The organism is Rhizobium sp. FG96 (genome assembly GCF_057808655.1).
The window spans coordinates 1-56771 of record NZ_JBMDIL010000020.1 but is presented as its reverse complement, the minus strand read 5'-3'; the positions used below and the strand labels follow the sequence as shown (position 1 = coordinate 56771).

Genomic DNA, 56771 nt, shown 5'->3' with positions numbered 1-56771 from the left:
TAAGGTATCATATGAAGTCGAATCCGGAGGCTCTTCAGGACATAGCTCGGCAGCTCAAGACGTCGCGCAAGACTTTGGGCCTCACCCAGGAGCAGGTTGCGGATATGGCGGGCCTGTCGCGTCCGCGGTACCGCGAGATTGAGGCTGGAGCCAGCGCGGCCCGTACGACCACCCTGATCAACATTGGTCGTGCGCTTGGTCTGGAACTGATGCTCATCCCGCAGGCCATGGTCCCGGCGGTTGACGCTTTACTGCAACCAGGTGGCGCCGAAGATGACCTTCCTGCTTTCGTCGCCAGCCCTGATGGTGATGGCAATGTCTGATGCGCCACTTGATCCAAGATCTATAACCTCACTGGACGTGCTGCTGAATGACCTGAAGGTCGGCATGATCGTGAGGACGCCGGGAGACTTCAACGCGTTCAGCTTTGATGAGAGCTATCGACAGACCGGTGGTTTCCCAGTGCTCAGTTTGTCATTCCGCGCGGCACATGGGGGTTTGCGGAAGGACCCGAAGCCCGTCGCAAGGGCTTTGCCACCTTTCTTTGCGAATCTTCTTCCAGAGGATAAATTGCGCGAGGCGATGGAGAAGCACCATTCAGGTAGCGTGCGGGCAGGGAATGATTTCGATTTGCTTGCAGCACTCGGATCGGATCTGCCGGGGGCTGTCCGTATCGTGCCAAGCGAAGGAACCGTTGTTCGTAATGAGGGTTTGACAACCCCCAGCCCCAAGGCCCGGTTTTCGCTCGCCGGTGTGCAGATGAAGCTCTCCGTCATCAAAAACACAGGCAAGGGCGGCGGGCTGACGATCCCCTTAGGCGACGAGCAGGGTTCCTATATCGCCAAGTTTCCGTCGACGTCATTTCCCGGGGTTTCGGAAAACGAATTTGCAAATCTCGCATTGGCCGAAGCGATTGGTATGGACGTGCCGGAACGCGAGCTCGTCGAACAATCGCAGTTCGAGGGTATCCCGGAGGAGTTTGAGACATTGTCCGACGGCAAAGTCCTCCTCGTCAAACGTTTCGATCGGGTTGCCGGTGGTGAGCGCGTCCATATCGAAGATTTTGCTCAGGTATTCGGCGTCTATCCGTCTCGAAAATATGAGGGGGCCGCGTATCATGATATCGCTGCGGCTCTTGGGGTCGCCGTTTCTTCAGCGGCAGCCCTCGAGTTCGTCCGACGACTGGCTTTGGCTGCGCTCACAGGCAATGGCGACATGCACCTCAAGAATTGGTCGCTGATTTATCATGGGAAGGGCGACGTGCCTGCACTCGCCCCAGTCTATGATGTGCTATCGACCGTCCCCTACATCCCGTCAGACTCCATGGCACTGTCGCTCGCCGGTGAACGGCCGTTCAAGGCAATGAACGCCCAGCGATGGAAAGTCTTCGCTCATCGTGCGCGAATGCCGGAAGCTGCTGTGCTGAAGGCTGTTACGGAGACGGTTGAGCGCGTCAACCATTCTTGGTGGTCTCTGCCTGAACGAGCCGTTCTACCCGATAGAGTGTTGGAACGAGTTGATGCTCACATTAAGCTGATGTTGCCGATCCTCCGCACATGCGCGGATTAGCAATTGGCGTTTCCGCGTAACGCGGTAGCAGTTTATTGGCCAACCAAGGCGATCGGGTCGCTGGTTCGTATGCCCTCAAGAGCGAGACGCGAATCGCTGAGGCAGCTTTGCGCCTTCATCTCAGTCGTTGCCGTGACAATGGAAACTGCCCAGAAGCGGACATGGGCTTCGCTGGGAAGAACGGCCCTTCGCGCCCCCAACTCGATCATTTAGCATCTGCGATGCCGGTTCCCTCCCGGCTCCATATACTCTTTTCTTTTGCGCATTATTCCGACGGCCAATGACGGCCGAAGGAGAACTCAAATGGGTACTGCACAATATGATCCTGCTGCACTGGGTCGACCGGCATGGAACGCCGGCCGGAAGGTCGGTGTGAAGAAGCCACTGAAACAGCGCCAGATATGGGCGATCCGCTTCTTCCTCGATAGAGAAGGACGCATGAGAGACCGCGCGTTGTTCGACCTCGCGATCGATAGCAAGCTTCGAGGTTGCGATCTCGTGAAGATCAAGATCGGAACCCTCGTGACCGGGCCCGAGATTCGATCGCGCGCGATGGTGATCCAGCAGAAGACCGGTCGTCCGGTTCAGTTCGAGATCACGGCCGACGTGAGGGCCAGCCTGCTTGCCTGGCTTGAGCGTAAGCGCTCATTTCCGTGCACATTGACGGGGGCGACGATTTCGATCCCGCGAGTTCGAATGGGTGGTTGATCAGGCTGCGGCGGCTTTTGGAAAGTTGAAGGGCAGCAGGTCGGTGATATCGGCGTCTTTGGCGCGCTGCGGGAGTTCGGTGAGGACATAGCGCAGGTAGGCCAAAGGTTCGACGCCGCAAGCCCGGCATGTCAGCATGATGCTGTAGACGACGGCGCTGGCCTTGGCCCCGTCAACGGTGTCGCTGAAGAGCCAGGATTTTCTGCCCGTTGCAAAAATCCTGATGTCACGCTCAAGAAGGTTGTTGTCGATCGGCATTGTGCCGTCTTGCGCGTAGCGGGTCAGATAGTCCCATTGGTTCAGGGTATAGGAGATGGCGTCGCCGAGCTTGCTGTCCGGCAAAACCTTCGGCGCGATGTCATCGAGCCATGTCTTGAGGGCATTGAGGATGGGAACGCTGTGCTGCTGCCGAAAGCGGCGAATGCAATCGGCCCGCGTTTCGCCGTCGTTCGGCGGTTCTTCCTTCGCCAGCCTTTCTATCCGGTAGAGCTGCTCGAAGAACTTGAGCGCCTGCTCCGGCGGGCCGCCACCCTTCTTTCTCGCCTTGAGGGCCTCGACGAAGCGCCTTCGTGAATGTGCCATGCATCCAATGTGGGTTGCCCCCTCCAGAGTGCGCCAGGCGCAATAACCGTCACTCATCACGATGCCGCGGTAGTCGCCGAGGAAGGTCTGCGGATGGATCTGACCGCGGCCCGGCTGGTAATCGAAGAGGACGATGGGCTCGTCACTGTCGATGCCGCTGCGATAGGCCCACATATACGAGGTGTCAGCCGCCTCTCTGTCCTTTTCCTTCAGCACCTGAACCGTCGTCTCATCGCCCTGGATGAGAGGCTGCGATCGAAGCCTCAGCTTCAGCGCATCATAGATGCGGGAGAGATGCATCTGGCTCGAGCCGATCACCCAATGGCCCAATGCGCCCCGGCTGACGGGAACGCCGGCGCGCTCGAAGGCTTGGGCCAGGCGATAGAGCGGCGTGCCGTCGACATATTTATGCACCAGCGCGAAGGCCAGTGTCGAAGCCGTGGCAATGCTGCCTGGTAACGGCCGCGCCGGCATTGGCGCAATGATGACCGGCGTGTTGATGCCGGTGCGGTCGCAATTCCGGCAGGCATATTTGAACCGAACATTCTGAAGGACCTTTGCCTTCACCTCGATATGAAGCTGCTCGGTGACGGCTTCGCCCATGCGATGCATCTGATGATGACAGCAGGGACAGGCCTTCTGATCGTCGGGAAGATCATATTCGACACGTTCGCGCGGCAGATTTTCCGGCAAGGGTCTGCGGCCGCGCTTCTTGCCTTCCGGCCTTTCCGCCGGCGGCAGGCCAGTATCCGGCAGGTCGATGACTTCGTCCTCTTCACTGTCGCCATCATCCTCACCGGCAATCTGTTCGGCTTCATTGAAGAGGCGGTCGACGTGCTTTTCGCTGCGAGGCGCAAATCGATGTGAGCGCGCCAAGGCAAGCTCTTCCTCAAGTTTGACGACGCGGGCGCTCAGCACTTCCTTCTCGGCTTTGAGTGCGGCGATTTCGGCAGCATTCGCCGCCAACTGCGCCATCAGCTCTGCAACACTCGGTTCGCCGGTTCGATTCATCAGATTCTTGAATCGAAAGCAGGCCGCTGCGTCAACTCCTCTATTCGAGAAGCGTCAGCCAGCCACCTGATATTGCCGCACAGGATGGCGGACCATCGCGTCGATATCGATGCCGTCAAGGATCCAATGGAGCTGTTCGGTCGTAAGCGTCACCACGGCCGTCTCCCGACGAGGCCATCGGAACCTGTCTTCCGTTAATCGCTTCAGAACCATCACAAACCCAGACCGATCGAAGAATAGCAACTTCATCCGGTCGCGGCGGCGATTGCAGAATGCAAAGACCGCAGGCGCAAACGGATCCAGCTCCATCTCCTCCTGAACCAGGACCGCGAGGCTGTTGATCCCGGCCCGAAAGTCGATCGGTTCGCGATGAAGATAGACCTTCAGATCAGCGCTGAGGCGGAACATGACCAAGCGCCCCGATCATCGCCGTCAACGCATCCATATCGTCGAAGTCCAGCGAAAGCTTCACACCGTTCGGAAGCGTCGCACTCATCCTGACAGGAGCGGATAAAGGACCCGTCCTTTCAGGCTTCGCCAAACGCTCGTCACCATTCCGGCCAGTCACCGCCGTCGATAGGCTGCATTCTGCGGCCAAAACCGGGACAAACGCCGATGCCGAGGGCTGATGTTCGCGACCAGTCTCCTGGGCTTGCTTGATCCATTTCCTAAGAAGGTTGGCATTGATCCCGTTGTCCAGCGCAAGCCGCGAAACCGACACACCCGGCTCCAGGCTCGCCGCAACAAGGCGTGCCTTCGACGCAGCGTCATACCGCCGACGCCCGTTTCGCAAAATCCGCCGGATAACCAGCTTACCTTCGTCACTCTCAATCACTTGGTGTCCACCTCCGTTAGGTGGACACCTCATGCAGCACGGCGCTCAATGACAAAAGGTGCACGGAAATTCGCGCTTACGCTTGAGCGAAGAGGTGGAACGGTTGACGACTACGCCTTTCCCAGCCGGGTCGATCCTGCCGATCACCTGAGCACTCGCCAGTACGCAAGATTGGTCGATGAGTGGGTGGCCGCGATCGGCCTGCGATGCGAGGACTACGGCACACACTCGCTTCGCCGAACCAAGGCGGCGATGATCTACAAGGCGACAGGCAATCTTCGCGCGATCCAAATTCTCTTGGGCCACACCAAGATCGAGAATACCGTCAGGTATCTTGGGGTAGACATCGAGGATGCCCTGGAGCTGGCGGAGCACACGGAGATTTGACAGAGCGGCCCCGTGCTTAACGGGGCCGTCGGCCTTGGCGCAGAGGCCATGCAAAAGAAGTTGCTTTGAGCCGTTTTGAGCCCCGATGCCGAAACTGTTTCCATATTCGCCCCCATGCCGGCCATACAGAACAGCAATGGGGGCGACTTGGCAGCAGATATCGATCAAAGGCGGCCCGCAATCAAGCGGCCTGTTTCTCCCCGATTCTACCGGCCTCGACCAGGGCGGAGACGATGACGCCCGCCACCAGGGCCCAGAAGGGGGCGCTGATGCCCAAGAGCGAGACGTTCGACATGGCGACAGCGAGTGCCACGAAGGCGCCGGTCTGGTTGCCGAGCGACTTGGCGAAGGCGTTCTGGAAGGCGGAGAGCAGCACGCCGATCATGGCGAGGCCGGCGACGGTGCCGATGAGGGCGGACGGTAGGCTGAGCACGATAGGAACGGCTGCACCCGCAAGAAGCCCGAAGGCGGCGAAGAGCACGCCGTTGACGACCGTTGCGGCATAGCGCCCTTCCTTGTTCTCACCAGCTTGTTCGGACGAGCATATGGCCGTCATCGGGCCGGCGATATTGGCATTGTGGCCGCCGAGGAAACCGGCCGCGACGCCGCCGATGCCGGAAATGATCGTCATCGCGTTGACCGGCGGCTTGTAGCCTTCCACCATCAGCACCCCGGTCGCCTGTGCGTTCTCGGCGCCGATCACCAGAAGGGCGAGCGGGATGGCGATTGCGAAGAAGGCATCGATCGAAAACACCGGCATCGTGAACTCCGGTGCGGCGAAGGCGATGTTGGCAGCTCCGCCCCCGACCGCACCCGTTGCGAAGGCGGCGATCAGGCCGGCGACGAGAGCGGCCAGCACTGGCGGGATGGTCTTGGTTAGCCGCATCGAGACGAAAAAGGCCAGGATCGCAGCACCCGCAATCAGCGGTGCAGCGCCGAGCGCGGTGACGGTGCCAGTCGCAAAACGGATCAGCGCGCCGGCGATCATCGCCATGACGATCGGCATCGGCAGCCAGCGCATCACCTTGCCGATCAGCCCGGTAACCCCGAGCAGCAGCACCAGCAGGCCCGCCAGGATGAATGCGCCGACGGCTTCGTTGAACGGAATGGTCGCAAGCGAGCCGGCGACGAGGGCAGCACCCGGGATCGAATAGGCGCCGTTGATCGGCTGCTTGTAGTGTAGTGCCAGCAGCATGCTGATAAACCCGCCGAGCACATAGATCGCAAACAGCCAGGCGACCGTTTGCCCATTGGTCAATTTGCCCGCTTCGGCGGCGCCGATGACGATGAGAGCCGGGCCGGAGCAGCCGAAGATGGCTGCGACGAGCCCGGCGCTCATCGTCTTGATGCCGAGATGTTTCGGCAGGTCGCGGAGACCCGACACGATGCCGGGTCCCCGTTCGACAAGGCGCTTTTCCTGTGTCGTCTGCTGTGTGGTATCCATTCTCAATCCTCCCGAAGCGGTGACGAGGCCGCTTCCTCCTTCTGGAAAATGAAGCCGGGTTCCCGCCCGGCCAGTGGTCAGCGTCCGACGAAGGCCGGTGCGCGCTTTTCGTGGAAGGCGAGTACACCTTCGCGGAAATCCTCCGATGTGCGAAGCCGGCTGTAGCAATGGCCTTCGAGCTCGATGGCCGTTGAAAGCGGGGCGTCGTCGGTATCGTTCAAAAGCTTCTTCGCCGTGCGCTGGGCCAGCGGCGAGAAGCCGATCAGTTCCTCGACCAGCGCATCGACGGCCTTTTCCAGATCGGCATCCGCGACGATCTCCGAGGCGATGCCCCAGTCATAGGCTTCCTGGCCGGTGACTCGCTTCGAGCGCATCACGATGTTCTTGGTACGGGTGACGCCGACCATCTTCTGAAGACGTGCCGAGCCACCGGAGCCCGGGATCTGGCCGAGCTTCTGCTCGGGCAGGGCGTAGCGGGTGGTTTCGGTTGCGATGCGGAAGTCGCAGGCAAGCGATAGTTCGAAGCCGACGCCGAAGCAAAAGCCGCGATTGGCGGCGATGACTGGCTTGGAGCAGCGGGCGGGTGCCGCGATGTTCCAGGCGAGATGCGAGACATGCTCCGGGCTCGCCTCGAGGAAGCCCTTGATGTTGCCGCCCGACGAGAAGTGCTCGCCCTTGCCGGTAACGACGATGATGCGTACGCGATCATCTTCATCGAGGGCCTCGAAGACGAGACGCAACTGGTCGCGCGCCAGCATGGAGACGACGTTGTAAGGCGGACGGTCGAGCGTGATGTCGGCGCGCTGGTGGGCCGTGTCGATCGTGACGGTGAAGCCGTCGAGTTCGGCGAGGCGTGGGTCCTGGAATGTGGCCTGTTCGGGCATGGAATGTCCTTTCATGGGTCTTGTGGCGGTCTGGTCGCTCACTGGTGTTCGGGAATCCGTTCTTCGGTGTATTCGCCGGCTACCAGAAGGCGGCGCAGCAGTTTGCCGACAGGCGATTTCGGGATCGCCTCGACGAAGACGAAGCGGCGCGGGCGGCGGAAATTGGCAAGGCCGGAATCGCGGCAGTGGCGGTCGAGATCCTCGACCGTGACATCGCCCCGCCGCTTGACGAAGGCGACGACGATCTTGCCCCAGCGTTCGTCGGGCAGGCCGACGACGGCGACCTCGGCGACGCCCTCGTGGAGCGACAGGCAGCTTTCCACCTCGACGGGTGACACGTTCTCGCCGCCGGTGATGATCATGTCGTCGGCCCGGCCGGTGACGAAGAGATCACCGTCCCGGTCGACGAAGCCGGTGTCACCGGTAAAGTACCAGCCGTCGCGAAGTGCCTTGGCGTCCGCGTCGGGCCGCTTCCAGTAACCCTCGAAGGCCTCGTCGCTCTTCATCAGCGCGATAATCTCGCCTTCCTCGCCGACTTCCGCCCGTTCGTCTGGGTTGCGGCTGCCGAGCTTGACGACGCGGATCGTCTGGTTGATGCCGGCGCGGCCGGCCGAGCCGGGTTTCGCGGTTGCCGTCTGCTCGATCGTGAAGGTATAGATTTCCGACGAGCCATAATGGTTGACGAAGAGCTCCGGCCGGAAGGTCTGGTCCAGCCGCTTCAGCAATCCGTCCGTCATCGAGGCGCCGGCATAGCCGAGCTTGGTGACGGAGGCGACGCGCTCAGGCGAGAACGCCTCGTGATGCACGAGGTCGTGGTAGAGCGTCGGCACGAGGTACAGATTGGTGATCTTCTCCTCTTCGATGAGGTCGAGCGCCCTCGCCACGTCGAAGCGCGGCAGGCAGACGAAGGTGCCGCCGATCAGCGAGGATGCGATCAGGGAGCGCACGCCCATCGTGTGGTAGAGCGGCATGACACCGAGCGTGCGCTCGCCATGCCGGTAGAGGTTCTGCGCCACATGGGCGACGGCGCCGGCGCGTTCGGCGCGGTGACGGCGTGGCACCCCCTTCGGCTTCGAGGTCGTGCCTGACGTGTAGAGCATCAGCGACCAGTCTGCAGCGTCAGACACAGGCACCACATCGGGTGCCTTGCCTGTCATGATATCGGCCAGCGCCTCGGCCGAAAATTGCGGCAAGTCCTGCGCGAGCCGCGACAGGCGCACGGCCTCTTCCGTCGATGCCTCGTAGAACACGGCCTTCGCGTCGGCATCCTCGATGCCGAAGTCGATTTCGTCGGCCTTCGCCCGCCAGTTGAGCGGTGTGACGACCAGGCCGAGAAACTGGCAGGCCCAGTGCAGCGACGCGTTCTCCCAACGGTTCTGCATGGCAGTCAGCACATGATCTCCGCGCTTCAGGCCGGTCTCGCGAAGGGCCGCTGCAAGCCCCGAAATCTTGTCGTACCATTGGCGATAGCTCAGTCGCATCTCCCCGTCGACGATCGCGAGCGCGTCCGGGTCGCGCTCCACGCTCGCGAGGAAGCTCGTTCCTAGATCAAGCATTGGGTGTCTCCTCCTTCCGTTGTTCCTCCGCGGCGGCGAGCGCCGCCTCGACGATGGTCGCGTAGCCCGTGCACCGGCAGAGATGGCCGGAGAGGTGTTCGCGTATCTCTTCCCGGCCGACGTCCGGCTGCTCACGCAAGAGCGCGTCGAGTGACATCAGGATGCCGGGTGTACAGAAGCCGCATTGCAGGCCGTGATGGCGGCGAAAGGCCGCCTGAAGCGGGGAAAGCTCGGCCGGACCGGGAGCCAGCGCTTCCACGGTCCGCACATCGCTGCCGCGCACCTGCTGGGCAAGCGTCAGGCAGGCGCGTGCCGGCTTTCCGTCGATCTGCACGGTGCAGGCGCCGCAAACGCCGTGCTCGCAGCCGACATGGGTGCCGGTCAGCCCGACTTCGTGGCGCAGCAGGTCCGAGAGCAGCATGCGGTTTTCGGCCTCTGCACGGACTTTCTGGCCGTTCAGCTTGAATTCGACCACATGCCTGTGGGCAGCGTTCATGCGCGGCATCGGCTTGCCTCCTTCAGGGTCTCGCGACCGAGATTGCGGACCAGTTCGCGCCGGTAGCGGGCGCTGGCGTGAATGTCGTCGCGGGCGTTCAGCGACCAGGCGATATCGTTGAGGGCATCGTCGAACTGGTCGTCGTCGAGCGCAGGCAGCGCGAAGACGCGTGGCCGGTCATCGACCCCTGCAATGCCGAGCCGCAGTCCTTTTTCGTCGGCGACGGCCGCGCAGGCGACGATGGCGAAATCGCCATGTCTCCGGCCAATCTCGCGGAAGGCATAACCGCTGGCGGGCCGGGCTTTGGGGAAATGCACGGCTTCGATCATCTCGCCCTCGGCGAGATCGGTCGCCATCATGCCGATGAAGAAGTCATCCGCCTTGACCTTGCGCTTCTGCTTTCGGCTGCGCAGGCTCACCGCACCACCGAGTGTCACCAGGGAAAGCGGCAACTCTGCGCTCGGGTCGGCATGGGCAACAGAGCCGCAGACCGTGCCGCGCGCCCGGGTCTGCACATGGCCGAGCCAGGGGAAGGCGGCGGCCAGAAGCGGCAGGTCGCGCGAAAGATTTGCCCAGGCTTCCAGTTCCGCCTGCCGCACGCCGGCGCCGACTGTGATCTCGTCGCCGGAAGTTTCGATCCGGCGCAGAGCCTCGAGCCGCATGATGTCGACCAGCAGGCCTGGACGAGCGAGTCGCATGTTGAGCATCGGCACCAGAGACTGCCCACCGGAGATGACGCGAGCCTCACCGCCGCCCTCGGCGAGTGCGGAAAGCGCTTCCTCCAGCGTGTCCGGGCAGAGGAAATCGAAGGATGCAGGCTTCATCTGCGCCTCCTGAAAAGGCTCAAGAGCCGTTGAGTGAAGCCGGCGGCGGCGCTGGGAGGCCCTCCGCCGCCGGCATGACGGGCGAGCGCCTGGAAGAACTGTCCGATCACCACGCGCGCCGCGCCGTCGAGAAGTCGGCCGCCCACAGAGGCGACCTTGCCGCCGATGGCGGCCTCATATCGATAGTCTATTCGTGTGCCGGTCGCCGTTTCCGTCAGCGTGACACGGCCCGTGCCGCGACCGGAACCGAGTGCGCCCTCCGTGCCACCGGACAGCGTGACCGCTTCAGGTGCCACCATGTCGGAGAGACGGATGTCGGCGCGGTATCGGCCCTTGACCGGACCGATGCCGAGTGTGACCTCGGCGCGAAAATGCGTGTCGGAAACCTTTCGCACCTCGTGTGCGCCGGGAATGATGGCCTTCAGCGTGTTCGGGTCGAGCAGCATCGTCCAGACGGCATCGCGAGTGGCGGCGACTTCGGCCGAGCCCGAGCCCGTCAGCAACCGTTCGCCGGAGGCGCCGGTGGCAACGGGGATCGAACCTTGAGGTTTCGACGGCGCGCGCTCCTCGCCATAGAGCCATTCGCTGATCCGGCTCGGTGACAGCGGCAGCCGGATGTCCTCGACCCCGAGCGCATCGGCGACGGCATTGGCGATGCAGACCGGCGTCGACATGCAATTGCCCTCGCCGACGCCCTTTGCGCCAAGCGGTGTGAAGGGCGATGGCGTCTCGTGATGGAGGATCAGCGGCTCCGGCGTCTCCATCACGGTCGGGATGAGGTAGTCGGCGAGCGTGCCGGTCAGGAAGCTGCCATCGCCGCCATAGGCATATTCCTCGTAGAGTGCTGCACCGACGGCTTGGGCGAAGCCGCCGCGCACCTGACCGTCGACCATGCCGGGATGCAGGATGCGGCCGCAGTCGTGCATCGTCACGTAGCGGTCGATGCGGACCTGGCCGGTCGCCCGGTCGATTTCCACGCCGCATATGTCGAAGATGAAGCCATGGCAAAGCGAGGAGTTGATGCCGTCCGCTGCCGTCGGCGCCTCGAGTTGCTCAGGCGTCCAGAAAACCGTCTCGCGGATGGTATTGCCGGTTCCATCAGGCAGGGTGCCTGGCGCCCAGTGGCTTGCAGCCGCCACACGCCCGAAGGAGATGGCATTGTCCGGATTGTCGCGATCGAAAAGCTTTCCGGCTTTGAAGTCGATGCGATCCGCCGTGACATTGAGCTGGCTAGCAGCGATCGCTGCAAGACGTTCCCTGATACGGTCGGCGGCAAGTGCCGCAGCACCGGCGACGGCTGCAGCAAACCGGCTTGCATAATTGCCCGAGGCAATCGACCAGGCGTCGCGCGCCGTGTCGAGTTCGGTATTGACGCGCACGGCCTCCAGGGGAAGGCCGAGCCGCTCGGCGACCACCTGCGCCAGAACGGTGCGATGGCCCTGGCCCTGCGGTACTGACGCAACCTTGACGGTGACGGAGCCGAGTGGATCGATGGCCACCGTTGCAACGGACTGGGCGCCGTTCTTCGGACCCGCCTTCGCTCTCTCCTCCGGCGTGAGCACCGTCGTGATATAACCCATGTTCGAGACGCTCGGCTCGACAACCGTCGCATAGCCGATGCCGTAAAGGCGCCCTTCGGCACGCGCTTGATCCCTTCGCAGCCGCAGAGCATCGAGACCGCCTTCTGCACAGGCGCGATCGATTGCGGTTTGATAGTCGCCCGAATCCAGAAGCCCGCCGGTCGCCGTGCGATATGGAAAGGCGTCGGCCGGCACGAGGTTGCGGCGGATGACGGCAAGCCTGTCGAGGCCAAGTTCGTCGGCGATCTTGTGCACGAGCCGCTCGAGCGCGAAATAGACCTGCGGTCCGCCAAAGCCGCGGTTGAGCCCGGTCGGTGTCTTGTTGGTGAGGACGACGCGGTTGCGGATGGCGACGTTTTCGATCGCATAGGCGCCGGTCATGTTGCCATGCATGCGGTAGAGGGTCGCCGGCTCCGGTGCGCGGAGATGCGCGCCGCAATCTTCCAGTTGGTCCCAGCAGAGTGCTGTGATGCGGCCGTCGGCGGCAACGGCTGCCTCGAGCGTCGTGACACGGTTGGTCGCCGAAACGGAGGCTGTCAGGTGTTCGAGCCGGTCCTCGATCCATTTCACCGGCCGTCCTGCAACGCGGGCGGCGACGGCGGCGAGGATCACATAGGGAAAGACGCCCTGCTTGATGCCGAAGGAGCCGCCGGAATCAGGCGGCGTGCGCAGCCGCATGCGGTTGCCGGGCACGTTCAGCGCGCGGGAAATCACGGCATGGATCGAGAACGGTCCCTGAAAATTCGCGGTAACGTCATAGGCGTCCTCCCCTGGATCGTATTCTGCGATGACCCCGTAGGTTTCGATGGGCGTGCAGGAATTGCGCGGATAGGCGATGCGGATGGAAATGCGGTGGTCCGCAGTCGCGAGCGCTGCTTCGGGGTCGCCGTAGCGAAAGCTGCGCTCGTTTATGAGGTTGGTGCCGAGCGAGGGATGCAAGACCGGTGCGTCTGCGGCAAGTGCCTTCTCGGGATCGACAATGGCGATAAGCCGCTCGTACTCGACCTCGATCAGGTCGAGCGCATCCTCGGCGACATAGCGGTTCTCGGCGACGACGAGGGCGACGGGTTCGCCGACATAGCGCACCCGGTCGCGGGCGATCGGCCAGCATTCGACATTGGCCTTGACCCCGACGGTCATGCTGCGGGTAAGCCGCGCCACATCGTCGCCGGTCAGCACGGCGAAGACGCCGGGCAGTGCACGGGCGGCTGTCGTATCGATCGAGCGGATCTCGGCATGGCCGTGCGGCGAGCGCAGGATCGCCAGATGCGCGGTGTCGCGCCGGACGGGCAGGTCGTCGATGTAGCGGCCGCGGCCGGTCAGAAGTCCGGCGTCCTCGACCCGTTGGACGGTCTGGCCAATCAGGCCGCCCGCCGTTTCCAATCTGGTCATTCGCTCCTCCCGCACCCGTTGGTGAAGGGGTGCCGTGGAGCAAAGGGTGGAGAAGGGCGGCCGGTCGGGCGATACCGCCCTGTCTCAGACCTTACCGAGGAGTCTCAAAATCGTGAGCCGACAGGCGGCTCACACTGCGGAAGATGCTCGGCGAGGAGCCGGCATGATCGTGGAAGAAGCGCGAGAAATGCGCCGGCACGGAAAATCCGAGCTGGTCGCCGATCGCCGCGAAGCTCTGCGCGCCGTCGGCGACGGCCGCAACCGCCTGTTCCAGCCGCTGCACATTGAGGAAGACCCGCGGCGTCACCCCCATCGAGGTCTCGAACAGCCGGAAGAAATGCGCCCGCGACAGGCCGACGTCGGTCGCGAGCAGATCGAGATCGGCGATTTCGCTCGGCGCCGCCTTCATGCGCTCGACGGCCTTGCGGATACGGAAATCAACCCGGTGGCGCAAGGCGAGGTCACGGATCGAATTCGGCACCGCCCGCCATTCGGCAAAGCGTTCGATGACGGCGATCATCAGTTCGCCGAGAAGCTCCTCGTGCATGTCTGTGCCGTTGGGCTCATGCACCATGGCGTCGGCGAGCGTGCGTGCACGCGAGCGGATGCTGTAGGTGATCGAGCCGACATTGGAAGCGAAGAAGTCGGGCGCGTGGCTCGCCGCCCAGTTCGGCCGGAAATGACCGAGCCACTGCGGTTCTATGTAGAGCGCAAGGATGACCGTCTTCGGCCGCGACTGGTCGTGCGCATAGGCATGCGGCTCCCAGGCGTTGATGAGAACAGCGCTTTCATCCGTGAGTGGCACGAGCTTGTCGCGCACCGAAAACTGTGTGTCGGCGCCCTCGACCTTCAACAGAACATGGCAATGCGGGTGCGCGTGCCGCACCAGGGGCCGATCCATATCCAGCAGCGCCACCCTCCCGAAGCGGCCGCGTGCGATGCGCAGAGCATTCGACATTGCTCACATATTAATCATTTTTCGGAAATTACAAGTCCGTGACGGATCGACCCTCAAGACCTGTGCCATGCAGCAGCCTCTCCTGGACGAAGATCCAGAACGGTCGTCACACACTCTCGGATACACCGCTCCCCCAGTTGGACCCTGATCATTTGACTTTGACGATCTGGTGGCGCTGAGTGAACGTCTCCGCACCAGACGGGCGTCGGCGCACAGCCTCGTCGAGAGCTCTGAGGTCTTGTGTGCGGTGGGAGATATCCTTATGCGGATCGTGATCTTCGTGCCTCCGGACGTGCATTCCCTGGAACTTGCCGGGCTCATGGACGTGTTCGCCGAAGCGAACGCGCGTGCCGGCAAGATGTTCTACGAGGTTGCCATCGTCGCAGAAGACGATCGCACGATCCGCTGCGCATCGGGACTAAGAGTCCTGCCCGACTGTGCCTTTGATGCGTATCCCGGTGACCCCGATACCGTGCTCGTGGCCGGGAGCGTCGGTGTTCCGAAACGTCCCGGCGGGCAGATCATCGACTGGCTGGTGGATATTGCAGGGCGGGCCCGGCGCTACGGCTCCGTCTGCACAGGGGCCTTCGTGCTCGGCGAGGCGGGCCTGCTCAAGGGCCGATGCGTGACCACGCACTGGCAGTACGCAACCCTGCTTGCCGAGCGCTTCCCCGAAGGACAGGTTGAAGGCGATCGGGTCTTTGTCCGTGACGGCGCGATGATCACCTCTGCCGGATCCAGTGCTGCGATCGACCTCGGTCTTTCCCTCGTGGAGGAGGACCTCGGCCGGGATGTGGCGCTCTACGTCGCGCGTCGGCTCGTCGTCTTTCTGAAGCGGCCCGGCGACCAGTCGCAGTTCAGCGTGCAGTTGGCGGCGCAGGCGAGCGACCGCAGCCGTCTGCACAGCGTCCAGCAATTTGTGCTCAACCATCCCGCGGCCGACCTCTCGGTCACCGCCCTGGCGAAGATCGCGGCGATGAGCCCGCGCAACTTCACGCGTGTCTTTTCCCAGGAGATCGGCATCTCGCCATCCGAATATGTCGACCTCACGCGGATCGACGTTGCCCGCTTCCTTCTGGAAGGCAGCCGGTTGCCGATCGCATCGATCGCGGAGAGGAGTGGGTTTGGATCGGCGCGCGCAATGCGCCGCGCCTTCGTTTCGCATGTCGGCGTGACGCCGTCCGATTATCGCGATCGCTTCCGGACTTCCGGCGACGGCACAAGGAGCAGTTTGTCCGAAAACGGCTGACGGTTGTCCTGGAGCCGCCCCGGCTGCGGGTTGCCCGGTTTCGGGCCGCCGTCCATGCTCCCTGCCATGGAAGAAATCAGAAACCTCCTGCCGGCGGACTTCATGAAGCGCGACGACGTTGTCGCCCGGCTTCACGTCATCGAACAGGCACAGAAAGTCGAACTGGCGGGAAATGCCGGGGAACATGACGGAGGCAATTCTCATCGTGCCACCTGCCGAAGGGATCGTGAGCGTTCCGACGCCGACACGCCGGGGACCAAGTCAGATAACATTCCACAAGAGCAGGTCTTCTCGTATGAACTACCTGACGAAACTGGCCTTTGAGCAGGAATCCCGCATCCGGGTGCGCCGCAGTTGCAATGTTCTCGTCCATGTGCTCTTCACGCTCAGGGGAGTGCGGCAGGTGAGCCAGGCCCAGTTGCGCGTCCTCGACATTTCGGAGAACGGTTTGATGGCCACCAGCCATCGCCATGACATTCCGGACCATTTCTTCATCTCGATCGGCGACCGCCAGTATCATATCGGCTGCGCGGTCGTGCACCGCGAGAACGGCGTGCTGCATGTCCGCTTCATCCGGGAGCAGCCGACCGTGTTCATCAATGTCTTCGCCTCGCTGGCCGATCCCTTCGCTCTGCTCGAGGAGATCCGCCCCGCCCTCTACGGCCTCGAAGGCCTCGTCTGAGGCGGGAGGGCGCCTGGCCCGGCAGCGGTCGCAGCCCCGGAGCAATCGCCCCAAACCGGCACCCGCAATGCGCCGCGCCATCGTCGCGCTTTTGGGCGTGATGCCGTCCGATTATCGCGACCGCTTTCGGACATCCGGCGACGGCAGAAGGCGCAGTTTGTCCGAAAACGGCTGACGGTTGTCCTGGAAGCGCCCCGGCTTTGGGTTGCCCAGTTTCGGGCCGCCGTCCATGCTCCCTGTCATGGAAGAAATCAAGAATCTCATGCCGTTGGACTTCATCAAGCGCGTGCCGAGCATCGCCGGCGACGGGCTGGCCGATACCGATTCGATCCGGTCCATACTTCCCACGCTGGTCGAGGAAATGAGCGACGGGATCGCCATCGGGCAGCGTTCGGGGGCCAATTCGCCCTTGCTCTATGTCAACAAGTCCTTCGAACGCCTGACGGGCTACGCCCGCCATGAGGTCATAGGCAAGGACTGCCGCTATTTGCAGGGCAATGAACGCGACCAGCCGGAGATCGCGCGCATTCGCGCCGCGATCGAGGCGGCGGAGCCCGTGGATGCGACGCTGCGCAACTACCGCAAGGACGGATCGGAGTTCTGGAACAGTCTCAGTCTGAGACCGGCCTGGGTCGGCGACGCGCTGCTCTATGTCGCCATCCTGCGCGACGTCTCGGCGATCCGCCAGACTCACATCGCGCTGGATCGGGTCGCAAACCTGGACCAGCTCACCGGCTGCCTGAACCGTCAAACGTTTCTCCTGACCGCCGACGAGCGCTTCGCAACGCAAGCCGAGGCGCTGCTTCTGGTGGTGAAGCTGGATGTGATCGACTTTCACGATCTCAACACCGGTTACGGGTTCGAGGTCGGCGATGCCCTGCTCTGCGAAACCGGACGGCGTCTCAGGGACCTGGGCGCTGCGCTGGTGGCGCGGATGGGCGCAAACGAGTTCGCCCTGGCCTTCCAGCTTCCGGATGAACAGAGTGCCGACGCCATCGTCTCGATGGTCACCGCCCTGCTTGCCGCGGACTTCGTCGTGGCCGGCGCCAGTGTCTCGCTGCGCTTTGCCATCGGATACGCGATCGGCAAGCCTGTGGGCGGCACCCTGTCCCTGATCCGGAATGCCGGCACCGCCCTCTGGGCAGCCAAGTCCGATCCGCTTGGCGGGCCGCGCCGGTTTCGCGACTCAGACGACGAGCAAGCCCGCCGGCGTTTGCGCATGACACGCGAATTGAAGTCCGCGGTCGCCAACAATGAATTCGTGTATCATTTCCAGCCCCAGGTGGACCTTGTCACCGGCGAGTGGCTGGGCGCCGAAGCGCTGATCCGCTGGAACCATCCCCTGTTCGGAAGCCAGCTTCCCGGCAGGTTCATCGAGACAGCGGAGCGATCGGGGTTGTTGCTCGAACTGACCGAACGCAGCCTGACCACCGTCGCGACGTTCGCCGTGCACCTCAACGCCCACCGCGACAAGCCGCTCCACTTTTCGGTCAACGTGTCCGCAGGCGAATTTCTGCGCCACGACATGGCCGAACTGCTGGACCGCATCCTGCGTCATACCGGCGCGGACCCTGCATGGCTCACTCTCGAGATCACCGAGAGCATGTTCCTCAGCGACACGCCCGGCGTCATGGACGCATTCGAGCGGCTGCGACGGATCGGCGTCGGGCTCTCTGTGGACGATTTCGGCACAGGCTATTCGAACCTGCGATCGCTGGAACGTTTTCCGGTGACCGAGATCAAGATAGACCGCACCTTTGTCAGCGAACTCGCCACGGCGCCCTCCAAAAGGGTAATCGTCCGCGCTATCATCGAACTCGGGCGCGCCCTGGGCCTGACGGTGGTCGCAGAGGGAGTGGAAACAGAAGCCCAGCGGGCCATGCTTTCCGAAATGGGCTGCCCTGTCGGCCAGGGCTACCTGTTCGGAGTCCCGACCGATGAAGAAAGCTTCGCCGCAAGCCTGGCGCGGCAAACGACAGGTCGAACCGACGCAGCGTGAGGGCAGCTTCGGTTACTCTCCATACACAAGCGGACAGACAGCAATCGGCCCCAACTCAGTCATTCCAGGCCGGCTAAGTTCTTGGCTTGTCTACAAATCTTTCACTGAGGAAATTTGTAATAGCGGCGTCGTTGGTTCTGATACTTTCAAGAGTAATAAGAACGACATTGGATCAGCTACGTCGCCGATTCCGATTCAAGCGTAGCGCGTGAGGAAGCTCCTGCGGCCAGTCTCCGTTTGAATTCCGCTAAAAATTCACAACCAATCCCATGAAGCCAGCGCATGCCTTCATGGGATTGTTCAAACACTCCGGGGAATATTTCAGGGCTATGCGGCATCGTGCGTCTGGTGGATTTGCACCAGTTCGTCAAAACACGAACGGTTGCTAGCAAGCACCGGCTGGGCCTGGAACAGATTTTCGCCGTCCACTGCGAAGGGGAGGCTCGCGCCGCCTGCCTCCGTGACCAGGCAGAAGCCTGCCATGCAATCCCACGCCCGCATGCGCGGCTCATAATACCCGACGAGATGTCCCGAGGCGACATAGGCCAGCATGAGCGCCCCCGAGCCATTGCGGATGAAGTTGCCGCCACGCGAGAGCACGTCGGCGATGATGGCACCTATCCGCTGCGGCGTGACGTAGGAGTTGGAGCCGATGCCCGTGAGTGCGTTTTGCAGGTTTCGCTTCGGATCGAGCGCCAGGCGAACGCCATTCAGCGTTGCGCCTTGGCCCTTCGCTGCGGCATAAATTTCCTGATGGCACGGCGCGGAGATCACGCCAATCACCGGGGCATCGTCGCAGATCACCGCAATCGAGACGCACCAGGACGGCATGCCGTTGACGAAGGGCGCCGTGCCGTCGATGGGGTCCACCACCCAGGTGAAGCCCGAATTCCCCTCGTGATAGCCGTGCTCCTCACCGAGGAATCCATCCTCGCCGAAGGCCTCCTCCACGCGGTCGCGCAAGAAGCGCTCGACATTCTGGTCGGCGATCGAGACCACGTCGTGAAGATCGCGCTTTGTTTCGATCACCAGCGTGTCGCGGCGGTTGAAATAGTCGAGCGCCATGGCACCTGCCGATTCAGCCAGCGACTTCGCCAGTTCGAACCGTGCTGCGATCGCTGCATCTCTTTCCGTCATCTGCATATTTTCCTGTTGTTTGCCGTCTTCAATCAAATTCGTGTTTCACGCGCCGACAAGGGCGATGCCCTTGCTCTTGAAACCAAGTGAGACCTCGGTTGCCACCGGCAACTGTTCGTCCGACTCATGATCGGTGATGAACAACGTGCCAACGGCTGTTTCCACTTCATATTCCATATGCGCCCCGAGATAGGACGAATGCAGGATTCGGCCGGGAAGCCCCGGATTGCCGACCGAGCCTATGCGGATCGCGCCGGGGCGAACGGCGAGGCGACGCGCGTCCGGCCCTGCGGTCCCGCGCGGGACCCAAAGATCGAGATTTCCGACCCTGACCAAAGCCATTCCGTCTTCCTCGCCCGCTATCTGGCAGTCGATGACATTGGCTTCTCCCATGAAGTCGGCAATGAAGGAGGACGCGGGTGCGCCATAGAGTTCCTTCGGCGTGCCGATCTGGGCAATCTCCCCATCCTTCATCACGATGATCTTGTCGGAAACGGCGAGCGCTTCGTCCTGATCGTGGGTGACGTAAACGGCGGTGAAGCCGAGCCGCTGCTGCAATTCGCGGATCTCGGTGCGGACCCGGCGGCGCAATCTCGCGTCGAGGTTTGAAAGCGGCTCATCGAGCAGCAGGACCTGCGGCTCCAGAACAAGCGCGCGGGCGACCGCCACACGCTGCTGCTGGCCGCCCGAGAGTTCCGCCGGCAGACGGTGGCCCATGCCGGCGAGGCCGACCACGGCGAGACCGTCCTCAGCCTTCTCCATTGCCTCGCGCTTGCGCAGGCCCGAGGAGAGCAGACCGTATGCGACGTTATCGAGCGCGGTCATGTGCGGAAACAGGGCGTAGGACTGGAACACCATCGAAACGTCCCGCTCATTGGCCGGCAGCATGGTCACATCCTGGTTGCCGATCAGGATGCGTCCGGCCGATGGATGCTCGAGCCCCGCCAGCATGCGCAGCGTCGTCGTCTTGCCGCAGCCGGAGGGGCCAAGCAGGGTGACGAGCGTTCCCGGCTCGATGGAAAGCGACAGGTCGGGAATGGCGGTGAACGCGCCGAAGTTCTTGCGGACGTGTTCGAAAACAACAGAACCGGGTTTGACCTTGATCATGCGATTTTCTCCTCGCGCAGAGTGTTGGAAGCGGGGCGCTGAGCGCCGGCGACGCGGTTTTCGCGGCGCAGGCGCCGTTCGCCGACGACGAACTGGAAGCCCGCGATGACGGCGATCATGACGACGATCAGCATGGAGCTGTAAGCAATGGCGACGCCGTATTCGCCGTTTTCCACCAGGCCCACGATGTAGGATGTCGCCATGTTGTACTGGGCGCTGACCAGGAAGATCACCGCGCTGATGGATGTGATGGCCCGCACGAAGGAATAGACCAGAGCCGCCGTGATCGCCGGGCGAAGCAGGGGCAGGACGACCTTGCGGATGGTCCTGAAGCTGTCGGCCCGCAACGTCAGCGAGGCCTCGTCGAGGCTCTTGTCGAGCTGCGTCATCGCGGCGATGCCGCCGCGAACGCCCACCGGCATGTTCCGGAAGACGAAGCAGGCGATCAGGATCACCGCGGAGCCCGTCATTTCCAGCGGCGGCAGGTTGAAGGCCATGATGTAGCTGACGCCGATGACGGTGCCGGGAATCGCGAAGCTCATCATCAGCGCGAATTCGAACAGGTTGCGGCCGACGAATTTCTGGCGAACGATGATGTAGGCGGTCAGCAGGCCGACCGCTGCCGTCAGGGGTGCGGAAATCAGGGCGATTTCCATCGTCGTCCAGAAGGAGTTCCACGCGACGCCAGTCCAGGCAAGCGAACCATCGCGGATCGTGACCGAGAAGGCGCGCGTGTAGTGTTCGATCGTCAGCGAATTGTCGAGGCCCCAGGTCTTCACGAAACCGCCGACGAGGATCATGCCGTAGACGACGACGGTGAAGATCATCCACGGGATAACGATGGCGTGCACGCCGATGGAGAGCGAGCGGGGCAGCGCGATATGGGCCCCGCTGTCGCCCTTGCCGGTCACCGTCGCGAAATTCTTTCCCGAAAGCCAGAAGCGTTGGGCGAGGAAGGCGGTCAGGGTGAAGCAGAGGAGAATGACGGCAAGCACCGCAGCGCGCGACGCGTCATTCTGCGATCCGACGACGGCGAAGAAGATCTCCGTCGACAGCACGCCATGGCTGCCGCCCAGCACCAGCGGGTTGCCGAAATCGGCCATGCTTTCGATGAAGCCGATGAGGAAGGCATTGGCAAGGCCAGGCTTCATCAGCGGCAGGGAAACGCGCCAGAAGGTGCGCCAGCGGTCCGCCCGCAAAGTCTGCGATGCCTCTTCCATCGATGGGCTGACGCCTTCGACCACGCCGATAAGGACGAGGAACGAGATCGGGGTAAACGAGAGGACCTGCGCAATCCAGATGCCGGTCATGCCGTAGAGCCAGCGGCCCGGTTCTACGCCGAACAGATGCGATGCCGCACTCGTCACGATGCCGGCGCGGCCGAAGAGCAGGGTCAGCGCGAGACCGATCACGAAGGGCGGCGTGATGATGGGGAGCACGGTGAGCAGGCGCAGGCCCTTCTTGAAGGGGAAGCGCGTGCGGGTTGCGACCAGCGCGAAGGCAAGGCCGATCGTGGTTGAGCCCGCAGCGGTGGCAAGCGCCAGCGTGAGAGTTCGCCATGCCACGCCGCAACGGCCGGCTCCCGTCACGCAGGACAGGCTCCAGATGCCCGGATCCTGCAGATTGCGGATAAAGCCGGAAGGATTGAAAGAGCCGTCGAAATCCTGGAACGCGCCGACCATCATGCTGCCGATGGGATAGAAGACGAAAACCGTGACAAGGAAGATCAGGAGGCTGATGCTGGAGACAATGAAGGCATCGCCTTTCATGAAACCCCGCTCGGCCAGACCGAAGGACGCGACGAGCACGTAGACCAGCGCCAGCGTTACTGCACCCGCACCCATCGAAGGCTGGCCCGTCGCCATGGCGCCGAACAGCCTCTCCGTGAAGGACCAGTTCCAGCCCGAATGACCAATCGCCAGACCCTGGGCCGTCATGAACAGGATTCCCGCCGCTCCAGCGACGACAAGCAACATGGCCCGGCGCATCGGGTCGCGCACGAAGCGGGCGCAGCCAGCCAGCACGAGCAAAAGCACCGCGACGAGCAGCCATGGCCTTCCGAATGCAGCGATCTGAAGGACTGCCGGTGCGCTCTTGGGCGAGACCAGAAATGACGAAATCCAGCTGAAGCTGAAGAAACCGTCGTCAATGCGATACCAGGGGAGGGCAACCAGCGCTGCGGCTCCCAGGGCCAGAACGATGTCCAGCCGTCGATTGCCATGTTTCACGGCCAACCTCTTGATGAAAAACAGGAATGCCCTGCGGGCAAAGGAGCCGGCAGCGCGTCTGTCGCGCCGCCGGCGTTGCGTTCGGTCAGTTGGCCACCGCGCCGATTTCCTTGTCCCAGCGCTCCAGCAGAGCCTTGCGCTTCGCCGGCTCGCCATAGGTCTTGAAGTCGTAGTCGATCAGCTTGATGTCCTCGAATTTCGGCGCTTCCTTCGGAATCTCCGCCGACTTGTTGGAGGGAAGCTGGAAGGATTTCGCATCCTTCATGCGCGACTGCACGGGTGCGGTCAGCGCCCAGTCGTACCAGATCTTGGCGTTCTCCATGTTCTGGGCGCCCTTGACGATCGACATCGATCCGATCTCGTAGCCGGTACCTTCGCAAGGTGCGACCGACTTGACCGGGAAACCTTCCGCAGCCTGCGCTACGGCGTCATGCATGAAGACGATGCCCAGCGCCGTCTCGCCACGGGCTGCAGCCTTGACCGGGGCAGAACCGGACTTCGTGTATTGCGAGACGTTGGCGTTCAGTTTCTTCAGGTAGTCGAATGCCTTGTCCTCGCCCATGATCTGCACGAGGGAGGCGAGGGCGGTATAGGCGGTGCCCGACGAATTCGGGTTTGCGATCTGGATTTCGCCCTTCAGTTCCGGGGCGAGGAGATCGGCCCAGCACTTGGGCTCCTTGAAGCCCTTCGTCTTGAAGATGTCGGTGTTGTAGCCCCAGCCCAGTGCGCCGGCATAGACGCCGACGGTCTTGTAGCCGGCGCTTTCCGCCTGCTTCTTTGCCCAGTCCTGCAATTCGTTCAGCATGGGCGACTTGTATTCGGCGGTCAGGTTTTCCGAGGCGGCCTGAAGGTGAGGGTCACCGGTGCCTGCCCACCAGACATCGGTCTTGGGATTGCGGGCCTCGGCGCGGATCTTGGCGTAGGCTTCGCCGGACGACATGCGCACCATGTTGACCTTGATGTCATGAGACTTCTGGAAGTCGGCGGTCATCTGCTCGCAGATCACGACGTCTGCGGCACAGATGAGGTTCAGCTCGCCCGCGGCATGCGCGGGCAGAGCGCTGAGCGCAGTTCCTGCAAAAAGCAGGCTCGAGAAAAGTGTCAGTCGCATGGTGTTCCTCCTGTTGCTTGCGTCTGAATGTCTGTCGAAGGGCAAGGCTTCGCCGGTCGGCGCCAAACGAAGTGGAGCCGGGGCCGATGTCATGCCGTGATGTCGGGTCGTCTATTGTGTTGCCGGATGAAACTCCGTCTCGAACCGGGAGAGAAGCCGCGCTCGCTCCTCGGGCGAACCGAATGTCGCGAAGTCGTAGTCCACCATCTTGATCAGCGAGATATCCGGCGCGCCGTCGGGCAGTTTCGTCCGGGAGTTCGATGGTACCTGGTTTTGTCCCGCCGCCGCACCGGTCGCCTGGCCTTCCGGGCTCAGGGCGAAGTCGACAAACTGCCGTGCGGCCTCAAGCCTGGTTGTCCCCTTCACGATGCTGACAGCGCCGATTTCATAGCCCGTGCCCTCACAAGGCGCCACGATGACCAGCGGCGCGCCGGCTTCCTTCTGGGTCACCGCATCGTGCATGAAAGATATCCCGATGGCGATCTCGCCGCGTCCGGCAGCCTTGACCGGCGATGCGCCGGCCTTCGTGTATTCCGCAATATTGCGGTTCAGCGCACGCATGTACTCGAAGGCCTCTTCCTCGCCGAAGAGCTGGATGAGGGTGGCGAGCGTCGTGAACGCCGTCCCCGACGAGTTCGGATTGCCCGCCAGAATTCGACCCCGATAGGCCTCGTTGGTCAGGTCCTTCCAGCAATTCGGGGCCGGCAGGCCCGCCTTGGCGACAAGCACCGAATTATAGGCGAAACCGAGCGCCCCGGCATAAATCCCGGCCGACTGTCCATGCGACATGGTGAAGAAATTCTGCGCCCAGGGCAGAACATCGTCCTCGTTTCGCGACGTGTAAGGTTCGAGGAGGTTTTCGGACGCAGCCTGGAGATGGGTATCCCCGGTGCCACCCCACCAGACATCGACCGTTGGATGATCCTTCTCGGCGCGGAGCTGATCCAGAATTTCGCCCGTGCTTTTGCGCTCGATAGCGACGGACAGGCCGCTTCGGGCTTCGAATGCCGTCTTCATGGTGGCGCACCAGGCCTCATCGACGCCACACAACACCTTCAGCGTGTCAGCTGCAGGCGCAGGGCTGGTCGACATCGCCAGCCCTACCAGGCCGGATGCGATCGCCAAGATCGGTTTCATCGAAAGTCCTCCCGCCGAAGCCTCCCCGCTCCGGACTGTCACAAACATGGCAGATCGAACGGAGAGGGCAAGGGCCAGAATGGTTACCGTTCTTTCAGGGCTCCGGCCGGGATGTTTCAAATATTACAATTTTAAAAATCGCGTTCATGAGGGAATCTTTGAACATTTCCATCCGGCGACATATACTGCGCCAGGGGAGGAAGAGTTTGTGTTAAATCAGAAGGTTAACATTCTGATCGTCGAAGACGATCCGGATATGGCGGAACTCATTTCCGATCTGGTGGAGGCGGAAGGCTGGACACCGCATAGCGTCGCCTCCGCGGAAGCGGCAATCGACCTGCTCGCCCGCGAGATGATCCAGCTTGTGCTTGTGGACCATAATCTTCCGGGGCTGTCCGGCCGCGCCTTTGCACAGCGCCTCAGGGCGCAGACGCAAATCGGTATCGTGATGGTGACGGCAGCCGGCAGCGCAACCGATCGTGTCCTCGGGCTGGAGACGGCCGCCGACGACTATGTCGTCAAGCCGTTCGAGCCGATCGAGCTCAGCGCACGGATCAAGGCCGTGCTCCGACGCACCGTCCCGACGCTTCGGCCAGAGCGGGAGCCGGAGCGCGATCATGACCAGGCGGCCCTCAGGCTCGGCGATTGGACCGTCGACATTCACGCGCGCCGCGCCGTATGTCTGAGCGATCGCAGCAAGACCCTGACCTCGGCCGAGTTCGCGCTGCTTGAGGTTCTCGCCGAAACGCCGAATGTTCCGGTCAGCCGGGCCCATATTCTCGATCGCCTGGGGGCGGAAAGCCAGCGGTTCATCGATCGCAACGTTGATGTGCTGGTCCTTCGCCTGCGCCGCAAGATCGAGCGCAATCCGGACCTGCCGCAGCACATTCAGACACGCCGCGGCAAGGGCTACGTCCTGCACACCAGCGACGCAGAGCTTGCCCCGTGATCAACCGGCCATTTCTCTCGTCCATCGCGTTCCGGCTTCCCTTCGCCATCGCGTTTATCTGCGTATCGGTGATCATTCTCTCCGGCGTCGCAATCTTCGGCCTGCAGAAAGCGCGGACCGAGATGGCCGACTACAGCCTGCAGGCCTTTGCAAGCCTCGCCCGTGCATCGCTGGTATCGCGCCAGGTCTCCGACCTCGTTTCGAGTGCGCCTTTCCTGATGAACGCCACATCGCCCTATCGTGTTTCGAGTGAAAGCCGGGCGGTGGTCGCGCAGGTCGACGGCCTGCTGGCCGCCATCCGTTCAGGCAAGGGCGCGAAACTGACAGAAGGCTTTTCCAGCACCCACATCCTTGAGCTTCTTGAGGGCGTGCGGGCCCAGACGCTCAATCTCGCGGCGAACGCCGATGCCGCGCAGGTCTTGAAGGCAGAGGCAGCCGCAGCGCTCGGAGAAATAGCCACCCGGTCGGAAGTCACCGACGTCGCTCTGCGGGGACGGCTGAATGCCATCGTGCAGTCCGCCTCCAACTCCGACAGCCTGTTCCAGCTGGGGGAATTGAAGCGCCGCTATGTCGGGGAGACGGCGTCACTGATGCGGGGTGGAACAACCAGTCAACCGACACTGCCGCCCGCGCTGGACCCCTATGAGCGTGTCTTCCGTGCGCAGACCAGCTATCTGGTCGAGATGTTTGCGATCCGTGGCGCGGTTGCCCGGCTGCATTCCGTCTCGCGGGACCTGTCGCATGCCACCGAAACGCAGACCTATGCCGTCGCGCAGGGACTTAACGAGGGGCTGACCTCGGCTTCCAACGCCTTGAGCCGGCTTCTCGTCATGATCGCCATGGCCTCCGTCGTCGTGCTGGTCATGGCCACCGTGTCGATCCGCTCCGTCATGCGCGTTTCGCGCGGGATCGTCGCGCTGTCTCACGGCATGAACAGTCTGGCGAAGGGTGAGCCGAATGTTGCACTCCCCGCCTATGCCGGATCGGAAACCGAGCTGGTGCAGCTGTCCGACGCCTTCCGGGCCTTCCGGGAAAGCGTAGACCGCGTTTCGCGGCTGCGGCGAACAGCGGAAGCGGCGGCCCGCACCATCCGATCGACTTTCCGAACCATGAACGAGGGCATCGCGCTCTTCGACAGGACCGGCCGACCGATCACCATGAACAGGCGGATCATCGAACTTGTGGGGCGCACGGGCTCGTCACGCAAATATCCGCTCCGGCGCTTTGTCGAAACCATCCCTGAAATTGATCCGCTACTGCTGCCTTCGCAGGACGATCCCGGAACGCTGGCCGAACGCATGGTCGTGCGCCAGCGCAATGACGAGCAGCAGGTTATCGAGCTTGCGGTCTCGCGTCAGCCCGATGGCGGTATCGTTCTTCTGGCGCGCGATGTGACCTTGCTGGACCGGCAGGAGGCGGAGGCGGTCAAATCGCAACGTCTGGACGGCATCATGCGCATGACCCATCAGATCAGCCATGAAGTTGGCAACATGATCGGCATCATCACCGGTAGCCTCGGCCTTCTAGAGCGTGAGGCCATATTCAACGAACGTCAGCAGCGGCACATCAAGCGGATCCGCAAGGCAGCCGATCGCGGCAATGCCCTGGCCAGCAGCATGCTTTCGGTCGGCAGCCAGCAGCCCATCAGGCCCAGTGAGACCGACGTCGCCGCCTTGCTGCGCGGCATGGCTGACGTGCTCGAGATCGCCGTAGGGTCTGCCTGCCCCGTCGTCCTCGAAATCGAGGAGGCCTTGCCGACCGTCGAACTTGATGCCGCCATGTTCGAGCAGTCCGTCCTCAATCTTTGCCTCAACTCGGCAGCCTCCATGCCGGAGGGGGGTATCATCCGCGTCGCCGCCAAGCGCGACCAGAACCATCTCCTCATCAGTGTCGCAGATGAGGGCATCGGCATGGAACCGGAGGCTGTCGACAAGGCGTTCGAGCCCTATTTTACAACGAGAGCAGAAGCTGGCGGCGCCGGCTTGGGCCTTGCCGTCGTTTATGGCTTCATGCGCCAAAGCGGCGGCGAAGCGCATATCGAATCCAAGCGAGGGACGGGCACGATCGTTGAGTTGCGTTTCCCGTTGAGCCGATGAAGCACCTTGCCTAAGACGAAGTGCTCCGCCAGCTCTATGGCCGCCTCCGCACATACGATCAGCCTTAGTCTATGCCAACTCCAGCGGGGGTAGCGTCGGGTGAAAGGGTCTGTCGCGAACGGGTTAGTACTTGGTGGCAGTGTCCGAAATCTTCTCTTTTCCGCCTATATGACCATTTTAACTTACCGCTCTATTCCTGCTCAAAGGCTTAGCTGGTTCGTGCGAACGGGCTTCAGGTTCGATTCCGCTCAAGGTCAAGACACGAGGAAGGGATTGTGGTAAAGACGCTGAGGCCGCGCGCCACAACCGGTCAGCGCCCCCAACACCCGCCGAACCCAAACGCCCCTTATACCAAGGCCCACTGAAATTGACTCACGGGATTCCGTTTTGGGACAAATCATGATTCAACATGGCGGAAGGAGATTTCGCCATGGGAACGGCACTCAATATCCGTCAGGACTACACGGCTGATGACCTGCGTCAGCTTGCCAGAAAGAGCCGGGACGCGGACTGGTCACGTCGATTGCTCGCTTTGTCGGTGATCTACGAAGGCGGGTCTCGGAGCCAGGCCGCCTCTATGGGCGGGGTCGGTTTGCAGATCATCCGCGATTGGGTCGAGCGTTTCAATCAGCATGGCCCAGACGGCCTGAAGACCGGAAAGGCGAAGGGCCGTGAGCCTTTGCTGAACGACAAGCAGCGCAAAGCGCTCATCGAGGCGGTCGAGAAAGGTCCCGTTCCCTATCTCGACGGAGTGGTGCGCTGGAGACTCGTCGATCTGGTGCAATGGCTTTGGCAGGAGCACCGTATCTCGGTGAGCCGCCAGACGCTTGGGCGCGAACTGCATGCGATGGGCTATCGCAAGCTCACGGCCCGGCCGAAGCATCATGCACAAGAGCTTCAAGCCATCGAGGATTTTAAAAAAGCTTCCCCGCCGCAGTGGCAGAAATCGCCGCCGGAGCAGCCCGAGGGAAACGAGTAGAGATTTGGTTCCAGGACGAGGCTCGGATCGGCCAGAAGAACAAGATCACGCGCCGCTGGGCAAGGCGGGGAACACGACCTTCAGCGCCCCACGATCAACGCACGAGGTCGGCCTACATCTTCGGCGCAATCTGCCCGAAGCTCGGAAAGGCGGCTGCACTGGTCATGCCATGGTGCGACACCTACGCGATGACGCAGCACCTGGTCGAAATCTCGCGCCATGTCGCTGACGACGCGCACGCCATCCTCATCATGGATCAGGCGGGCTGGTACATGTCGAACAATCTCATCGTCCCCGGCAACATCACCATTCTGCCGCTGCCGCCGAAATCCCCGGAGCTGAACCCGGTCGAAAACCTCTGGCAGTTCATGCGCCAGAACTGGCTCTCAAACCGGGTCTTCAAGTCCTACGACGATATCGTCGACCACTGCTGCGATGCCTGGAAAAAACTCGAAAGCCAGCCCTGGCGCATCATGTCCATCGGACACCGCAAATGGGCACATGAGTTCTAATCATTGAGCGCTGGTATTATTGCGCAACTTGGAAAAAAAGCAACGCCTGTTCTCCGCTGCACGACAGGTTGGGGTAGCCGACCCGAAGAACATGCAACATGCCATTTAGATACTGCCGATTATCGTGCGTGGGCCGGGACTTCCTGCCGCGTTCGGTGGGCAAGAGCCCCTCAATGATCCGCCATCCCGTATCTGTCAGGTCGCCGCGAGCCAAAACCGCCTCCTAACAGGTAGTTTTGAAGCGCGCTTCCGCTGATTTGGGAATCAGCTTTGGTAATAGGACTTGGACCGGATTTACTCCGTCTTCAAGAAAATACCCTGTTGCGTACGGCCTCCCTCGTGATCACACCCGAGTGAGAACGCGCGCTCTGGTTGGTAGCGGCCGCCAGCCAGACTACCACGCGCCGCTCCCAATCGATCTCAAACAGCCAGACGGAAATGCCGCTTGACAACCAAAGGCTCATGCGAAACTGTACCGATAGGTAAATAAATTACCGATCGGTACAATTTAATCAATTCAACAAGGAACTGAAGATGTCGCGTCCACCACTCCCCCCCTTCACCCGCGAAAGCGCCATCGAAAAGGTCCGGTTGGCCGAAGACGGCTGGAACACCAGAGATGCGGCGAAAGTTGCGCTGGCCTATACGCTGGACACCCGATGGCGGAACCGCGTCGAGTTCGCCAGCAATCGCGATGAGGCGCAGGCATTTCTGGCACGCAAGTGGAACAAGGAGCACGAATACCGCCTGATAAAGGAGCTGTGGGCTTTCACCGATAACCGCATCGCGGTACGCTACGCCTATGAATATCGGGACGACGGCGGCCACTGGTACCGCGCCTATGGTAACGAGAACTGGGAATTCGCAGAGGACGGTCTGATGGCGCACCGGCACGCGAGCATCAATGAAATGCCGATTTCAGAAAGCGATCGTTTGTTTCGTTGGCCTCTTGGCCGTCGGCCGGATGATCACGCCGGTCTCAGCGACCTGGGTCTCTGATCATGGCTCGCATGGTCGCTGAAAGAGCCGACGTCATAGCCCCGTTGGCCGAAGTTTTTCGCGAACATGGCTATGAAGGCGCGAGCCTTGCCTTGATCGGCAAGGCGACCGGTCTCGGCAAGGGCAGTCTCTACCACTTCTTCCCGAACGGAAAGGAAGAGATGGTACGGGCTGTTCTCGACGAAATCGGCCAGTGGTTCGAGGATGCCGTCTATTCCCCCTTGCGCAACGAGAGCGACGCCAGTGGCGCCATCGATGCGATGCTCACCTCGACGGACCAGTATTTCAGATCTGGCAGACGCGTTTGCCTCGTCGGCGTCTTGGCAGTGGCCAACACGCGTGACCTCTTTGCGCAAGCCATCCGAAGCTATTTCGTCGGGTGGGTGGACTCATTGCAGTCAGCCCTTGTTCGACAAGGCCGCGAAGCTGGCCAATCGCGCATGCTCGCAGAAGAGGCGGTCCTCGCGATCCAGGGAGCGATTGTTCTTTCACGGGCATTGGACGATGCGGCGGTTTTCCAGCGGGCTATCGATCAGCTCCGGGGACGATTGGTAATCGATACCTCTAACCTTGAGGGCACAACCGACGTTTCACCGCAAAATGAAGTTCGGCTTGTCTAAGATTAGCGGAGATATCAACACAACGCGGGGCGGCAGGATTTTGGGCAATCTTGCCACTCCACAGGCGGTCAAGGGCCAGCGGCAGGAGTTTCGGCAAAGCGTCCGGACGGAGAAGGGGCAAAACTTTGTCAACAGGGCCCAGTGCCAGTTCATTCTCAATGACGAAACCAACGTGCAACACCAGAGCTACCAAAGCCCCTACGATTGAATTGTTGCAAACAGAATAATTCCCAAAGAAAAATCAACCGCGACTTTCCGCAATGTTCTTAAAACGACCCGCTAACTGCCCCATTTGCCCGGTGTCTTCATCGACTGGACCCCTACGCAACAAAGTTCCGCGAGTGCCCGATGCGACTGGTTCTATGAGGGCCCATCAGGGGCCCACTCCATCAACGCGTTCACAATAGGGCAGTCGGCTACACAGTTCCAAGGTAGGCAGGCCGATCCGCCTCGATGCAAAGATCGAGAACTGAAGACAATGTGGGCGCAGAACACCGGTTACCCTTGACCTCACCAGCCAATGTCGGTGAACCTCACGTCGGATCTAGCCGGTTTTGAGAAACTCCCGTTGTTCATCCATGGAAAGGCGATCACAGAGTAAGCGCCGTTTCAGTCCCACCTCCACGGCCAACTAGATGCTCGACGGAGCGGTATCGGAGCCAATCTTCGGTGCTATGCGAATGTATGCCAACTGACTCAGAAGTTCGATCAATGTCTGCGTGACGATTATCGCCGGGAGGATCGGGACAGCGCCGGGAACAGCGAACGCCAGCGGCAGTACGACCAGAGAGTTTCGCGTAGCGGCGCTGAACGCGACGGCACGACCCGCTGGCGCATCAAGTCTGAACAGCTTGCTCATGCCCCACCCCGCCAAGGGCGCAACAACCGCGTATGTCACGTAAATTGGCACGACCCGGACTGTGGCATCGAGTGCGGAGCCGATTTGCGGCACGACGGCCGCCACGACGATGAAGAGTACAACCGCTGTCGCAGGAACCGGGAGCAGTCCAAGGACCGACGACGCACGTGCCCCGGCCACACTTCGGCCCGCCCAAAACTGTACGAGAATGGCGAGAACAAGCGGGATTGCGATCAGCCAGACGAAGGCATGGACAAATGGTCCGGCCTTGATGAGAGACCCGGCCTCGGGACCAAGGAAAACACTCAGAAAGACGGGCAAAAGTAGCATCTGGACGATCAGGAGCGCGGGTGTTGCTGCCAACAGGAGGCGGGCATCGGCGCGGCCAAGGTGCGAGAATGTAACGACATAGTCGATACATGGGGCGAGAAGGACCAGCAATATGCCGAGCCGCACCATCGGATCGGGTGGAAGAAACTGAACGAGAACTCCCACCAACACAGGAATGATGACAAAGTTGGTTAGCAGCAGAACACCAAGGAAGCGGAAGCGCGCTAAAGCCACCCGCAGCTCGGCAAGCGGCACCTGAAGGAAGGTCACAAACAACATAAACGCCAGCGTCGGATTGATGCCGATCTCAAGTCCAGTCGTACCGGAGATCGAGAGAGCCGCCAGAGCGCCGAGGACGACTGCCCCGAAGTAAATCTGGACCTGATGATTTTCGAGGGTATCACGGAGGAGAGTCAACTGAGCGCCTTCGCTTTCCATTTTACGCCAGGCGAAGGTAGCCAGGTCCGAGAACAATGGCCAGCTGCACTGACTTCAGTGTTTCTGTAGATAAAAATTCCAAGGTAACAGTTCTCTCACCTGAGCCTGCTTGTGGCCGTTGATGATGGCGGTGAGAGTGTTGGTCAGATAGGCCTGCGGATCGACGCTGTTGGGCTTGCAGGTCTCAATAAGCGAGGCGATAGTCGCCCAGTTCTCGGCTCCGGCATCGTGGCCCGCAAAGAGTGCGTTCTTCCGATTGAGCGCTATCGGACGGATGGTCCGCTCGACGCTGTTGTTGTCGATCTCGATACGCCCATCGGTCAGGAAGAGCTTCAGACCATCCCAGTATTTGGCGATGTAGGCCAAGGCTTCGCCGAGTGGAGACTTCGTTGCAACGCGTGCGCGGTGATGGACAAGCCAGTCATGCAGGCCAGCGACGAGTGGCGCTGATCGTTCCTGCCGACCTGCAAGGCGAGCTTCAGGATCAAGGCCGCGCAGTTCGGCCTCGATGCGATACAGTTGGCCGATCCGCTTGAGGCCATCCTCGGCAATCGGTGCTGAGCCGTAGCGGGTGATCTCCATCAGCTTACGCCGAGCGTGAGCCCAACAATAGGCGAGCTCAATGCCTTGGCCGACACGGTCAGGCGCGATCAGCCTGTTGTATCCGGCATATCCATCGACCTGCAGAATGCCCGAGAACCCCTGCAATATCGTTCGGCATGAATGCCACCGCGACCAGGAGCGTAGGTAAAGGCCACGCCCGGCGGAGCGCCGCCACCCCAAGGACGATCATCTCTCGCAAGCGCCCAGAAGTATCCGGTCTTGGTCTTCCGGGAGCCGGGATCGAGAACTGGGGCACGGGTCTCGTCCATGAACAGCTTGGTCGAGCGCTTCAGGTCGGCGATCAGTGCATCGAAGACGGGCCGCAGCTCACAGGCTGCCCGACCGGCCCAATCGGCCAGCGTTGATCGGTCGACATCGATGCCCTGGCGGCTCATGATCTGCGCCTGCCGATAGAGCGGAAGGTGATCGGCATACTTGGAGACGAGAACATCGGCGACGGTCGCTTCCGTCGGGAGCCCAGCCTGGATCAGGCGAGCCGGAGCTGCGGCTTGAACGACACCGTCAGTGCAGGCACGGCAGGCATACTTAGGGCGGCGGGTGACGATCACGTGGAACTGTGCCGGGATCACGTCCAGCCGCTCGGAGACATCCTCGCCAATGCAATGCAGGCAACCGCCACAGCCGCACGTCAGACTTTCCGGTTCGATCACCTCCTCAATACGCGGGAGATGCTTTGGAAGAGAGCCGCGATTGATCGCGCGTGGCTTGGCAATCCTGTTTCCTGAAGGACTGTCCGCCTCATCCTCGGCCTGGATCACGGCCATGGCCGTCTCCAGGTCTTCCAGCGCCAGGTCGAATTGGTCAGGATCGGTCTTCTCGGATTTGCGTCCGAAGGCTGCCTGTTTGAATGCCGCGACCAGCTTCTCAAGCCTTTCGATCCGCTCATCCTTGCGGGCGATATGCTCGTCTTTGCTCGCTATCGCGACGTCCTTGGCCGCCTCGCGTGCCTGTGCCGCGATCAGCATCGCCTTCAGGGCGGCAACATCATCGGGAAGGTCTGCGGCATCAAGCATGGCCGGAAGCTACCAAATCGAAAGCGATTTTGCCTTCGGAATTTGCCGTGCTGAGTCATCGTGCCGCAGCTATTCGATGGTCTCCGGGGTTCTCGTCTGGATGGCATGAACCCGCCGCCAGTCGAGGCCCGCAAACAGGGCTTCGAACTGGGCGTGGGTCAGCGTCATCATGCCATCCTTGATGCCGGGCCAGGTGAAGCTGTGCTCCTCCAGCCGCTTGTAGGCCATGACGATCCCGGAGCCATCCCAGTAGATCAGCTTCAACCGGTCCGCCTTGCGTGATCGGAACACGAAGACAGTTCCAGTGAACGGGTCCTTGTGCAACTCGTTCTTCACCAGTGCGGCTAAGCCGTCATGACCCTTGCGGAAATCCACGGGTTTGGTGGCCACCATGATCCTGACGCGGTTTGACGGAAAGATCATGTCGCAGCCGCCAGGGCGCGAGCGATAGCCGCGATGCGGGCCACAGAAGCACCTTCCTCAAGACGGACGTAACTGGACCCACGACAATCTCGGCGCGGGAAGCGACCTTGACGGTCTTTAGCTCCGGCGCTGGAGTATCGACAACGATGGCCGCAAACTCCACCGCGTCTTCCGGCTCTGGCAACACCAACTTGCCTTGCCGCGCCAGCGTGCGCCAGAACGACAGGTGGTTGGCCTTCAGTCCGTAGCGCCCCGCTACTTCATTCACCGTCACGCCTGGTCGCAAGCTCTCCGAAACGATGCGTGCCTTCACCTCGTCAGGCCAATGGCGGTGCGCCTCACGCCTACTCCGCCGCGTTGTGAGAACCTCCAACGTAGACTCCATGGAGAAACTCCTTGTCTCTCATCCATGGAAACTTGATCACAGATCAGGGCGCGGCAGACAATGTGGGGGCAGAACACCGTTTACGATACATCTGTTTCTTGAGCAATTGCCACATTGAAGGTTAGTGCCTGCCCTGCGCGACAAAGGCACGGTATCGCTCGATGGCTTCCCGTGCTTCAATCAGCATTAGAAGTCAAAGCTCTCGAACCGCAGCCGGCCGGGGTCGATCTTGGGCTCAAGCCACGCGCGGACGTCCGCCATGAACCGATCGGGCCCGCAGACAAACACGATCGCGTGGTCGAGCGTGGGCACATCGTCGAAGTCGGTGGCGCGGAGCCGGCGCGGATGGACACGACGCCCGTCCGCACTTGCACTCTGCGCCTTACCCGTCGAGTCGAACACGCGTACTTCGATGTCGGTCATCCCGTCGATTAGCGAGATTTCGTCGCCGCGGCACGAATAGAAGAGCGTGACCTCGGGCATCGGACGCCCGGAGTCGCGCAGCGCCCGGTGCATCGCGAGGAAGGGAGTGATCCCGACGCCGCCGGCCACCCAGAGCATGTGCGGAAGCACGCGACCTTCATCGAGACACGTGAACGCTCCACCGAATCCCAGGAGATCGATCTCGATCGGTGGAACGCGATGATTCGCTAGCGAGTGCAAGTACGACGAGACGACTCCGGCCTTCTTGACCGTGATCGAGATCTGTCGGCGATCAGGCGATACCCTCGACACCGTATACGTCCGCACGTAGTCATCGTTCAGCGACTGTGGGTCGAAGTTGTTCATGTGCTGGTACGAACGATCGAACCGGCTTCCGAAGTCGAAGATGGCGTGGCCACCGGGGACGAGCTCGGCCTCCCGCGGGAGCGCGAACGTGAACGTCGAGACGAGCGTCGACTCTTCGATCACGTCGACGAGCGTGGCCTTCATGGCGAGCGGATATCGGTCGCTCGGAGTCTCGCTCGCGAGGATCCTCGGTTTCGGGTTGTAGGGCGAGAGCTGCTCGTCACCGACGATCTCGAGGTCGAGCGCACCCGTAGTAAGCAGCGCCTCGTCGATCGTGATCAGTGTGATCAGCGTCGCGCCCGGCATAATGCGCGATGCATCTTCATCGAAGAGATTGCGCGCACGCCCGGTCACGTGGAGCATCGCGCCAGTGGTGAAGTCGGGTATCGCGACGCCCATCACCGGATCGGTCTCGACGTTGCCTAGCGACTGATAAAAGCGATTACCCGAGTAGTCGGGCATAACGAGATGCGTCCCGTTCTCGTCGTCGAAGGAGCGGAGGAACCCCTTCGGTCCGCCGCGATGGTTCAGCCCCATGTCGGATTCGGAGGGATCGCTGTCGGTATGTCGCGTGGCGATGAAGATGGTGCTCGCTCGCCGGAGAATGTCTCGCGCCGCGGACGAGAGCTCCGTGCCGAGCGGGGTGGTGCTCGGCGTCCGAGCCTTCGGGCGAAGGTCCCTCACCGTGATGTACTTGGGGCAATTCCCCATGTGCTCGTTCGCGCGCAGCGCGAGCCTGAGTGAACGTCCATCGAACGTCGCCGCGTCCACCGAACCCGAGAGCTTAACGCGCGAGCGCGTCGTGAAATCGATCGCGACGCCCGCGAAGAGTCGCGCGCCGGGCATTGGCGAGCACACCGCGCGCACGAATGGATCGTCCGGGTTCACCCGAGCCCGCACGACCAGGAGCTCGGTCGAGGGCGCGGTCGTCTCGGGGTTGCAGAGAATGGTCACCCACGGCCGGCCGCTCTCGTCGAGCACGCCGAGCGGCAAGTACGGCAGGCGAGCGTAGTAGACGACGTGCTGGCGCGACATCTCATCGTGGATCACGCCGCGGATCGCCTCGGTCTGCTCCGGAGGCGTGTTCCGCCGAGCCTGGATGCGGAGCTCTCCCTCGTGCTGGCGGTGCGACTTGCGGATGCTCCCCGTCATGACGCCACGGTCTCCTTATTGGCGAGCAGCGTCGCGCGTACGTCCTTGAGCGCCCGCGCGAACACTCTCTTGTTCCCCGTCCCTGCGACGACCACGAGTGCCCCCTCAATGCGCCCGAGCGCGTCCTCGGCGCGGGACCGCGCGACAGCGCGCGGAATTCCAGCGTCGACTCCAAGCGTCTCAAACGCAGTCAGCCAGAGGTCGAACGAGCGACGGAGTGGACCGCCGATGACGGGACGACCCGCGCTCGCGCAGAGCCGCTCGAGTAAACACGCCTTCGTCCCACCGTCGTAGACCTCATCCAACACGGCGAGCATCTCGTCGAGCTTCTTGTTCGGACTAGCCTTCGTCTCAAGCGGCGCGTAGAGCGCCTGTTTGAGCAAGCCGTCGAGATAGGCGAGCACACTCGTCGCCATCTCTTCCTTTCCGCCGGGGAAGTGGTGGTAGAGGCTCGAACGACCGAGGCCCGTCGCTTCCGACAGGACCGCGAGGGACGCACCTTCGTATCCGTGCTCGCGGAAGACCTCCAGGAGTCGCGCGAGCACTTCTTCTTTCGGGATGAGAGCAGCGGGCATGGTCGACGGGCCTCGGTGTGGGTTCGTGACCGCAGCACGCCGTGTACCAGGCGTGCTGCGATCTTCGGATGTATCAGAAGGTGCACACGGAATAGCCGCCCTTCGCATACGCCGCAAGACCCGGCGGATCGCGCCGAACGTTTGTGGAACATTCGGTGCCACAAGGCATGCCTTCGTCAAGAGTGCGTAGTCTCAGTTCAGATAGTACCGAATGGGTTGTCGATCACGAAGCGCCAAACCCCATCCGCTTCCCGGCGGACGACATCGGAGGACGTTCCCGACAATTTCAAGGGCTTACCGTCAGGCCCGTTGCCTTCCATGACCCATTCGGAGATAACGAGCGCGACATCTCCACTGACCACGACGTGTTTGTCAGTCGCCTTGATAGGCAGCTTCAACTGCATGAATTCGGACAATGTCGCACGAATGGCCTCGTGGCCTTGCACGGCGGTGCCGGGCTTGGTCACGAAAACCGCGTCTGCAACGTAGATTTTCATGGCGGCGTCGAGGTCACCCGCGGTGATGGCGCTCGAAATGTACGGGGTCACGTCTTCCGGACGGCGGGGCAGAGGCATCTCGGTCGTGCCCTGTGCATGCACCTGTCCGAGGCCACCGATACCGGTGGCGAACAATGCGGCGGAGGCCACCAGCATCTCACGACGCGAAGAAGTTAAAGGAACTGATCTGTTTGTCATGAATCTCTCCTGGAAAAATGGGACGCAACTGTTTGACCGCAGCACGCCGCGTACCAAGCGTGCTGCGATCCTCGGATGCATCAGAAGGTGAGCACGGAATAGCCGTCCTTCGCGTACGCCGCGAGGCTCGGAAGGCCGGACGTGCCCGGCACCTGGTTCGTGGTGATCAGGGAGAATCCGTTCTTCTCGGCGTCTGCACGCGCACCGAAGACGTCCGCGCATCCAGACGAGACACCCACCACCTTATCCTGGACGGCCTTGTAGAGCGCGTGGGCCGGGTGATCCTTCTGGGTAAGCACACCCGCCCAGCGCGTGCCTGCTCCCTGGAACACGATCTCGACGTGCTCGTTCTTCTGTTTGAGGTCGTACGCCGCGGCCAGCGCGTTGAACAAGCGCCCGACCGCTTCGTCGCTGCCGGACTTGGGATCGGAAAATACGACAATCGCAGTCTTCATGGAAACTCCTCTGTGACGTGAGGCTCGGCGGATGTCGTCGAGCTTTGGATGGACCGTTCGGTACAATACGACGAAGGCGTGCCGTCGTCAAGAGTGCGCTCGGCTGGTAACTGAACGTCACCGAAAAAGACACTAGCATCTGGGCGAGCATGGAAGGGCTGAAACCCATATCCCCCGCCACAACACCTCATCCGACTATCATCGCGAATTGCGTTCAGAGGCGATGAAACTATGGGCGACAATCGCCCGAGCGTGACCGACAAACTCGGCCGGCGTCATGGTGTGTCTTCGTTGCCGTTAAGTTTACGATGCCGCCGCGGGCGCTATTTAGGCGCCAGAAGCTCGCGCAGCAGCGCCATGTGTTCGGCGGGCATTGCCTCCCTTTGGGAAAGCAACAGCTCGCTCCAATGCCCGACCACCCAGCGGTCGAGGGTCTCGAGAAGGCCCATCGTGAGGTCGATGAGGAGCGATTCCGGCAGATCCGATCGAACGACGCCAATGTCCTGGCCCCGGGCGATCAGGCGGCCGACCCATTGGCGGACAGATTGAAAGAGCCGGTTGGTGGCAGCGCTCGTCTTGGGCTGGCCGCGCAGGGCGTAAAAGATGTGGCCGAAGCGGACGAGCCAGTTGTTCGCGTTCACAATCGTCACGGCTTTGCTGTAACGACCCTCCAGTTCGAGCCAGAACGCCTCGGCCGTCAGTGCTTCGGGATCGAAACTGCCGATCTGGCGAAAGAGGAGGGCAATCGCCCGTTCCACCATAGTCGTGAAGAGATCCGCCTTGTCGTCGAAATAGTAATAGAGCGTGCTCTTTCCGATCCCTGACTTTTCGAGAATGCGATTGAGCGAGGCGCTGTCAAATCCATGGGCCGCGAACTCGGCCCCTGCAGCCTCGAACAGGACGCGCTGCTTTTCGGGATCCAGATTCTCAAGTCGGTTTCGGCTCATTGACGTCCCTCAGCGCAGGCCGGACCCTTTTGACAAGCGTTTGTACCAGTGGTGCAAACAAACGGTACAGATCGTTCGAAATCATCTTCACGAGGGATCGATCATGAAAATTGGCATCAGCGGTGCTGGTATCGCCGGCACGACCTTGGCCTATTGGCTTGCACGTTCTGGCCACCAGCCCGTCCTGATCGAGCAGGCGCCCAAATTTCGGACCGGCGGCTACCTCGTAGACTTCTGGGGACTGGGCTACCAAGTGGCGCGCAAGATGGGCATCGAATCGACTTTGCTCGAGCGCGGTTACGAACGCAAGGAAGTGCGCTTCGTCAATGCGAAGGGTGAGAGGGCGGGCGCCTTTTCCACCGAGAGCACGCGTTCGGTCGCCGGCGATTTCGTTTCCATCCAGCGAAGCGCGCTTGCCAGAACGATTTTCGAAACGCTCGAAGGCCGGCGGAGACACGCTTTGGTTCGCGCATCGCCGCGCTGCATGAAGAAGAGGGGGGCGTAAAGGTCAGCTTCGCTGACGGCGCGGTCGAACAGTTCGACCTCGTCATTGGTGCGGACGGTCAGCATTCCGGTGTGCGGGCGTTGTGCTTCGGCGACGAGCCACAGTTCAAAACCTATCTCGGATATGCCGTTGCCGCATTCGAGATCGCCGGATACCGACCGCGCGACGAGGATGCTTATGTCATCTTTGCCGCGCCCTCGCATCAGGTGGCGCGGTTTGCGCTGCGTGAGGATCGCACCCTTTTTCTGCTCGTGTTCCGCTGTGATCCTGGCCGCACGGACCATTGCGGAAACAAGGAGGAAATTGTCGCCTTGGTGACGAAGGAGTTTCAGGGGCTCGGGTGGGAAATCCCCGCTATCATGCGGGCGCTTGTGGGCGCCGAAGCGATCTATTTCGACAGGATGAGCCAGATCAAGATGCCGCGCTGGCGCAAGGGGCGCGTCGCGCTGCTGGGGGATGCCGCAGCCGCCGTTTCGCTTCTGGCCGGTGAAGGGACTGGCCTTGCCATGATTGAAGCCTATGTCCTTGCGGGCGAGCTGCATCGCGCAAACGGTGACTATCGCGTTGCCTTTCCCGCCTACGAGGACCGTCTGCGACCCCTCCTCGAAACCAAGCAAAGATCGGCTGAGAATTTCGCCTCGACCTTTGTGCCGAGTACCGATCTCGGCGTCTGGTTTCGCAACCAGGCCAGCAAGCTGATGAGCATCCCCGGCGCCAGCGACCTGATGCTTGGCAACAGTCTGAAAGACGATCTGGACTTGCCCGACTACCAATTTGGATAGGCTTGTCGCCGCCGAGACGCAGTTTGGAAAGGCCGCGTCCGGCAGAGCGACAGCTGTCCCTGGAGACTGTCCGCCGTATCGATCAACGCAGGCGGTCGCGGCACGCTTCCGGCAGGTCATCCGCAAATCGCGTCAGACGGACTGCGTCGATGGCGTAGTCGGCAAGGCCCAGGTAATGGAACGGGTCCCCAGCAAGTACCTGTTCCAGAGCCTGCCTGTCGGCTCCCGGCGCGAGGATGATCCCGCCGGTGCGCGGCTCCTTCGGGCCCGAGGCGAGAAAGATGCCGCTTGCAAAGTTCCGATCCAGAAAGCGGCGATGGGCCTCGAGGTTGGCGTCGATTTCCGCAAGCGGCACCTTGTAGGTCAATGAAACGATAAACATTGGCATATTCCTTCCGTTCAAGTGATATGATTGCCGGCGTACTCAGGCGGCGATGCCGCGCATGATTGCCTCTGCCAAGGGGGCGGGATGCGTGAGGGACACCATGTGCGGCGCGCCTGCGATTTCGGAATAGGTCGCGTCGGGTACCTCCAACATCCGCTTCATCAGGTCCGGCGGCGTGGATGCGTCCTTTTCGCCCGCAATCACATGGGTCGGAACCCGGATCTTGCCGAGCCGCTCGCCTGTCGTGATCGTGGCGAGCGCATGCCAGCCGGCCACCCAATCGGCGACGAATGCACGCTCGACCGCGTCTCGCGCATAGCGCACCGCCCAGCCGTTTCGCGCCAGGTCTTCGGGGCGGAACCAGCGTGTGAGGCTGGGAATGATTTGCGCCTCCATGCCGTCGCGTTCCGCTGCAAGCGCCCGCTGCTCAAATGCGTCGAAGGACCAGGCGGTCGATGCAACGATGGTCAGAGATTTCATCCGTTCTGGTTTCATGAGCGCCACTTGCTGCGCGATCGATCCGCCCAGCGACAATCCGACCACATGCGTGCTTTCGATCTGAAGACCGTCGAGCAAGGCGACGAGGTCGTCGGCATAGGTTTCAAGCCCTTTCGCCGTCGGCGCGCCGGCTGCAGCGCCATAACCGCGCAAATCATAGGCAATCACGCGAAACGTGTCGGCGATCAATGGGATGACGTCGCGCCACATCCGGTGGTCGAGCCCGAGAGCGTGAACGAGGATCAGGGCGGGCTTGTCGCTGGCGCTGTCGAAAACGCGCGTCTGATGATCGCCGAGCATCAGCTTGCGCGTCTTCATCAGCGCGGGGCCCCCTGCGTTCAGCACGGACCCGCGCACTTCACGCAGCACGTTGAGCGCGCGGGGATAACCGGCATAGATGGACAGATGTTCGGCAAGTGCAACAAGTTCGTCGGGATGCGCCCCGACCCGAAGCGCAGCGTCGAGATGTACGCGCAATTGCGGTTCGGCGCCGCCGATGGCGCCGAGCACGCCTAATGTTACGAGTTCGCGCTCGCGGCGCGGCAGGCCGGTCTGAGAAAATATGCTGCCGAATGCGTGGCTTACCAGGTTTTCGGCAAGGACGGCGGATGACTCGGCAATGGTCGCCACCGTCTGTTCGCCGCGATGCCCGTCGATTGCCGTGAGCTCCTTCCAGCCGATTTTTTCCTGTTCCATGATGGTGTTCCAATCCTGTTGATGTCGATAGGTCAACAGTCTGATTTTCATTTCCCGAAATTCTACAGAGAATTTTCGCAGACTGTTTTCCGAAAATAGAAAGCGGGGAGCAAGATCGCAGTCGATTTGGGCGCGGGGGCGCGCGCTGTCACACCGAAGCTTGCAGATCCTCGCCGGAACCGGAGGAAGAGGGCACACCGGTTTCAAGTTGCCGGCGGAACGCCAGCACCTTTTCGGCAATCGCATCGGCAACCACGCGGACGCGGCGCGAAGCCGCAAGTTCGGCATGCGTGGCCAGCACGACAGGGCGCTCCATCTTGCCTCCCTGGGGAAGCTCGTCGGTAATCAGGCGCAGCCCCGCCTGGCATGCCAGGAAGTGCGGCAGTACTCCGACCCCGATGCCGCGCCGCACGGCCTCCAGAAGCGATTCCAGCGTATTTGCCGAAAAGCGGCTGGTCTCGGCCGTGCTGAATGACCGCGACCAGTTCAGCAGCGTCTCGACGCCCGCGAGCTCGGGCCAGGTGACATGCCTCGTCGGCAGACTGCCATCGGCGGGCCCATAGAGACCGAAACCCATCGTAGCCAGGCGGCGCACTAGCAAATTACCGCCTTGCGGAACGACCATGCGCAATGCCAGATCAGCATCGTGGCGGTGCAGATTGACGGTTGTGGGCGAATAGATCACCTCGACATCAAGCCCCGGATTGGCCTGCAGCAGCGGCTCGAGCGCCGGAATCACCACTGGCAGGAGCAGGGTCTCGACGCTCGCGACCCGTACCTTGCCGCGAATGTCGACCTGAAGCGCGGCCTCGGCCCGCATTTCGTGTTCGGCAAGCTCCATCCGCTCGGCGCGCGGAAGGAGCGCCGCCCCCTGGTCGGTCAGCGCATAGCCTTGCTGGCTGCGCAGGAACAATGGCAGGCCGATGGCGTGTTCGATGCGGTCGATGCGCCGGGAGATCGTCGCCACGCCAATGCCCAGCGATTGGGCCGCGCCCGACAGGGTGCCCTCACGGGCAAGCGCCAGGAAAAGGCGGATGTCATCCCAGTTCAGCCGCTGCATGGCTTTCCATTTTCGAAAAACGATCTTCGAGCTTATTCTATATCGGCACAGGAAAAGGAATGCAATTCAAGGGCAACTTCGACCTGAGGACTGCTCCCATGACCGTCACCGATATCGAAATGCCTTCCGAGCCCGCCGCGTCACGTGAACGTGTCGCATTCCTGCTCAGCGCCACGGCCGCCATTTTCTGGGGATCGAGCTTCGAGGCGACGCGGATTGCGCTTCATGACCTGCCGCCATGGACGGCCGCCGCCGGGCGCTTCGTCATTGCCGCCGCAGCCATCTTCGTCTGGATGGGCATTGTCGAGCGTGGAGGGTGGCAGGCGCTCCGGCGCAACGCCATCGCCTTCGTCGTGCTCGGCATTCTGGGGGTCGCAGGCTTCAACGCCGCCCTTTTCCTTGGCATGCGCACATCCAGCCCGGTGACGGCCGCTTTGATCCTCGGGACCGTCCCCTTGACGACGAACCTTCTTGAGGCGCTGATCAGCCTGCGATGGCCCAGCCCAATGGCGCTCCTCGGCATGGTCATCAGCCTTTTCGGTATTGCCTTGACCATTGGCGCGTTTTCAGGTGCGCATCTTGCGCCCGGCGATCCGGTCATCTTCGCAGGCAGCGTCGCATGGGCCATCTACACGATCGGCTGCCGCCGCTGGGTCCGCGACGCCAGTCCGCTCGCCACATCGACATGGACCATGCTGTTCGGAGCAATAGCGCTGCTCGCCGCCGCCTTCATGGTGGAGAATCCGGTCGCGGCGCTCGCGCATGCCTCCGCCAGTTCCTGCGCGGCGGTCCTGTGGATGGCGCTGGCGGGATCGGTGCTGACCTATCTCTTTTGGCAGAAGGGCATTGCCGTGCGCGGCCCGGCCGCGACCTCGGTTCTTCTAAACCTCGTGCCCGTTGCCGCGCTGGTTTTCGCAGCAGCTTTCGGGCGGACGCCGGACGTCGCACAGGTCATTGGCATGGCGGTCGCGATTTTCGGTGTTCTTCTCGCAAGCGGTCGCATCGTCGCACCGGGACGGCGCAAGCCCGCCATTCACCTGCACACAACCTCAAGGGGCTGAGATCATGATCGGAATGCACTATAGCGTAACGCTGCCCGCCGACTATGACATGGAGATCATTGCGCGCCGCATCCGTGACAAGGGGCACTTGATGAACGGGTTCGAAGGCCTCGGCTTCAAGGCATTCCTCATGGCGCGGCGGCGTGCCGGAACCTATTCCAGCCCGACGAACCTCTACGCGCCGTTTTACATTTGGCGGCGTGCCGAGGGCATGGCCGAATTCGTGTCCGGGCCAGGCTTTGCCGCGCTTTCGGGCGATTTTGGCCGGCCGCCGGTCACGACCTGGACGATCTGGGAGGCCAAAATCGGCTCGGACTTGCCTGGAGCCCGTTTTGCGCAGCGCCAGATAATCTCCATTCCCCCCGAAGTTGATCTGCACGCTCTGCGCGGGGCCGAGGGGCGCCGCGCGGAAGAGGCAATGGCCGCAGGCGCGGTTGCGTTCGTCTCCGCGTTCGATCCGGGGGGATGGACATTTCTCAGTTTCAGCTTCTGGAGACATCCGATCGACGCATCCACCGGAGAGGGGCAGATCTACGAGGTCGGCCATGTGGCGACCGGCGCTTGACCCCCGGCCAACTCGCCAAGGGCGCCGGAGGCAACTGGCCAGGTCGAGCGATTAGGTTCTGGTCCCTGACGCATCTCTGCCAGTGAGCGGCCGCCTCTGCAGGGAATCCACGAACGTGCCGACAACAAATAGCACCGCCGCGAGTTGATTCGTGAATCAAAAATTCCACTACAAAAATGTAGACAGTGGGGATGAGCGCGAATACATGCCTAATAAATAATAATGAAAAAAAGGAGGGAATGTCATGACACTTGAGCCGTTACTTGTTGCCCCGTTTGCTGTGCGGGCGCATGCATTTGCTGCAATGGCGGCATTTGTTCTTGGAACAGTACAGATCGCCGCTCCAAAGGGCACGTTGCCGCACAGAACCGCAGGATGGATATGGGTCATTCTTATGGCCTTAACGGCCCTGTCTTCGTTCTGGATCCATACCTTATGTATGTTTGGTCCATTCAGTATAATTCACGGTCTTTCAATCCTAACGCTTGTGGTTCTGCCGCTTGCGGTTCTGCATGCCCGCAGCCACCGCGTGAAAAAACATCAAAAGGCGATGCTTTTTCTATTCGCTGGGGCTCTGTTGATAGCCGGCGTATTCACGTTGTCGCCTGGGCGGATCATGCACGATGTCGTATTTGGCACATCGACAACGCACGGGTCTTGCACCTGATCGTGCGCATGGGGCACCACGGCTCTAAGGGCCAGCGTGTAGTGTAGCGGCCGGCTTGAAGCCCGGAGGGCTGATTTAGGTTCACAGCTAGAGTATCCGTTTTGATCAAGGGTGTTTTGGGGTCCATTTCTGGTTTTTGCGGAGCAGAGCGTTCGCCAGGACGATGAGCTTTCGCATGATGGCTGTTATGGCGACCTTGGGCGGCTTTCCTGCGGCTTTGAGTTGGTCGTATTTGGCCTTGAGGTCTTCGTTGAAGCGGGATGCGACGAGAGCCGGCATGTAGAGCGCTTTGCGGACGATGGCCCTTCCGCCGGTAATGAAAGCGCGCCCGGTCCATCGTCCTGACTGCCGGTTCATCGGGGCAAGACCTGCGAGCGCGGCTGCGGCCTTCTCGTCGATCTGGCCCAGTTCGGGCATGTCGATGAGAAGCGTAAAGCCTGTGATCTGCGACACACCTGGGATCGAAACGAGGATATCGAACCTGGCCTTGAGGGACGGGTCCTTTGCAATCAGAGCCGTGATGGCACCGTCGATGGCCGTGATCTGGTGTTCGATCTGCCTGAGCCTGTCTACATTGTGTTTCTTCAGGAGCGGACTGGAAAGGGTCTTGGCCCTGTTCTTCGCGGCTGTCCTGTCCTTGATGAGGGCCAGTCTTGCCGTATGCAGCTCTTTCAAGTCATTGAGGACTTGCGTGTTGGCCTGAAGGATGCGCGTCTCCAGAAGTGCACCGTAACGGACCAGTAGACAGGCGTCGATCCTGTCCGTCTTGGCCAGACGACCGGTGGCTTCGCAGAAACGCCGGGCAAGGCGGGGATTGACCTTGGAGAGCGGCAGTCCCTGCACGACCATGAACCGCTCGAAGGCTTTGTGGTAGGGACCGGTCGGTTCGTAGACGATGCGTTGCACGGCCTTCGAGCCGATCCATTTGAGAATAGCTGCAAATCCCTTGCGGTCATTGGCAACCTTCAACGTTCGGCCCTCCGGCAACATATGCAGATCGACATGGTCTTTCGAGATGTCCGCGCCGATGGTAATATCCGTCATCTTTTCTCATCTCCCATGCTTGTCATCCGAGCCTCAAAGCTCGGGTATCCGTTCAGGACGATTGGAAAAGATGGGGGCGATCATACTCTAGCTCGGCCCGGCATTCGTCAGAATGGCGGCCTGCATTTCCACGATCCGTCCCCCATCGCCGGAGAAGGATGGCCGTCCTCTCCGGCGCTTCCTTATCTCACGAAGAAGCTCCAAAATCATAAGACAAGCATCTCGTGCCAAGCTATCCTTATCTGCCTGGCAACGAGACAAGAGAAACAAGACAGCCAAGATCAACCGAAAGCGCAGTGCGACTTGGTGCTCGGCTTGTTGAATGGAGAGAACGCGGTGAACGGGGAAGGCATCCTCATGTCGACGCGGCTTGGCCGCTTCCTCAGGCTGCGCGGGGTGTCCAATCATGACCACCTCCTCCTGCCCAGCGTTGCGCTGGCAGCCGCCGAAAAGCCACTTCCTCTGCCGCGGTCCGACAAGGACGTCACATTCGGCGCGATCACGACACTTGGCCCGAAAGGCACCCACGAAACGGCTCTGGAGAGCCTGCTCGTCGATACCGGCACCACGGCGCTTGTGGCTGTCCGCGACGGCAGCATTGTATACGAGTTTTACGGCAATGGTGGCGCGCGCGAGACCGTCAACCGCTGCTTCTCGGTAACCAAGTCGTTTACTTCGGCATTGGTGGGTTGCGCCATTTCTGAGGGTTTGTTTGCTGGGCTCGACGAGACGGTCGGGGCCCTGCTGCCGGCACTTTCGGGATCGCCGGCGGGTGCGCTGACCTTGCGGCACCTGCTCGAGATGCGCAGTGGCCTGCGCTTCGTCGAGGGGGTGATGCCTTGGTCGGACGATGCGATCGTCTATCTTTCTCCCGACTGCCGAGCAGCGGCCCTGCGGGCGCCGGTGAGCGATCCGGTCGGCGCCTATTTTCATTATAACGACTACCACCTGATGATCGTCGGCATGATGCTGGAAAAGGCAACCGGCGAGCCACTACAGCGCTATTTCGAGCGCAAGCTATGGCAGCCGATCGGCGCAGAAAATCGAGCCAGCCTGACGGTCGATAGCACGGCTGCGGGCTTTGCTCATATGGAGAGCGGCCTGAATGCGACGGCGGTGGACCTCGCCAAATTCGGCCAGATGTTCCTCGATGGCGGCATGGTGGGCGGGCGCCAAGTGGTGCCGGCAGACTGGGTGGCCTCGAGTACAGGCGCCACAGGGGCGCGACGCGACCCTGACTGGTTTCGCTACTATAACGGCAAGCCTTGGGGGCGCGTATTCGCTTCGGGCAAGGTATTCTACAAGCATTTCTGGTGGGGCTACCAGCACGGCGACATTGATGATTTCTTTGCGATGGGTGCCCTGGGACAGCATATCTATGTGTCGCCGAAAGACCGCACGGTGATCGTCCGGCTCAGCGAGCGCTTTCCGCCGGGATGCTGGTGGCCGCCGATCTTCCGGCAGATCATAGAACAGATGTAGGTATCCTCACGCTCAATATTCACTCGGTCATCGGGCTCGATGTTCCATAAATATGCGTTATCCAAGAAGCATTTCCTTCCAGATACTTTAGTTGTCTTATTAACCTGCCGCCGGTTCGATTCCCTTCAAGGCGTCTGTCGTTTTTAGAAGTGAAGGGTCGTCTGTTCGACTCTGTCATGAAGACAGAATCGCGTTCGATTGCTTTGGGATCACGCGAGCGTGGATCATGCCATATAAAGATGTCGTTATATGGTTGACGGCTATACGCTTGCCAAGACATAGTGCGCCAATCGTGGTTCTGCGGATGTCGAAATCCGGAGCTAAGAGGGAATTCGGTGGCGGCGAGACAATCGCCCATACCGGAGCTGCCCCCGCAACTGTAGGCGGAGAGTTGACGTTCAATATGTCACTGAGGAAGCCCTCGGGAAGACGAACGTCAGCGATGACCCGCAAGCCAGGAGACCTGCCGCGATAGATAACGTCCACGGGCGGGGTGTCCCGGTGTGCCGCTTTCAGCGATCGGCATGCCGTGTCGTTCGCCTTGCGTCATGCGTCCGCCCCGTCACAACCTGATGGAATTGCGGATGACACGGACTATCAAATCAACCGGCCAGCAAGCTCTGGCGACCAGTCTCATAGACATCGTTTTTCCCGGAGATACAAACCATCACGGTACGCTATTTGGCGGAGCTGGTCTTGCACTCATGGATCGCGTCGCGTTCATCGCAGCTACCCGCTTCGGACGTGTTCCCTTTGTGACAGCCTCCTGCGAGCGCATCGATTTCAAGCAGCCGGCGCGTGTCGGCCACATCGTTGAATTCTCGGCGACACCGGTCAGAGCTGGGCGAAGATCTCTGACGGTCGAGGTCGAGATGTTCGCGGAGACCGTCGTTGGGCATCAACGACATGCCTGCACTCGCGGGATCTTTCATATGGTGGCCATTCCCGACGGAGAGAATGCTCGGGATTTTTCCTTACCGGAACTTCTGCCCATGGTGACGCCGCTCTCGATGGCGGGTGTCAGGATGGTGGATATCGTATTCCCGGATCAGGCAAACAGTGTCGGGCGGATGTTCGGTGGCGAGGCCATCTCCTTCATGACAAAAGCCGCCTTCGTGGAAGCGTCGCGCTACTCCGGCAAGCTGGTGGTCCTGGCGTCATCCGAGCGTGTCGACTTTGCGAGACCCATTGAGATCGGGGAGATCGTCGAGGCGGAGGCTCGTATCGAACGTGTTGGTCACAGCTCGATGCGGGTTGAGACAAAGCTGTGGTCGGAAAATCTGCTGACGGGCGAAAGATCCATTACCGCCACTGGATGCTTCAACATGGTGGCGGTCGGCGAAGACAGCCGGCCAATTTCCATTGCCGAGAGAGCCCTCGCTACAGCAGCTTCCAGCAGCGAGAACGGACACGCTCATGCTTGACCGTCAGCATTTATCGATCCTGCGCGAAGTGGATCGCCTGGGAAGTCTGACCGCAGCCGCGGAACGGCTCAACGTGACCCAGTCCGCGCTCAGCCATATGATCCGAAAGCTGGAAGACCGCTATGGCGTGGCGATGTGGGAGAAGGACGGCCGCAATCTGCGTCTCACACAGGCTGGGCGCTACGTTGTTTCGGTGGCGCAGCGTGTCCTGCCCCAGATCGAGAGAGCTGAAAATGTGCTGATGGACTATCGTCAGGGGCAGCGGGGCTCTTTGAAAATCGGCATGGAATGTCATCCCTGCCATCAATGGCTCATGAGTGTGACAAAACCCTACCTTATGGACTGGCCGCAGGTGGACCTCGAGCTGACGACTTCATTCGCATCTGGCGGTATGTCGGCGCTGACGGGCCATGAGATCGACATCCTGATCACTCCAGATCCAATCGAGGCGCCGGGCATTCTTTATGTGCCGGTGTTTGATTATGAGCTCGTGCTCGCAGTTCCAAGCTCCCACCCGCTTGCGAACAGGGACTGTGCCGATCCGACGGATCTCACCCATGAAACGCTCCTGACCTACCCGGTGCCACCGCAGCGGCTGGATGTATTCACGCAGTTTCTGGTGCCGGCCAATTGCAGCCCGCGCCACCATCGCAATGTCGAGACCACGGAAATGATGCTTCAGCTCGTGGCGGCCGGCCGCGGCGTCAGCGCTATTCCAGACTGGCTGGTGCGTCAGGAGGCAGCAACGCTTGGAGTCCGTCCAGTGCGGATCGGACAGGCCGGGATCCACAAGAGCATTCATCTCGGACTGAGATGTGGGGACGAGGCCATCGATTTCATCGCAGGCTTTCTCACGACGTCGCGCCGTTCGTGAGAAAGCCTGCATTCCAAAGCATGAGAGCCGCTCATGATTGTGTGAAATCAAATCAATTTTTCTCTCTCAAAAGCTCAGACATAAGGAGGCACAAATCAGCAGTAGATTTCTGCAGCACTTATGAGTAGAGGGCGAGAAAAGCGATGAGAGCGATAAAGGAGAAACGAAGCGACCCCGCTTTCAATTCGGATGTACAGAAAGATGAGGTGCAGGACACGGGCTTTCATTTCGCTCTCAAGAGTATTCCCTTCGATGAGAACTACGTTCCGGCAGTGAACACGCGCATCACGACAAACTTCGCCAACCTCGCCAGGGGAGCGGGCCGTCAGGAAAATCTTCGCAACACATTGAAGATGATCGACAACCGCTTCAACGCTTTGGCCCCTTGGGACAATCCTACGGGTGACCGCTATTCCGTCGCCCTCGACATAGTCTCTGTGGAGCTTGCGACCAATGTTCGAGGCCAATCTGACGCCTTCCCCGTCATCGAGATCCTGAAAACGACAATCATCGATCGCGCCACGAATGCGCGCATCGACGGCATTGTTGGAAATAACCTGTCCTCCTACATCCGTGACTATGATTTCAGCGTCGTGCTGCCAAACCACAATAAGGATCGGCCCACATTCGGCGCGCCAGACAATTTTGGCGATCTGCACGGAAACCTGTTCAAATCGTTCGTGAATTCAAAGGCCTACAGGGATCATTTTCTTAAATCCCCGGTCATCTGCCTCAGCGCATCAAGCAGCAGGATGTATCGTCGGACTGAAAATCGGCATCCGATACTCGGTATCGAATACCAGCAAAATGAGTTTTCTTTGACCGACGAATATTTCGGGAAGATGGGGCTACAGGTTCGCTTCTTCATGCCGCCGAACAGCGTTGCGCCTCTTGCCTTCTATTTTTCAGGCGATTTGCTGAGTGACTACACCAATATTGAACTGATCGGCACGATCAGCACGATGGAGACGTTCCAAAAGATCTATCGCCCCGAAATCTACAATGCCAATTCACCGTCCGGCAGCGTCTATCAGCCGAGCCTGAAACATCAGGACTACTCCCTGACCCGCATAATCTACGATCGGGAAGAGCGGAGCCGGCTTGCCGTGGAGCAGGGCAAGTTCGCCGAGGACCATCTGATCAAGCCCTACGGGCACATTCTTGAACAGTGGTCCGCCAGACACGCCCATTGACGAACCAAAATCACAAGGTCGAATGCCATGAAAACACTTTTGCCCACATCCACTGCCGGAAGCCTGCCGAAGCCTTCATGGCTTGCAGAGCCTGAGAAGCTCTGGTCGCCGTGGAAACTGGAAGGTGAGGAATTAACCGAAGGCAAGCAAGATGCCCTTCGCCTTGCTCTCGATGACCAGAGCCAAGCGGGCATTGATATCGTCAGCGATGGCGAGCAGACGCGTCAGCACTTCGTCACGACGTTTATCGAGCACCTTGACGGCGTTGATTTTGAAAAGCGTGAGACGGTCAGAATTCGGGATCGCTATGACGCGAGCGTCCCGACGGTCGTCGGCGCTGTGTCTCGGCAGAAATCTGTATTCGTTGAAGATGCCAAGTTCCTGCGCAAGCAGACCAAGCGGCCGATCAAATGGGCGCTTCCCGGCCCGATGACCATGATCGATACACTTTTCGATAACCACTACAAGAGCCGGGAAAAGCTGGCATGGGAGTTCGCCAAGATCCTCAATGAAGAAGCGAAGGAACTCGAGGCTGCCGGTGTCGATATCATTCAGTTCGATGAGCCGGCATTCAACGTCTTCTTCGATGAGGTGAACGACTGGGGTGTTCCCACCCTGGAAAGGGCGATCGAAGGGCTCAAATGCGAAACGGCGGTGCATATCTGCTATGGCTATGGGATCAAGGCCAATACCGACTGGAAAAAAACGCTCGGTTCTGAGTGGCGGCAGTATGAGCGAACCTTCCCGACCCTGCAGAAATCCAGCATCGGCATGATCTCGCTGGAATGCCACAACTCCCATGTTCCGATGGATCTGATCGAGCTTGTCCGCGGCAAGAAAGTAATGGTCGGTGCGATCGACGTGGCGAGCAATACAATCGAGACGCCGCAGGAGGTTGCTGCAACCTTGCGAAAGGCTCTCCGGTTCGTCGATGCCGAAAATCTTTGCCCTTGCACGAACTGCGGCATGGCCCCGCTGTCCCGCCGTGTGGCGAAAGGCAAGCTGAAGGCCCTGAGCGCAGGCGCGGATATCGTCCGCAGGGAATTGTCTGCCTGATGCGGGGAGTGAAATGCTCTCCCGCGCGCGCCTGGACATCTTCGCCTCTTCCTCACAGAAGGCGGCAAAGCTCCACTAGCCTGGCGCCAGCGTCTTCATTAGCATGAGGAGGCTTCCTCCAAACCGACAGCCCTGCCATCGGAGCGGCCTCTATGATGACATACACTTCGCTGCTCTGGCTCAGTGATGACGCTCCATTGGCTACGCGGACTGAGGCCCGCGCGTTCTGCCTGCGGATCATCAAGGATTTTTACAAGATCGACTATACGCCGGCATGGCACACGGATCTGGATTCGCTCTCGGACACATCCCCGGAGAGCTGGTTCTCGAAAGGAAAACGCGGCGCCTTCCTGGTCGTGCGCGACGAAGAACAGCGCATTGTCGCCGCCGGAGGCCTCTACGGTCTTCAAAACAAGCCTGCCCTGGCGATCCGGCTGCAAGATCGATATCGGGACGCCGCCAGCGTGTGCCAGATCGTCCGGGTCTATCTTGAACCCGACTTGCGGCGGAAAGGCCTGGGCCGTGCGATCGCTTCTGCCCTGGAAGAGAAGGCGCGCGATCTTGGGTATGTCACATCCTATCTGCATGCCGATGCGCAAACACCTGACACCCTCAGCTTCTGGCGAAGTCAAGGTTACATCGAGTTCGGCCGGTTCTCGTACCCTTCGGCAAAGGGGACGGATACCAGCGTGGACTTTGACAAGTCGCTTCTGACCAGGAAGGACTGACGATCTGCGGTCGGGAGCCAGTTATCCCCCGTGAATTTGGCACAGGCGCATCATATCCGTTGACGCAGATTTAACCTCGTCTACCATATGTAGTGTTCGAGGTTCCCTTTGATTCGAAACCGGATCAGGGGCTAAGACGGGAATTCGGTAGTGGACATGATGTCCGTGAAGCCGAGGCTGCCCCCGCAACTGTGAACGGCGAGTGCCTTTTTCATCATGCCACTGGGAATTCCCGGGAAGGCGGAAAAGGTGCGGTGACCCGTGAGCCAGGAGACCTGCCTTGATCGATACGTCCGCCGGCGGGGTGTCCGGCAGGGTGCGGTATGTTGCGTCCGGATAAAGCCGGTCGCTTGCCGTCCTTGTTGCCCCGCTATCTGTCTGCTTCGGGGTGAAGGCCATGAGTTCACAATTCCAGATCATCGCTGATCCGTAGTCGTTTCGGCTGCGTCCATTTTCGACGTCCATGTCGATCAAAGCCCTGTTTCGCTCCGGTCTGATGCCAGGCCGGACATATCTTTCTGCGTCCAGCATCACGAGGAAGCCATGTCGATCACTGTCTATTCCAAGCCAGCCTGCGTTCAATGCACCGCCACCACCCGCGCCCTTGACCGGCAGGGGATTGATTACACCGTCGTCGACGTTTCCGAAGACGCGCAGGCTTTCGCACTGGTGTCAGAACTCGGATATCGGCAGGTGCCCGTTGTCATCGCCGGTGAGCAGCATTGGGCGGGTTTCCGTCCCGATATGATCAGCGCGCTCGCCTGAGTTCAGGACCCGTGGGCGGTCTCGTCTATTTCTCCAGCACCTCGGAGAATACTCGCCGCTTCGTCGAAAAGCTCGGCTGCGATGCACTGCGCCTTCCGATCGATGTAGCCGAGGAGCCGCCCGTGGTTGAGGCCCCGTTCGTGCTGGTGACGCCCACCTATGGCGGCGGCGGGGACAAGGGCGCGGTGCCAAAACCGGTCATCCGCTTTCTCAACAATCCGGACAATCGAAGCCTGATCCGCGGCGTGATTGCCGCTGGCAATACCAATTTCGGCGCGGCCTATGGGCGCGCCGGCAAGATCATCGCCGACAAATGTGGCGTGCCGCTTCTCTACCGGTTCGAGCTTCTCGGAACGCAAGAAGACGTGACCGCCGTTAGACAGGGACTGGAACGATTTTGGAAACACTAGAACTCGAGCGGCCAGCCAAGGCCACTGCACCTGCGCTGGATTACCACGCCCTCAACGCCATGTTGAACCTCTATGACGAGGACGGCCGTATCCAGCTCGACAAGGACCGGCAGGCGGCCAAGCAGTATTTTCTGCAGCACGTCAACCAGAACACGGTCTTTTTCCATAACCTGCGGGAAAAGCTAGATTACCTTGTGACCGAGGGCTATTACGAGCGCGAGGTTCTGGACCAGTATTCGTTCAACTTCGTGCGCGATTTGTTCGATGAAGCCTATTCACGGAAGTTCCGCTTCCCGACGTTCCTCGGTGCGTTCAAATATTACACGTCCTATACGCTGAAGACGTTCGACGGAAAGCGCTACCTGGAGCGCTATGAGGACCGCGTCTGCATGGTGGCGCTGACGCTTGCCCGCGGCAACGAGCAGCTTGCCCGTGATCTCATGGACGAGATCATTTCCGGCCGCTTCCAGCCGGCAACGCCGACCTTCCTGAATGCCGGCAAGCAACAGCGAGGCGAACTCGTCTCCTGCTTCCTGCTGCGTGTCGAAGACAATATGGAAAGCATCGGCCGCTCGATCAATTCGGCGCTTCAGCTCTCCAAGCGCGGCGGCGGTGTTGCGCTTTCGCTCACCAATCTGCGTGAGATGGGCGCACCGATCAAGCAGATCGAGAACCAGTCCTCCGGCGTCATTCCGGTGATGAAGCTTCTGGAAGACGCCTTCTCCTATGCCAACCAGCTCGGAGCGCGCCAGGGTGCGGGTGCCGTCTATCTGAACGCCCATCACCCCGACATCATGCGCTTCCTCGACACCAAGCGCGAGAATGCCGACGAGAAGATCCGCATCAAGACGCTGTCGCTGGGTGTCGTCATCCCCGACATTACCTTCGAACTCGCGAAAAACAACGAGGATATGTACCTCTTCTCGCCCCATGACGTGGAGCGCGTCTATGGCGTGGCCTTTACCGAGATCTCCGTGACGGAGAAATATCGCGAGATGGTCGAGGATGCCCGTATCGCCAAGAAGAAGATCAAGGCGCGCGACTTCTTCCAGGTGATTGCCGAAATCCAGTTCGAGAGCGGCTATCCCTACATCATGTTTGAGGACACGGTGAACCGCGCCAATCCTATTGCCGGCCGTATCTCGATGAGCAATCTCTGCTCCGAAATCCTGCAGGTGAGTGAGCCGAGCAAGTTCAACGATGATCTGTCCTACGCTCAGATGGGCAAGGACATTTCCTGCAATCTTGGCTCCCTGAACATTGCCGCCGCGATGGATAGTGCCGATTTCGGCAAGACGATCGAAACGTCGATCAGGGCGCTGACGGCTGTCTCCGAAATGAGCAACATCATGTCGGTGCCATCCGTCGCCAAGGGTAATGACGACAGCCACGCCATCGGGCTCGGTCAGATGAACCTGCATGGCTATCTCGCACGCGAGCGCATCTTCTATGGCTCTGAAGAAGGGATCGATTTTACCAACATCTACTTTTACACGGTGACCTATCATGCGCTGAAGGCGTCCAACCGCCTTGCCGTCGAGAAGGGTCGAAGCTTTAAGGGCTTCCAAAACTCGACATATGCCTCGGGTGAGTATTTCGACAAATACACTGACCGCGCGTGGAACCCTGTGACGGAAAAAGTTGCAGAGCTATTTGAGAAGGCTGGAATTCACATTCCGACGCAGGAAGACTGGAGCGCGCTGAAGGCCGCCGTCATGGCCGGTGGGCTCTACAATCAGAACCTTCAGGCCGTGCCGCCGACGGGGTCGATCTCCTACATCAACCACTCGACCTCCTCGATCCATCCGATCGTCTCGAAGATCGAGATCCGCAAGGAAGGCAAGATCGGCCGCGTCTATT

General features: G+C 60.9%; 52 protein-coding genes, 4 pseudogenes and 2 riboswitches. Of the genes and pseudogenes, 27 read left to right on the top strand and 29 right to left on the bottom strand.

All coding sequences use genetic code 11. The features are described from left to right. The first annotated feature begins 11 nt into the window (after window positions 1-11). From ACODR6_RS29740 to ACODR6_RS29730, 3 genes and pseudogenes are all read left to right on the top strand, one after another. Window positions 12-323, top strand: coding sequence for a helix-turn-helix domain-containing protein (locus ACODR6_RS29740; protein ID WP_109854003.1), 312 nt, complete (start codon window positions 12-14; stop codon window positions 321-323). Beyond that, window positions 316-1569: a type II toxin-antitoxin system HipA family toxin gene (locus ACODR6_RS29735; RefSeq protein WP_109854067.1), complete on the top strand. Its 1254-nt coding sequence runs from the start codon at window positions 316-318 to the stop codon at window positions 1567-1569. Before ACODR6_RS29740 ends, ACODR6_RS29735 begins: the two co-directional genes overlap by 8 nt. Window positions 1570-1872: 303 nt before the next feature. Continuing rightward, window positions 1873-2211: pseudogene (locus ACODR6_RS29730) on the top strand (site-specific integrase); the annotation flags it as partial. A 66-nt stretch (window positions 2212-2277) separates the two neighbouring features. Here the strand turns inward: ACODR6_RS29730 and tnpC (ACODR6_RS29725) are convergent. Genes tnpC (ACODR6_RS29725) through tnpA form a run of 3 tightly spaced genes read right to left on the bottom strand, consistent with a single transcriptional unit; the run spans window position 2278 to window position 4702 of the window. Next, the gene (gene tnpC, locus ACODR6_RS29725) at window positions 2278-3870 is read right to left on the bottom strand and encodes an IS66 family transposase (RefSeq protein WP_109853956.1); all 1593 of its coding nucleotides are present in this window, start codon (window positions 3868-3870) and stop codon (window positions 2278-2280) included. 54 nt (window positions 3871-3924) lie between these two features. Further along, window positions 3925-4278: an IS66 family insertion sequence element accessory protein TnpB gene (gene tnpB, locus ACODR6_RS29720; RefSeq protein ID WP_109853957.1), complete on the bottom strand. Its 354-nt coding sequence runs from the start codon at window positions 4276-4278 to the stop codon at window positions 3925-3927. Next, a complete protein-coding gene (gene tnpA / locus ACODR6_RS29715) occupies window positions 4259-4702 on the bottom strand; it encodes an IS66-like element accessory protein TnpA (RefSeq protein ID WP_489026138.1) in 444 nt (147 codons plus the stop codon). Before tnpA ends, tnpB (ACODR6_RS29720) begins: the two co-directional genes overlap by 20 nt. A gap of 72 nt (window positions 4703-4774) precedes the next feature. Between tnpA and ACODR6_RS29710 the strand changes: the two are divergent. Further along, a pseudogene (locus ACODR6_RS29710) lies at window positions 4775-5092 on the top strand (tyrosine-type recombinase/integrase); the annotation flags it as partial. A gap of 181 nt (window positions 5093-5273) precedes the next feature. On the opposite strand, the gene ACODR6_RS29705 reads toward ACODR6_RS29710, so the two are convergent. From ACODR6_RS29705 to ACODR6_RS29675, 7 genes are all read right to left on the bottom strand, one after another. Beyond that, a complete protein-coding gene (locus tag ACODR6_RS29705) occupies window positions 5274-6536 on the bottom strand; it encodes a benzoate/H(+) symporter BenE family transporter (RefSeq protein WP_109854002.1) in 1263 nt (420 codons plus the stop codon). 77 nt (window positions 6537-6613) lie between these two features. After that, entirely contained in the window at window positions 6614-7420 is an 807-nt protein-coding gene (locus ACODR6_RS29700) for an enoyl-CoA hydratase/isomerase family protein (protein WP_109854001.1), read from the bottom strand. Between the two features lie 38 nt (window positions 7421-7458). Continuing rightward, on the bottom strand, window positions 7459-8976 hold the full coding sequence (locus ACODR6_RS29695; RefSeq protein ID WP_109854000.1) for an AMP-binding protein: 1518 nt from the start codon (window positions 8974-8976) through the stop codon (window positions 7459-7461). Then, window positions 8969-9481 (bottom strand): (2Fe-2S)-binding protein, encoded by a 513-nt coding sequence (locus ACODR6_RS29690; RefSeq protein ID WP_109853999.1) that lies wholly within the window; start codon window positions 9479-9481, stop codon window positions 8969-8971. Before ACODR6_RS29690 ends, ACODR6_RS29695 begins: the two co-directional genes overlap by 8 nt. After that, window positions 9469-10296 carry an FAD binding domain-containing protein gene (locus ACODR6_RS29685; protein WP_109853998.1) on the bottom strand — a complete coding sequence of 276 codons (828 nt, stop codon included), beginning with the start codon at window positions 10294-10296 and terminating at the stop codon, window positions 9469-9471. Before ACODR6_RS29685 ends, ACODR6_RS29690 begins: the two co-directional genes overlap by 13 nt. After that, window positions 10293-13268, bottom strand: coding sequence for a xanthine dehydrogenase family protein molybdopterin-binding subunit (locus ACODR6_RS29680; protein WP_109853997.1), 2976 nt, complete (start codon window positions 13266-13268; stop codon window positions 10293-10295). Before ACODR6_RS29680 ends, ACODR6_RS29685 begins: the two co-directional genes overlap by 4 nt. 91 nt (window positions 13269-13359) lie before the next feature. Further along, window positions 13360-14226, bottom strand: a complete 867-nt coding sequence (locus ACODR6_RS29675) for a helix-turn-helix transcriptional regulator (RefSeq protein WP_109853996.1) — start codon at window positions 14224-14226, stop codon at window positions 13360-13362. Between the two features lie 262 nt (window positions 14227-14488). On the opposite strand from ACODR6_RS29675, the gene ACODR6_RS29670 reads away from it, so the two are divergent. From ACODR6_RS29670 to ACODR6_RS29655, 4 genes are all read left to right on the top strand, one after another. After that, a complete protein-coding gene (locus ACODR6_RS29670; RefSeq protein WP_109853995.1) occupies window positions 14489-15475 on the top strand; it encodes a GlxA family transcriptional regulator in 987 nt (328 codons plus the stop codon). A gap of 66 nt (window positions 15476-15541) precedes the next feature. After that, entirely contained in the window at window positions 15542-15799 is a 258-nt protein-coding gene (locus ACODR6_RS29665) for a hypothetical protein (protein WP_489026028.1), read from the top strand. Further along, window positions 15771-16157: a hypothetical protein gene (locus ACODR6_RS29660; RefSeq protein ID WP_109853994.1), complete on the top strand. Its 387-nt coding sequence runs from the start codon at window positions 15771-15773 to the stop codon at window positions 16155-16157. The genes ACODR6_RS29665 and ACODR6_RS29660 overlap by 29 nt, the downstream gene beginning before the upstream one ends. Before the next feature lie 241 nt (window positions 16158-16398). Beyond that, window positions 16399-18156, top strand: a complete 1758-nt coding sequence (locus ACODR6_RS29655; RefSeq protein WP_489026026.1) for a putative bifunctional diguanylate cyclase/phosphodiesterase — start codon at window positions 16399-16401, stop codon at window positions 18154-18156. Between the two features lie 327 nt (window positions 18157-18483). On the opposite strand, the gene ACODR6_RS29650 is transcribed toward ACODR6_RS29655, so the two are convergent. The 5 genes from ACODR6_RS29650 to ACODR6_RS29630 form a co-directional block, all read right to left on the bottom strand. Further along, a complete protein-coding gene (locus ACODR6_RS29650) occupies window positions 18484-19293 on the bottom strand; it encodes an inositol monophosphatase family protein (RefSeq protein WP_109854066.1) in 810 nt (269 codons plus the stop codon). A gap of 45 nt (window positions 19294-19338) precedes the next feature. Next, the gene (locus ACODR6_RS29645) at window positions 19339-20400 is read right to left on the bottom strand and encodes an ABC transporter ATP-binding protein (protein ID WP_109853992.1); all 1062 of its coding nucleotides are present in this window, start codon (window positions 20398-20400) and stop codon (window positions 19339-19341) included. Then, window positions 20397-22628, bottom strand: a complete 2232-nt coding sequence (locus ACODR6_RS29640; RefSeq protein ID WP_109853991.1) for an ABC transporter permease — start codon at window positions 22626-22628, stop codon at window positions 20397-20399. The genes ACODR6_RS29645 and ACODR6_RS29640 overlap by 4 nt, the downstream gene beginning before the upstream one ends. 85 nt (window positions 22629-22713) lie before the next feature. Beyond that, complete coding sequence (locus tag ACODR6_RS29635) at window positions 22714-23739, bottom strand: ABC transporter substrate-binding protein (protein WP_109853990.1); 1026 nt, start codon at window positions 23737-23739, stop codon at window positions 22714-22716. A 111-nt stretch (window positions 23740-23850) separates the two neighbouring features. Continuing rightward, window positions 23851-24876, bottom strand: coding sequence for an ABC transporter substrate-binding protein (locus tag ACODR6_RS29630; protein ID WP_109853989.1), 1026 nt, complete (start codon window positions 24874-24876; stop codon window positions 23851-23853). Between the two features lie 208 nt (window positions 24877-25084). On the opposite strand from ACODR6_RS29630, the gene ACODR6_RS29625 reads away from it, so the two are divergent. The 3 genes from ACODR6_RS29625 (at window position 25085) to ACODR6_RS29615 (ending at window position 29412) form a co-directional block, all read left to right on the top strand. Beyond that, the gene (locus ACODR6_RS29625; protein ID WP_109853988.1) at window positions 25085-25825 is read left to right on the top strand and encodes a response regulator transcription factor; all 741 of its coding nucleotides are present in this window, start codon (window positions 25085-25087) and stop codon (window positions 25823-25825) included. Further along, the gene (locus tag ACODR6_RS29620; protein ID WP_109853987.1) at window positions 25822-27921 is read left to right on the top strand and encodes a sensor histidine kinase; all 2100 of its coding nucleotides are present in this window, start codon (window positions 25822-25824) and stop codon (window positions 27919-27921) included. Before ACODR6_RS29625 ends, ACODR6_RS29620 begins: the two co-directional genes overlap by 4 nt. Before the next feature lie 409 nt (window positions 27922-28330). After that, a protein-coding gene (locus ACODR6_RS29615) for an IS630 family transposase (RefSeq protein ID WP_109853986.1) occupies window positions 28331-29412 on the top strand; the annotation gives its coding sequence in 2 pieces (ribosomal slippage) (window positions 28331-28867 and window positions 28870-29412; 1080 coding nt in all). 70 nt (window positions 29413-29482) lie between these two features. Here the strand turns inward: ACODR6_RS29615 and ACODR6_RS29610 are convergent. Then, a pseudogene (locus ACODR6_RS29610) lies at window positions 29483-29626 on the bottom strand (transposase); the annotation flags it as partial. A 320-nt stretch (window positions 29627-29946) separates the two neighbouring features. Here ACODR6_RS29610 and ACODR6_RS29605 point away from each other — a divergent pair. Then, a complete protein-coding gene (locus ACODR6_RS29605; RefSeq protein ID WP_109853985.1) occupies window positions 29947-30411 on the top strand; it encodes a nuclear transport factor 2 family protein in 465 nt (154 codons plus the stop codon). 2 nt (window positions 30412-30413) lie between these two features. After that, complete coding sequence (locus tag ACODR6_RS29600) at window positions 30414-31031, top strand: TetR/AcrR family transcriptional regulator (RefSeq protein WP_109853984.1); 618 nt, start codon at window positions 30414-30416, stop codon at window positions 31029-31031. A 631-nt stretch (window positions 31032-31662) separates the two neighbouring features. Here the strand turns inward: ACODR6_RS29600 and ACODR6_RS29595 are convergent. From ACODR6_RS29595 to ACODR6_RS29555, 9 genes and pseudogenes are all read right to left on the bottom strand, one after another. Further along, a complete protein-coding gene (locus ACODR6_RS29595; protein ID WP_489026021.1) occupies window positions 31663-32694 on the bottom strand; it encodes an arsenic resistance protein in 1032 nt (343 codons plus the stop codon). An 18-nt stretch (window positions 32695-32712) separates the two neighbouring features. Further along, window positions 32713-34295, bottom strand: a pseudogene (gene tnpC, locus ACODR6_RS29590) (IS66 family transposase). A gap of 69 nt (window positions 34296-34364) precedes the next feature. After that, window positions 34365-34718: an IS66 family insertion sequence element accessory protein TnpB gene (gene tnpB, locus ACODR6_RS29585; RefSeq protein ID WP_146200694.1), complete on the bottom strand. Its 354-nt coding sequence runs from the start codon at window positions 34716-34718 to the stop codon at window positions 34365-34367. After that, window positions 34648-35103, bottom strand: a complete 456-nt coding sequence (locus tag ACODR6_RS29580; protein ID WP_489026019.1) for a transposase — start codon at window positions 35101-35103, stop codon at window positions 34648-34650. The genes tnpB (ACODR6_RS29585) and ACODR6_RS29580 overlap by 71 nt, the downstream gene beginning before the upstream one ends. Window positions 35104-35289: 186 nt before the next feature. Further along, the gene (locus ACODR6_RS29575; protein WP_109853982.1) at window positions 35290-37044 is read right to left on the bottom strand and encodes a pyridoxamine 5'-phosphate oxidase family protein; all 1755 of its coding nucleotides are present in this window, start codon (window positions 37042-37044) and stop codon (window positions 35290-35292) included. After that, window positions 37041-37619, bottom strand: coding sequence for a TetR/AcrR family transcriptional regulator (locus ACODR6_RS29570; protein ID WP_181366533.1), 579 nt, complete (start codon window positions 37617-37619; stop codon window positions 37041-37043). The genes ACODR6_RS29575 and ACODR6_RS29570 overlap by 4 nt, the downstream gene beginning before the upstream one ends. 197 nt (window positions 37620-37816) lie before the next feature. After that, window positions 37817-38314: a YybH family protein gene (locus tag ACODR6_RS29565; protein ID WP_109853980.1), complete on the bottom strand. Its 498-nt coding sequence runs from the start codon at window positions 38312-38314 to the stop codon at window positions 37817-37819. An 80-nt stretch (window positions 38315-38394) separates the two neighbouring features. Continuing rightward, window positions 38395-38769, bottom strand: a complete 375-nt coding sequence (locus ACODR6_RS29560) for a DsrE family protein (RefSeq protein WP_109853979.1) — start codon at window positions 38767-38769, stop codon at window positions 38395-38397. A 323-nt stretch (window positions 38770-39092) separates the two neighbouring features. Then, window positions 39093-39716, bottom strand: a complete 624-nt coding sequence (locus ACODR6_RS29555; RefSeq protein WP_109853978.1) for a TetR/AcrR family transcriptional regulator — start codon at window positions 39714-39716, stop codon at window positions 39093-39095. A gap of 103 nt (window positions 39717-39819) precedes the next feature. Between ACODR6_RS29555 and ACODR6_RS29550 the strand changes: the two genes are divergently transcribed. Together ACODR6_RS29550 and ACODR6_RS29545 are read left to right on the top strand one after the other, a co-directional pair. Then, window positions 39820-40221, top strand: a complete 402-nt coding sequence (locus ACODR6_RS29550) for a hypothetical protein (protein WP_489026015.1) — start codon at window positions 39820-39822, stop codon at window positions 40219-40221. After that, entirely contained in the window at window positions 40188-41003 is an 816-nt protein-coding gene (locus ACODR6_RS29545; protein ID WP_489026136.1) for an FAD-dependent monooxygenase, read from the top strand. Before ACODR6_RS29550 ends, ACODR6_RS29545 begins: the two co-directional genes overlap by 34 nt. Before the next feature lie 82 nt (window positions 41004-41085). On the opposite strand, the gene ACODR6_RS29540 is transcribed toward ACODR6_RS29545, so the two are convergent. The 3 genes from ACODR6_RS29540 to ACODR6_RS29530 form a co-directional block, all read right to left on the bottom strand. Beyond that, window positions 41086-41385: a YciI family protein gene (locus ACODR6_RS29540; RefSeq protein WP_109853977.1), complete on the bottom strand. Its 300-nt coding sequence runs from the start codon at window positions 41383-41385 to the stop codon at window positions 41086-41088. Window positions 41386-41427: 42 nt separating this feature from the next. Then, on the bottom strand, window positions 41428-42633 hold the full coding sequence (locus ACODR6_RS29535) for an alpha/beta hydrolase (protein ID WP_489026013.1): 1206 nt from the start codon (window positions 42631-42633) through the stop codon (window positions 41428-41430). Between the two features lie 97 nt (window positions 42634-42730). Then, complete coding sequence (locus tag ACODR6_RS29530; protein ID WP_109853976.1) at window positions 42731-43642, bottom strand: LysR family transcriptional regulator; 912 nt, start codon at window positions 43640-43642, stop codon at window positions 42731-42733. Between the two features lie 59 nt (window positions 43643-43701). Here ACODR6_RS29530 and ACODR6_RS29525 point away from each other — a divergent pair, with 59 nt between their 5' ends. The 3 genes from ACODR6_RS29525 to ACODR6_RS29515 all read left to right on the top strand — a co-directional run bounded on the left by ACODR6_RS29525 (window position 43702) and on the right by ACODR6_RS29515 (window position 45935). Further along, complete coding sequence (locus ACODR6_RS29525) at window positions 43702-44703, top strand: DMT family transporter (RefSeq protein WP_210204226.1); 1002 nt, start codon at window positions 43702-43704, stop codon at window positions 44701-44703. A gap of 4 nt (window positions 44704-44707) precedes the next feature. Continuing rightward, window positions 44708-45268 (top strand): DUF4865 family protein, encoded by a 561-nt coding sequence (locus tag ACODR6_RS29520; RefSeq protein WP_109853975.1) that lies wholly within the window; start codon window positions 44708-44710, stop codon window positions 45266-45268. Between the two features lie 244 nt (window positions 45269-45512). Next, window positions 45513-45935, top strand: coding sequence for a DUF2306 domain-containing protein (locus ACODR6_RS29515; protein WP_109853974.1), 423 nt, complete (start codon window positions 45513-45515; stop codon window positions 45933-45935). A gap of 105 nt (window positions 45936-46040) precedes the next feature. Here the strand turns inward: ACODR6_RS29515 and ACODR6_RS29510 are convergent, their stop codons facing one another. Further along, window positions 46041-46979 (bottom strand): IS110 family transposase, encoded by a 939-nt coding sequence (locus ACODR6_RS29510; RefSeq protein WP_109853973.1) that lies wholly within the window; start codon window positions 46977-46979, stop codon window positions 46041-46043. On the opposite strand from ACODR6_RS29510, the gene ACODR6_RS29505 reads away from it, so the two are divergent. The 9 genes from ACODR6_RS29505 to nrdE all read left to right on the top strand — a co-directional run. Next, on the top strand, window positions 46926-48461 hold the full coding sequence (locus ACODR6_RS29505) for a serine hydrolase domain-containing protein (protein ID WP_109854062.1): 1536 nt from the start codon (window positions 46926-46928) through the stop codon (window positions 48459-48461). The two genes, ACODR6_RS29510 and ACODR6_RS29505, sit on opposite strands and share 54 nt — an antisense overlap. A 276-nt stretch (window positions 48462-48737) precedes the next feature. Next, a riboswitch (cobalamin riboswitch) is annotated at window positions 48738-48946 on the top strand. A 99-nt stretch (window positions 48947-49045) separates the two neighbouring features. Then, on the top strand, window positions 49046-49885 hold the full coding sequence (locus ACODR6_RS29500; RefSeq protein ID WP_489026009.1) for an acyl-CoA thioesterase: 840 nt from the start codon (window positions 49046-49048) through the stop codon (window positions 49883-49885). Then, the gene (locus ACODR6_RS29495) at window positions 49878-50759 is read left to right on the top strand and encodes a LysR family transcriptional regulator (protein WP_489026007.1); all 882 of its coding nucleotides are present in this window, start codon (window positions 49878-49880) and stop codon (window positions 50757-50759) included. The genes ACODR6_RS29500 and ACODR6_RS29495 overlap by 8 nt, the downstream gene beginning before the upstream one ends. A 143-nt stretch (window positions 50760-50902) precedes the next feature. Then, window positions 50903-51952 (top strand): DUF1852 domain-containing protein, encoded by a 1050-nt coding sequence (locus ACODR6_RS29490; protein WP_489026005.1) that lies wholly within the window; start codon window positions 50903-50905, stop codon window positions 51950-51952. A gap of 27 nt (window positions 51953-51979) precedes the next feature. After that, a complete protein-coding gene (locus tag ACODR6_RS29485; RefSeq protein WP_489026004.1) occupies window positions 51980-53008 on the top strand; it encodes a methionine synthase in 1029 nt (342 codons plus the stop codon). Between the two features lie 152 nt (window positions 53009-53160). Then, on the top strand, window positions 53161-53736 hold the full coding sequence (locus ACODR6_RS29480; protein ID WP_489026002.1) for a GNAT family N-acetyltransferase: 576 nt from the start codon (window positions 53161-53163) through the stop codon (window positions 53734-53736). A gap of 82 nt (window positions 53737-53818) precedes the next feature. Next, a riboswitch (cobalamin riboswitch) is annotated at window positions 53819-54033 on the top strand. Window positions 54034-54279: 246 nt separating this feature from the next. Beyond that, the gene (nrdH, locus tag ACODR6_RS29475) at window positions 54280-54501 is read left to right on the top strand and encodes a glutaredoxin-like protein NrdH (RefSeq protein WP_237371229.1); all 222 of its coding nucleotides are present in this window, start codon (window positions 54280-54282) and stop codon (window positions 54499-54501) included. Window positions 54502-54512: 11 nt separating this feature from the next. Further along, entirely contained in the window at window positions 54513-54911 is a 399-nt protein-coding gene (gene nrdI / locus ACODR6_RS29470; RefSeq protein ID WP_489026000.1) for a class Ib ribonucleoside-diphosphate reductase assembly flavoprotein NrdI, read from the top strand. A 59-nt stretch (window positions 54912-54970) separates the two neighbouring features. Next, on the top strand, window positions 54971-56771 hold a 1801-nt coding region (nrdE, locus tag ACODR6_RS29465), incomplete at its 3' end, for a class 1b ribonucleoside-diphosphate reductase subunit alpha (protein WP_489026135.1).

Bases quoted from the DNA above. Each gene is read 5' to 3' on its own strand.
- ACODR6_RS29740 (WP_109854003.1), top strand. From the start codon at position 12: ATGAAGTCGAATCCGGAGGCTCTTCAGGACATAGCTCGGCAGCTCAAG.
- ACODR6_RS29735 (WP_109854067.1), top strand. From the start codon at position 316: ATGTCTGATGCGCCACTTGATCCAAGATCTATAACCTCACTGGACGTG.
- tnpC (WP_109853956.1), bottom strand. From the start codon at position 3,870: ATGAATCGAACCGGCGAACCGAGTGTTGCAGAGCTGATGGCGCAGTTG.
- tnpB (WP_109853957.1), bottom strand. From the start codon at position 4,278: ATGTTCCGCCTCAGCGCTGATCTGAAGGTCTATCTTCATCGCGAACCG.
- ACODR6_RS29705 (WP_109854002.1), bottom strand. From the start codon at position 6,536: ATGGATACCACACAGCAGACGACACAGGAAAAGCGCCTTGTCGAACGG.
- ACODR6_RS29700 (WP_109854001.1), bottom strand. From the start codon at position 7,420: ATGCCCGAACAGGCCACATTCCAGGACCCACGCCTCGCCGAACTCGAC.
- ACODR6_RS29695 (WP_109854000.1), bottom strand. From the start codon at position 8,976: ATGCTTGATCTAGGAACGAGCTTCCTCGCGAGCGTGGAGCGCGACCCG.
- ACODR6_RS29690 (WP_109853999.1), bottom strand. From the start codon at position 9,481: ATGCCGCGCATGAACGCTGCCCACAGGCATGTGGTCGAATTCAAGCTG.
- ACODR6_RS29685 (WP_109853998.1), bottom strand. From the start codon at position 10,296: ATGAAGCCTGCATCCTTCGATTTCCTCTGCCCGGACACGCTGGAGGAA.
- ACODR6_RS29680 (WP_109853997.1), bottom strand. From the start codon at position 13,268: ATGACCAGATTGGAAACGGCGGGCGGCCTGATTGGCCAGACCGTCCAA.
- ACODR6_RS29675 (WP_109853996.1), bottom strand. From the start codon at position 14,226: ATGTCGAATGCTCTGCGCATCGCACGCGGCCGCTTCGGGAGGGTGGCG.
- ACODR6_RS29670 (WP_109853995.1), top strand. From the start codon at position 14,489: ATGCGGATCGTGATCTTCGTGCCTCCGGACGTGCATTCCCTGGAACTT.
- ACODR6_RS29665 (WP_489026028.1), top strand. From the start codon at position 15,542: ATGGAAGAAATCAGAAACCTCCTGCCGGCGGACTTCATGAAGCGCGAC.
- ACODR6_RS29660 (WP_109853994.1), top strand. From the start codon at position 15,771: ATGAACTACCTGACGAAACTGGCCTTTGAGCAGGAATCCCGCATCCGG.
- ACODR6_RS29655 (WP_489026026.1), top strand. From the start codon at position 16,399: ATGGAAGAAATCAAGAATCTCATGCCGTTGGACTTCATCAAGCGCGTG.
- ACODR6_RS29650 (WP_109854066.1), bottom strand. From the start codon at position 19,293: ATGACGGAAAGAGATGCAGCGATCGCAGCACGGTTCGAACTGGCGAAG.
- ACODR6_RS29645 (WP_109853992.1), bottom strand. From the start codon at position 20,400: ATGATCAAGGTCAAACCCGGTTCTGTTGTTTTCGAACACGTCCGCAAG.
- ACODR6_RS29635 (WP_109853990.1), bottom strand. From the start codon at position 23,739: ATGCGACTGACACTTTTCTCGAGCCTGCTTTTTGCAGGAACTGCGCTC.
- ACODR6_RS29630 (WP_109853989.1), bottom strand. From the start codon at position 24,876: ATGAAACCGATCTTGGCGATCGCATCCGGCCTGGTAGGGCTGGCGATG.
- ACODR6_RS29605 (WP_109853985.1), top strand. From the start codon at position 29,947: ATGTCGCGTCCACCACTCCCCCCCTTCACCCGCGAAAGCGCCATCGAA.
- ACODR6_RS29600 (WP_109853984.1), top strand. From the start codon at position 30,414: ATGGCTCGCATGGTCGCTGAAAGAGCCGACGTCATAGCCCCGTTGGCC.
- tnpB (WP_146200694.1), bottom strand. From the start codon at position 34,718: ATGATCTTTCCGTCAAACCGCGTCAGGATCATGGTGGCCACCAAACCC.
- ACODR6_RS29580 (WP_489026019.1), bottom strand. From the start codon at position 35,103: ATGGAGTCTACGTTGGAGGTTCTCACAACGCGGCGGAGTAGGCGTGAG.
- ACODR6_RS29575 (WP_109853982.1), bottom strand. From the start codon at position 37,044: ATGACGGGGAGCATCCGCAAGTCGCACCGCCAGCACGAGGGAGAGCTC.
- ACODR6_RS29570 (WP_181366533.1), bottom strand. From the start codon at position 37,619: ATGCCCGCTGCTCTCATCCCGAAAGAAGAAGTGCTCGCGCGACTCCTG.
- ACODR6_RS29565 (WP_109853980.1), bottom strand. From the start codon at position 38,314: ATGACAAACAGATCAGTTCCTTTAACTTCTTCGCGTCGTGAGATGCTG.
- ACODR6_RS29560 (WP_109853979.1), bottom strand. From the start codon at position 38,769: ATGAAGACTGCGATTGTCGTATTTTCCGATCCCAAGTCCGGCAGCGAC.
- ACODR6_RS29555 (WP_109853978.1), bottom strand. From the start codon at position 39,716: ATGAGCCGAAACCGACTTGAGAATCTGGATCCCGAAAAGCAGCGCGTC.
- ACODR6_RS29550 (WP_489026015.1), top strand. From the start codon at position 39,820: ATGAAAATTGGCATCAGCGGTGCTGGTATCGCCGGCACGACCTTGGCC.
- ACODR6_RS29540 (WP_109853977.1), bottom strand. From the start codon at position 41,385: ATGTTTATCGTTTCATTGACCTACAAGGTGCCGCTTGCGGAAATCGAC.
- ACODR6_RS29535 (WP_489026013.1), bottom strand. From the start codon at position 42,633: ATGAAAATCAGACTGTTGACCTATCGACATCAACAGGATTGGAACACC.
- ACODR6_RS29530 (WP_109853976.1), bottom strand. From the start codon at position 43,642: ATGCAGCGGCTGAACTGGGATGACATCCGCCTTTTCCTGGCGCTTGCC.
- ACODR6_RS29525 (WP_210204226.1), top strand. From the start codon at position 43,702: ATGCAATTCAAGGGCAACTTCGACCTGAGGACTGCTCCCATGACCGTC.
- ACODR6_RS29520 (WP_109853975.1), top strand. From the start codon at position 44,708: ATGATCGGAATGCACTATAGCGTAACGCTGCCCGCCGACTATGACATG.
- ACODR6_RS29515 (WP_109853974.1), top strand. From the start codon at position 45,513: ATGACACTTGAGCCGTTACTTGTTGCCCCGTTTGCTGTGCGGGCGCAT.
- ACODR6_RS29505 (WP_109854062.1), top strand. From the start codon at position 46,926: ATGCAGATCGACATGGTCTTTCGAGATGTCCGCGCCGATGGTAATATC.
- ACODR6_RS29510 (WP_109853973.1), bottom strand. From the start codon at position 46,979: ATGACGGATATTACCATCGGCGCGGACATCTCGAAAGACCATGTCGAT.
- ACODR6_RS29500 (WP_489026009.1), top strand. From the start codon at position 49,046: ATGACACGGACTATCAAATCAACCGGCCAGCAAGCTCTGGCGACCAGT.
- ACODR6_RS29495 (WP_489026007.1), top strand. From the start codon at position 49,878: ATGCTTGACCGTCAGCATTTATCGATCCTGCGCGAAGTGGATCGCCTG.
- ACODR6_RS29490 (WP_489026005.1), top strand. From the start codon at position 50,903: ATGAGAGCGATAAAGGAGAAACGAAGCGACCCCGCTTTCAATTCGGAT.
- ACODR6_RS29485 (WP_489026004.1), top strand. From the start codon at position 51,980: ATGAAAACACTTTTGCCCACATCCACTGCCGGAAGCCTGCCGAAGCCT.
- ACODR6_RS29480 (WP_489026002.1), top strand. From the start codon at position 53,161: ATGATGACATACACTTCGCTGCTCTGGCTCAGTGATGACGCTCCATTG.
- nrdH (WP_237371229.1), top strand. From the start codon at position 54,280: ATGTCGATCACTGTCTATTCCAAGCCAGCCTGCGTTCAATGCACCGCC.